Annotated in this window: 41 protein-coding genes (1 of these 41 running past the window's edge); 28 read left to right on the plus strand and 13 right to left on the minus strand. The window is 45.0% G+C overall.

The genetic code is table 11. The features are described 5' to 3' along the window. A protein-coding gene (locus KOD92_RS05905) for a tetratricopeptide repeat protein (RefSeq protein ID WP_229254545.1) crosses the window boundary here: on the minus strand, positions 1–450 show its 5' end (the start). Its footprint begins 1,782 nt before the window's first position; 450 of the gene's 2,232 nt are visible here — the first part of the coding sequence; it begins with the start codon at positions 448–450; its stop codon lies off the left edge, out of view. 341 nt (positions 451–791) lie between these two features. On the opposite strand from KOD92_RS05905, the gene KOD92_RS05910 reads away from it, so the two are divergent. From KOD92_RS05910 to KOD92_RS05920, 3 genes are all read left to right on the plus strand, one after another. Further along, complete coding sequence (locus KOD92_RS05910; protein ID WP_215232556.1) at positions 792–2,531, plus strand: alpha-amylase family protein; 1,740 nt, start codon at positions 792–794, stop codon at positions 2,529–2,531. Between the two features lie 132 nt (positions 2,532–2,663). Next, entirely contained in the window at positions 2,664–3,482 is an 819-nt protein-coding gene (locus tag KOD92_RS05915) for an N-acetylmuramoyl-L-alanine amidase-like domain-containing protein (RefSeq protein ID WP_215232557.1), read from the plus strand. A 7-nt stretch (positions 3,483–3,489) separates the two neighbouring features. Then, entirely contained in the window at positions 3,490–4,557 is a 1,068-nt protein-coding gene (locus KOD92_RS05920) for a mechanosensitive ion channel family protein (RefSeq protein ID WP_215232558.1), read from the plus strand. A gap of 224 nt (positions 4,558–4,781) precedes the next feature. Here the strand turns inward: KOD92_RS05920 and KOD92_RS05925 are convergent, their stop codons facing one another. The 3 genes from KOD92_RS05925 to KOD92_RS05935 all read right to left on the minus strand — a co-directional run bounded on the left by KOD92_RS05925 (position 4,782) and on the right by KOD92_RS05935 (position 7,597). Next, the gene (locus tag KOD92_RS05925) at positions 4,782–6,152 is read right to left on the minus strand and encodes a HAMP domain-containing sensor histidine kinase (protein WP_215232559.1); all 1,371 of its coding nucleotides are present in this window, start codon (positions 6,150–6,152) and stop codon (positions 4,782–4,784) included. Then, positions 6,149–6,826, minus strand: a complete 678-nt coding sequence (locus KOD92_RS05930) for a response regulator (RefSeq protein ID WP_215232560.1) — start codon at positions 6,824–6,826, stop codon at positions 6,149–6,151. The genes KOD92_RS05925 and KOD92_RS05930 overlap by 4 nt, the downstream gene beginning before the upstream one ends. Before the next feature lie 210 nt (positions 6,827–7,036). Then, positions 7,037–7,597, minus strand: a complete 561-nt coding sequence (locus KOD92_RS05935; RefSeq protein WP_215232561.1) for a DinB family protein — start codon at positions 7,595–7,597, stop codon at positions 7,037–7,039. Between the two features lie 288 nt (positions 7,598–7,885). Here KOD92_RS05935 and KOD92_RS05940 point away from each other — a divergent pair, with 288 nt between their 5' ends. From KOD92_RS05940 to KOD92_RS05950, 3 genes are read left to right on the plus strand one after another with little or no spacing between them, the layout of a single operon-like run. Continuing rightward, entirely contained in the window at positions 7,886–8,494 is a 609-nt protein-coding gene (locus KOD92_RS05940) for a DUF4136 domain-containing protein (RefSeq protein ID WP_215232562.1), read from the plus strand. Between the two features lie 2 nt (positions 8,495–8,496). Then, on the plus strand, positions 8,497–9,162 hold the full coding sequence (locus tag KOD92_RS05945; RefSeq protein ID WP_215232563.1) for a hypothetical protein: 666 nt from the start codon (positions 8,497–8,499) through the stop codon (positions 9,160–9,162). Between the two features lie 30 nt (positions 9,163–9,192). Next, positions 9,193–11,337 carry a hypothetical protein gene (locus tag KOD92_RS05950; protein ID WP_229254546.1) on the plus strand — a complete coding sequence of 715 codons (2,145 nt, stop codon included), beginning with the start codon at positions 9,193–9,195 and terminating at the stop codon, positions 11,335–11,337. Between the two features lie 6 nt (positions 11,338–11,343). On the opposite strand, the gene pheA is transcribed toward KOD92_RS05950, so the two are convergent. Together pheA and KOD92_RS05960 are read right to left on the minus strand one after the other, a co-directional pair. Then, on the minus strand, positions 11,344–12,417 hold the full coding sequence (pheA, locus tag KOD92_RS05955; RefSeq protein ID WP_215232565.1) for a prephenate dehydratase: 1,074 nt from the start codon (positions 12,415–12,417) through the stop codon (positions 11,344–11,346). 35 nt (positions 12,418–12,452) lie between these two features. Continuing rightward, entirely contained in the window at positions 12,453–14,324 is a 1,872-nt protein-coding gene (locus KOD92_RS05960; RefSeq protein WP_215232566.1) for a DNA topoisomerase IV subunit B, read from the minus strand. Between the two features lie 267 nt (positions 14,325–14,591). Between KOD92_RS05960 and KOD92_RS05965 the strand changes: the two genes are divergently transcribed. From KOD92_RS05965 to nagA, 18 genes are read left to right on the plus strand one after another with little or no spacing between them, the layout of a single operon-like run. Continuing rightward, positions 14,592–17,129, plus strand: coding sequence for an SLBB domain-containing protein (locus tag KOD92_RS05965; protein WP_215232567.1), 2,538 nt, complete (start codon positions 14,592–14,594; stop codon positions 17,127–17,129). Continuing rightward, positions 17,129–18,226 (plus strand): hypothetical protein, encoded by a 1,098-nt coding sequence (locus tag KOD92_RS05970; protein WP_215232568.1) that lies wholly within the window; start codon positions 17,129–17,131, stop codon positions 18,224–18,226. Before KOD92_RS05965 ends, KOD92_RS05970 begins: the two co-directional genes overlap by 1 nt. Before the next feature lie 4 nt (positions 18,227–18,230). Continuing rightward, the gene (locus tag KOD92_RS05975) at positions 18,231–19,064 is read left to right on the plus strand and encodes an ABC transporter permease (protein ID WP_215232569.1); all 834 of its coding nucleotides are present in this window, start codon (positions 18,231–18,233) and stop codon (positions 19,062–19,064) included. Between the two features lie 16 nt (positions 19,065–19,080). Continuing rightward, positions 19,081–20,337, plus strand: a complete 1,257-nt coding sequence (locus KOD92_RS05980) for an ABC transporter ATP-binding protein (protein ID WP_215232570.1) — start codon at positions 19,081–19,083, stop codon at positions 20,335–20,337. Further along, the gene (locus KOD92_RS05985; RefSeq protein ID WP_215232571.1) at positions 20,330–21,412 is read left to right on the plus strand and encodes a DegT/DnrJ/EryC1/StrS family aminotransferase; all 1,083 of its coding nucleotides are present in this window, start codon (positions 20,330–20,332) and stop codon (positions 21,410–21,412) included. The genes KOD92_RS05980 and KOD92_RS05985 overlap by 8 nt, the downstream gene beginning before the upstream one ends. Before the next feature lie 4 nt (positions 21,413–21,416). Beyond that, positions 21,417–23,465, plus strand: a complete 2,049-nt coding sequence (locus KOD92_RS05990) for an ArnT family glycosyltransferase (RefSeq protein WP_215232572.1) — start codon at positions 21,417–21,419, stop codon at positions 23,463–23,465. A 6-nt stretch (positions 23,466–23,471) separates the two neighbouring features. Then, positions 23,472–24,170 carry a WbqC family protein gene (locus KOD92_RS05995; protein WP_215232573.1) on the plus strand — a complete coding sequence of 233 codons (699 nt, stop codon included), beginning with the start codon at positions 23,472–23,474 and terminating at the stop codon, positions 24,168–24,170. A gap of 1 nt (position 24,171) precedes the next feature. Next, the gene (locus KOD92_RS06000) at positions 24,172–24,831 is read left to right on the plus strand and encodes an acetyltransferase (RefSeq protein WP_215232574.1); all 660 of its coding nucleotides are present in this window, start codon (positions 24,172–24,174) and stop codon (positions 24,829–24,831) included. Between the two features lie 58 nt (positions 24,832–24,889). Then, positions 24,890–26,113, plus strand: coding sequence for a glycosyltransferase family 4 protein (locus tag KOD92_RS06005; protein ID WP_215232575.1), 1,224 nt, complete (start codon positions 24,890–24,892; stop codon positions 26,111–26,113). After that, positions 26,110–27,093 carry a glycosyltransferase gene (locus tag KOD92_RS06010; RefSeq protein ID WP_215232576.1) on the plus strand — a complete coding sequence of 328 codons (984 nt, stop codon included), beginning with the start codon at positions 26,110–26,112 and terminating at the stop codon, positions 27,091–27,093. The genes KOD92_RS06005 and KOD92_RS06010 overlap by 4 nt, the downstream gene beginning before the upstream one ends. Next, the gene (locus KOD92_RS06015) at positions 27,093–27,851 is read left to right on the plus strand and encodes a DUF5672 family protein (protein ID WP_215232577.1); all 759 of its coding nucleotides are present in this window, start codon (positions 27,093–27,095) and stop codon (positions 27,849–27,851) included. The genes KOD92_RS06010 and KOD92_RS06015 overlap by 1 nt, the downstream gene beginning before the upstream one ends. Positions 27,852–27,857: 6 nt before the next feature. After that, positions 27,858–28,811 (plus strand): hypothetical protein, encoded by a 954-nt coding sequence (locus KOD92_RS06020; protein ID WP_215232578.1) that lies wholly within the window; start codon positions 27,858–27,860, stop codon positions 28,809–28,811. A gap of 12 nt (positions 28,812–28,823) precedes the next feature. Then, the gene (locus tag KOD92_RS06025) at positions 28,824–29,711 is read left to right on the plus strand and encodes a glycosyltransferase family 2 protein (RefSeq protein WP_215232579.1); all 888 of its coding nucleotides are present in this window, start codon (positions 28,824–28,826) and stop codon (positions 29,709–29,711) included. Continuing rightward, the gene (locus KOD92_RS06030; RefSeq protein WP_215232580.1) at positions 29,708–31,039 is read left to right on the plus strand and encodes a hypothetical protein; all 1,332 of its coding nucleotides are present in this window, start codon (positions 29,708–29,710) and stop codon (positions 31,037–31,039) included. The genes KOD92_RS06025 and KOD92_RS06030 overlap by 4 nt, the downstream gene beginning before the upstream one ends. A 60-nt stretch (positions 31,040–31,099) precedes the next feature. Continuing rightward, the gene (locus KOD92_RS06035; RefSeq protein WP_215232581.1) at positions 31,100–32,149 is read left to right on the plus strand and encodes an acyltransferase family protein; all 1,050 of its coding nucleotides are present in this window, start codon (positions 31,100–31,102) and stop codon (positions 32,147–32,149) included. A gap of 47 nt (positions 32,150–32,196) precedes the next feature. Beyond that, positions 32,197–32,493, plus strand: coding sequence for a thioredoxin (trxA, locus tag KOD92_RS06040; protein ID WP_215232582.1), 297 nt, complete (start codon positions 32,197–32,199; stop codon positions 32,491–32,493). A 28-nt stretch (positions 32,494–32,521) separates the two neighbouring features. Further along, a complete protein-coding gene (locus tag KOD92_RS06045) occupies positions 32,522–33,067 on the plus strand; it encodes a pentapeptide repeat-containing protein (protein WP_229254547.1) in 546 nt (181 codons plus the stop codon). A gap of 58 nt (positions 33,068–33,125) precedes the next feature. Beyond that, positions 33,126–34,235 carry an N-acetylglucosamine-6-phosphate deacetylase gene (gene nagA, locus KOD92_RS06050; RefSeq protein WP_215232583.1) on the plus strand — a complete coding sequence of 370 codons (1,110 nt, stop codon included), beginning with the start codon at positions 33,126–33,128 and terminating at the stop codon, positions 34,233–34,235. Positions 34,236–34,238: 3 nt separating this feature from the next. On the opposite strand, the gene KOD92_RS06055 is transcribed toward nagA, so the two are convergent. Further along, positions 34,239–36,437, minus strand: coding sequence for a B12-binding domain-containing radical SAM protein (locus tag KOD92_RS06055; protein WP_215232584.1), 2,199 nt, complete (start codon positions 36,435–36,437; stop codon positions 34,239–34,241). A 110-nt stretch (positions 36,438–36,547) separates the two neighbouring features. On the opposite strand from KOD92_RS06055, the gene KOD92_RS06060 reads away from it, so the two are divergent. Then, positions 36,548–37,060 carry a hypothetical protein gene (locus KOD92_RS06060; RefSeq protein WP_215232585.1) on the plus strand — a complete coding sequence of 171 codons (513 nt, stop codon included), beginning with the start codon at positions 36,548–36,550 and terminating at the stop codon, positions 37,058–37,060. 340 nt (positions 37,061–37,400) lie between these two features. Beyond that, positions 37,401–38,777, plus strand: a complete 1,377-nt coding sequence (locus KOD92_RS06065; RefSeq protein ID WP_215232586.1) for a purple acid phosphatase family protein — start codon at positions 37,401–37,403, stop codon at positions 38,775–38,777. 19 nt (positions 38,778–38,796) lie between these two features. Here KOD92_RS06065 and KOD92_RS06070 read toward each other — a convergent pair whose 3' ends face one another. Both KOD92_RS06070 and KOD92_RS06075 read right to left on the minus strand, forming a co-directional pair. Beyond that, positions 38,797–39,564 carry a ThuA domain-containing protein gene (locus KOD92_RS06070; protein ID WP_215232587.1) on the minus strand — a complete coding sequence of 256 codons (768 nt, stop codon included), beginning with the start codon at positions 39,562–39,564 and terminating at the stop codon, positions 38,797–38,799. Between the two features lie 27 nt (positions 39,565–39,591). Then, complete coding sequence (locus KOD92_RS06075; protein ID WP_215232668.1) at positions 39,592–41,463, minus strand: CocE/NonD family hydrolase; 1,872 nt, start codon at positions 41,461–41,463, stop codon at positions 39,592–39,594. 228 nt (positions 41,464–41,691) lie between these two features. On the opposite strand from KOD92_RS06075, the gene KOD92_RS06080 reads away from it, so the two are divergent. Next, positions 41,692–42,819, plus strand: a complete 1,128-nt coding sequence (locus KOD92_RS06080; RefSeq protein ID WP_229254548.1) for an MBL fold metallo-hydrolase — start codon at positions 41,692–41,694, stop codon at positions 42,817–42,819. A 15-nt stretch (positions 42,820–42,834) separates the two neighbouring features. Here the strand turns inward: KOD92_RS06080 and KOD92_RS06085 are convergent, their stop codons facing one another. Genes KOD92_RS06085 through KOD92_RS06095 form a run of 3 tightly spaced genes read right to left on the minus strand, consistent with a single transcriptional unit; the run spans position 42,835 to position 43,845 of the window. Further along, positions 42,835–43,242 carry a helix-turn-helix domain-containing protein gene (locus KOD92_RS06085; protein WP_215232588.1) on the minus strand — a complete coding sequence of 136 codons (408 nt, stop codon included), beginning with the start codon at positions 43,240–43,242 and terminating at the stop codon, positions 42,835–42,837. Between the two features lie 8 nt (positions 43,243–43,250). Continuing rightward, positions 43,251–43,436 carry a type II toxin-antitoxin system HicA family toxin gene (locus tag KOD92_RS27670; RefSeq protein ID WP_215232589.1) on the minus strand — a complete coding sequence of 62 codons (186 nt, stop codon included), beginning with the start codon at positions 43,434–43,436 and terminating at the stop codon, positions 43,251–43,253. Between the two features lie 58 nt (positions 43,437–43,494). After that, positions 43,495–43,845, minus strand: a complete 351-nt coding sequence (locus KOD92_RS06095; protein ID WP_215232590.1) for a helix-turn-helix domain-containing protein — start codon at positions 43,843–43,845, stop codon at positions 43,495–43,497. 98 nt (positions 43,846–43,943) lie between these two features. Here KOD92_RS06095 and KOD92_RS06100 point away from each other — a divergent pair, with 98 nt between their 5' ends. After that, positions 43,944–44,210 (plus strand): hypothetical protein, encoded by a 267-nt coding sequence (locus tag KOD92_RS06100; RefSeq protein ID WP_229254550.1) that lies wholly within the window; start codon positions 43,944–43,946, stop codon positions 44,208–44,210. A 76-nt stretch (positions 44,211–44,286) separates the two neighbouring features. Here the strand turns inward: KOD92_RS06100 and KOD92_RS27675 are convergent, their stop codons facing one another. Next, the gene (locus KOD92_RS27675) at positions 44,287–44,373 is read right to left on the minus strand and encodes an IS3 family transposase (RefSeq protein ID WP_406566161.1); all 87 of its coding nucleotides are present in this window, start codon (positions 44,371–44,373) and stop codon (positions 44,287–44,289) included. Between the last annotated feature and the right edge of the window lie 6 nt (positions 44,374–44,379).

Here is a 44,379-nt window from a genome sequence, read left to right on the forward strand (position 1 = left end):
GTATTTTTTCTGTTTACCAAAAGAAACGACCGTATTCAGGTTTGCATGTGTGCCGCCGGGCGCCTGGCTGAAATCGTTTCGTGCTGCGTCGTATTTTCCGGAAAGCAATGCAAAAAGCCCTCTGTTGTAGCGTAGTTGCGGCTCCTGCTCGTTCAGGTCGAGCGCTTCCATGATGTGCAGTGCCTTCTGATAGTTCCCCAGCAGCGCGAGTATCACCGCCTCGTTGTTCATCCGCTGAACCGAATCGGAGGGTTGAAATGCTTGTTTGTGATAGAGAGAGTAGGCAGCCTGCAATTCGCGGATACCGCGCTGATAAGACTTTTCCCTTATTAATGCGGGATTGTTTTCTTCAAAAGAGCGGTTAAAAACCGGCAGTAAATCTTTGACCAGTCTCTGACATTCGCCAAAGTCCTGCGCAGCAACTTCACCGGAACCTAATACGGTCAGCATCAGCCATATACTTGATAAAACAAGTAAGTAGATTCTCTGTACCATAGTCAAATAAAATGGCTCAAAAAGTCGTAACCTACGAGTAATGTCCCAGATTTACAATTATTACTTTAACCAGATGCTAAATCCCCGGTATTATATTATTTTTTCAAGAAATAGTAAAATCACTAAAAAAGTAGAAAGCATTTGTATCACGTAGCAATTTTGATCAGCTGCACACGCTATTTCTGGTTTGGATCAAAAAGGCAGGATGAAAGGAGGGCGTAGTTTTCAAAATGAATATCTTGCAGACAAAGAAAAGCCGCGATCCATTCCCCAATAAATATCAAAGTCAACAGACTATGTCCCCAGTTAATCAGAATAAGTTTGTCATTTATCAGATTTTCACGCGCCTTTTCGGCAATCAAAATACAACCAACAAATGCTACGGTACAATCGAGGAAAATGGCTCCGGCAAGTTCAATGATATTACGGATACAGCTCTGAAAGCGCTGACCGATTTTGGTATCACGCACGTCTGGTACACAGGCGTTCTGGAACACGCCACGCTCACGGACTATTCGCAGTTTGGCATCCGGAACGATCATCCGCTCATCGTGAAAGGGATAGCGGGCTCGCCTTATGCGGTGAAAGATTATTACGATGTGGATCCGGATCTGGCAGTAGACGTAACCAAACGAATGCAGGAATTCGAGTCGCTTATTGCACGCACGCATTCGCACCAGCTGAAAGCAATCATTGATTTTATCCCTAATCACGTCGCTCGCCAATATCATTCGGATGCCCGCGCCGCCGGAGTAAAGGATTTCGGTGAAGAGGATGATAATACGGTCAGTTTCAGTCCGTCCAACAACTTTTACTACATTCCCAATCACGATTTTATAGTGCCGGAAGGTCACACGCCACCGGTACCGCTGGCAACACCTTACCACGAAAGACCTGCGAAAGCGACCGGAAATGATGTTTTCGCAGCCCAGCCAAGCCAATATGACTGGTACGAGACCATCAAGCTCAACTACGGTGTGGATTATCAGAACGGCGGCGCGACCCATTTCTCTCCTATTCCTTCCACGTGGCTCAAAATGTATGATATTTTGAAATACTGGACTGAAAAAGGAGTGGACGGATTCCGGTGCGACATGGCGGAAATGGTACCGGTAGAGTTTTGGGCGTGGGTAATTCCTGAGATCAAAAAGTTAAAGCCGGAGATCATTTTCATCGCCGAGATCTATAACCCGGAGCAATATCACAATTACATTCACGTAGGAAAATTCGACTATCTGTACGATAAAGTCGGACTTTACAACTCGCTGCGGCGACTGATCGAGGGGCATGGAACAGCGGAGGATATTACCAGACTGTGGCAGCAGGAGTCGGGGGATATCAGTGAAAATATGCTTCGGTTTTTAGAAAATCATGACGAGCAGCGGATTGCGTCACGCTATTTTGCAGGTAATCCCTGGCTGGCAATTCCTGCGATGACACTCAGCGCTACGCTCCATACTGGCCCGATGATGGTGTATTTCGGTCAGGAACTGGGAGTTAATCCGCTGGTTGCCGAAGGATTTCAGGGCGAAGACGGGCGTACGACCATTTTCGATTACTGGGGCGTAACGGAGTTTCAGCAATGGGTAAATGGCGGCCAGTTCAATACTGACCTTTTAACCAGCGAGCAACGTAAGCTCCGGGAGTTTTATGAAAGCCTGAATCACTTCGTGCTGACAAATGAGGCCGTTTTTGCAGGCGAATTTTATGACCTGCAATATGTAAACGTAGATGGGCAAAGTTACAATTACGACAAAAAGATCATTTACAGTTATCTCCGTCACACGCCGGATCAAAAGCTGCTTTTTATCTGCAATTTCAATCGGGAAAGGGCTGTTGAGACCAACGTTCGCATTCCGGAGGATGCGTGGAGTAATGTGTTGCAACTGGATAGCACCATTCAATATAAGCTTACTCCAATTTTCCCTGCATTTGCGGCAAAATTGCATCAGCAGGCTGCGAATATCACTTCCAGCGGGATTCACGTCGAGCTTCCCCCGGCATCCGTCATCGTGTATGAAATAGTGAAAAAATAGCTCCTGTATAAGCAGGTAAGGCCTTTTCATTGCTATTTTTACGTAATTGCGAAGTTTATAATTAAAATATTTAACCCTGCCAATAGCTCGGAGCGCCGGCCCGCAGTTAAATATCCGCTAAAAAAATTGAGTATGTTGAGAATTGCAGTTTTATACATTCTGGTCTCTTTTTCAGGTGCTGTCCATGCGCAAACGAACCTGCAAAAGGTATTTGCGCAAAAAATGGATCTGCCGGAAAGCCGGGATATCGGCACCCAGGTACTCCGGATGAGTGAATCGTTTCTGGGTACGCCCTACGTGGCGGGCACGCTCGAAGGCAATCCGACTGAAAAACTTGTTTGCAAGTTTGACGGGCTGGATTGTACTACACTTGTTGAAAGTGTGATCGCGCTAACCGTTGCAAAAAGCGAGAATGCAACCTTTGACGCATATAAAAATGAGCTGACCAAATTGCGTTACCGCGATGGGATCATTGACGGATATCCTTCCCGGCTGCATTATATTTTGGACTGGCTATATGAAAACGAGAAACGCGGCAGACTGGAAGATATCACGGAAAAAGTAGGCGGGGTACCGTTTACAAAAAAGATCAACTTCATGACCAACCACGCCAATCTGTATGCCGCATTGGCTGAGAGTGAGGTTTGGGAGAAGGTTAAAGAACAAGAGAGCGAGATCAATACAAGAAAGCACAGCTATATTCCGAAAGCTGGCATTCAAAAGGCGGAACCGATGCTACATGATGGTGATATTGTTGCATTCACCTCTTCTGTTGAGGGGCTGGACGTGAACCACATGGGTATTATAAGTAAAATTGGCAGCAGGGCCTATCTGATCCACGCTTCATTAAATGGAAAAAAAGTGATCATGACCAGTGTTCCCCTGGCTGAATATGTGGCGTCTGTCCCGAAACATACGGGAATGATCGTCGCGCGACTCAACGATATCTGACGAATGAATGAATTTCATAGAAGCGTTTTTCTACAAAAATGAACCCTGGCTGATTGTCCTGATATCGGGCGTAGTTGGGTTTATAATCAGTGCATTACTTATCAATATCATAAAAATTGCCGCCTTAAAAAGGCAGTGGAACGCCGTGAAAGCGATACGGGAGAATCTCACGAGCGTACTCTATTTTTTCGTCCCGATGGTTTTTGTCACCGCCTCTACCCGGGCCTACTCCGCCATATATCCAGAATACGGCTGGCTTTTCGCGATCAGCAAGGTTTCCCTCATCGCCGCTACCACGTGGCTGATGGTACGGGTGGTGATCATTGTTGAGAAGATTTTAGTCGACCAGCTTGATTTTAATAGCCCTGATAATAACCAGGCGCGGCGGATGTTCACGAAGATCAAATTCGTGAAGCGGATGGTTATTATTTTGATTGTGATTGTAGGCGTTTCCGTATTGCTGCTGAGTTTTGAAGGAGTACGCCAGTATGGTGTGGGTCTACTTACCTCGGCGGGGATTTTCAGTGTAATTATCGGTTTTGCAGCCCAAAAGTCTCTTGCTAACCTGATGGCGGGGATTCAGATCGCATTTACTCAACCTATTAAAATAGACGATGTTGTGATCGTCGAAGGCGAGTGGGGCCGGATTGAGGAGATCAATCTGACTTATGTGGTGGTTAATATCTGGGATTTGAGACGCATTGTACTTCCGATCACCTATTTTATTGAAACACCATTTCAAAACTGGACAAGAAATGACAGTGCGCTGATCGGTACTGCGTTTTTTCAACTGAATTACCACGCACCTGTTCCGAAATTGCGTGAAAAGCTGAAAGAGATATTGGATAACACGCCGCTGTGGAATGGAAAGTCGTGGGCACTTCAGATTACGGATACACAGGGACAACTAATGGTAGTTCGGGCGATCATGTCGGCCCGTAATTCGAGCGAAACTTTTGATCTCAGGTGCCTGGTGCGTGAGAAAATGATCGAGTTCATCGCAAAAGAATATCCCGAGGCGCTGCCTTCCACGCGTATCGAAGATTCGCAAAGCCAGGTTCGCATTCCTGAATAGCATGAAAAAACTGGCCTCCGGAATGTCCCGAGGCCAGTTTTGCTTTACTACTCACCTAACTCAATTTAACCTGGTATCGCTTCCTCCGGGTAATTCGGAATCAATAGCTGTTAAACTTCGTGCATACCGATCACCTCGGTTACGGATCTATATTGTCCGGGTGATCAGGTTACAAAAAACAGTCAGGCGGGTTAAAGTCGCATTAATGCTGAATTAAAAGCCAGTTAAAAAGGCGGAAACCGGACGATAAATGTAGTACCAGAGCCTAATACCGACTCGACATCGATCGTCGCTCCCTGCATATTGATAATGCGTTTGGTCAATGCCAGCCCGATACCGTAACCCGCCTTTGTGATCGTGGCGCCGCTCCGGTAAAAAGTATCGAAAATATAAGGTAGCTCGGCGGGCGCAATGCCAATTCCGTTGTCTTTAAAGTTAATCCTGATCTGATCTTCGCTGGTTTCCAGCGAAACGTTAACCGTCTTATCATCAGAATACTTACAGGCATTATCCATCAGATTAACGAATGCTGTTCTCAGCAGACTTTCGTCGCCGATCCGCATCAGCTGCCCCTCATCGTCAGGAATTTTTTCGTAGGTAACATTCACGTGGTATCCCGGATTTTTTTGTTCGGTAGATGTTTTCGCCTGCCAGAGCACTTCATCTATCCTGATTTTTCTGAATGATACCTTGAATGTATTTTCGTCGGTCCGGGCGAGTTCGAGCAGTCTGTTCACCAACCCGTTCATTTCTTTCGCTTCTGCCCAAATACCCTGCAATGCGTCCTGGTATTCGTTCACCGAGCGTTCTTTCATAAGCCCCAGTTCCGCTTCGCTCATGATCAGTGCCAGGGGTGTACGCAGTTCGTGAGAGGCGTGGGAAACGAAATTCTTCTGCGCGACGAATGCGATTTCCAGCCGCGCGAGCATTTGATTGAAGGTTTCCGCCAGCAATGCGAGCTCGTCTTTCTCCCGCCCTACCTTTACTTTTTCGTGTAAATTCCCCGCCGAAATATTATTGACCTGATCGATAATATCAGCAACCGGTTTGATCGCGTCATTAGAAAACTGCCAGCCTGCCACGGCGACCAGCACCAGCGACAGAAGCCAGCCGATGACCAGAATTTCACGCAGCCGGTGCAGCTGGCTCATTCCCAGGTTATCATTGGCTATAATTACAACGATCCACGGCTTCCGGTGATCCTGCAAAATGTGCCTGGTGACGATCACTTCCTTGTCCTGGTATTTGCTGCGGATCTCCCTCCCACCCCGCGCGTCGGCCAGCGATGATTTTGAAATGGTCAGATAGTCGGCGCCGCTCATGTAGATAATCGAGTCAGCTCCGTCGTAAATCGTGATTTCCTCGTTTAGCAGGATGGTTTTGTTCTCTTTTTCGATCTTTTCAATATCCGCCTTGCTGATCCCGTTGCTCGCCTCTACCAGCTGTGCAATAGTCTGCGCGCGCTCGTTCAGAAATGAATAGAACCGCTTTTCCCTGTATTGATCGTAAAAAAAATAGATCGACAGGCAAAAAAGTGCCATGATGGAGCCGACCAGCATGGTGAACATGAGCGTCAGACGGGCCTTGATATTCATTCTTCCTTGAATATGTAACCCATTCCCACTACCGTATGTATCAGCTTGTTAGGGTAGTCCTTATCTACTTTTTTTCTCAAAAAGTTAATGTAAACATCTATCACGTTGGTACCTGTATCAAAACGAATATCCCACACCTGCTCGGCAATATCCACCCGGGATACTACCCTGCCGCGGTTCCGCATGAGGTATTCAAGCAATGCAAATTCTTTGGCTGTGAGGTCAATGCGGTTTCCGGAGCGGCGCGCCACTTTTTCGTCCAGGTTCAGTTCCAGATCGGCGAGCGTAAGTACCTGGCTCGATTGCTCCCGCGTGGTATTTCTGTGGGATAATACCTTCACACGGGCGATCAGCTCGCGGAATTCGAAAGGTTTTACAAGATAATCGTCTCCACCGGCTTCAAAACCGTCAAGCTTGTCGTCGATCGTTCCCAGGGCGGTGAGAAATAGGATCGGTGTTGACAAACCGTCATTTCTGAGTTGCCGCGCCAGATCGTAACCGTTCAGCAGCGGCAGGTTTACATCGAGAATGATCACATCGAACCGGTAATTGGCCGCCATTTTTTTCCCGACTTGTCCGTCATACGCCAGCTCGACTTCCCAGGATTGTTCTTCGAGCCCGCGTTTGAGGAAACCGGCCAGTTTGGGTTCGTCTTCAACGACAAGGATTTTCATAATGGATGATCAGTATTTAGATTCCAAATGTTGCACAGATTTCTACTTAAAAAAAGGCTGACCGAAATATCGGACAGCCTTTATGTCTATATCCACACCACTAGAACATTGACGAGCTATGTTTCGCAACGCTCTATTATTATGCAAAATAGAAAAATTTAGCAATAAACAATAGGTCGCAATGCAACTATACGAAATTTTATATAAGTATTAATAGTATTCTGACCCCTGATCGAAGTCCGATCGGTCGTCAAATGCGCCATAATTATCGTCTTCGTCCAGGCGCATTCCCTTCACTGCTTTTTTGATCAGCCCGATCTGCCCTGCGTGGTACACATCGTGCTGAATCACACCGTGGATCATGGTATAATAGGAATAGTCGCGACCCGGCACAAACTCTTCCAGGAAGCTGTCACTTTCAATCTTTTCCAGTTCAGAGACCAGTTCTTCCTGAGACAAACTGAGCTCCATTTGAATAGCTTCCCACTCAAATTCGTCCACTATCGGGAATTTCTTCCAGTCTTTATCCTGTGTTTTAATATCAAATTCCGCGTCACCCTGGATCTTTCTCACTGCGAATATCCGCCAGGTGGTCATGTGGTACACGATCTCCGCGATCGAGTGTGTATTGGTGCTGAGCCGCAGCTCTGCCATTTTCGGCGTCACGTCACGCAGTGCCTCTACTACCGACGGTCCATACCAGGCTTCTTCACTTTCATACGTGTCGTTCAGAACATCTATGATCCTTAAAATCTCTTCTTTTGTTTCCATATTTATGATAATTGCAAGGTGCTGCTAGTCTTTTTCAAACCAAAGATGATGATTATTGCCTTCTCCTTATTTACAGGTATCCATTTTTATAGAATACAAATTTGATGTGCCTTTCAGTTGCATCGCCGTCAATATAAGGTACGGATTGTTACAACCAATTCTCACAAAACGAGGTCTGCAATAGTGTACAAACCATTTTTACTAAAAAATTGAGCCGCTAAAACTGCATTTGTAAAATGTTCAATTTCAAATTTCGTTTAATTAATAACTTTAAATGTAAGACCCAAAATGTTTAAAAAAGCTTCAATATTCCTTCTTATAGCCGGACTGGGAATGGCTTCCTGCTCCAAAGATCCGATCAATGACCTGTCTACGGAAGAATCACTGGTATACATCACCAATCACGACAAGGCCGCTAATTTCAAACAATACAAAACTTTCAGCATTGTCGACTCCGTAGTTGTAGTTGAAAACAATCAGTCAGGCACCGCGCTGACCGATATTGACAAAGATGTACTTACGCGCATCATTACCAAAATGCAAGCCTTGGGTTACACATATGTGAGCCCGAAAGCCAAACCTGACGTGGGTATTAATGTGACCTGGATCACAAATACCTATCTGAATGTGGTTTCGCAGCCACTTAACTCCTATTACGGCGGTTACTGGGGAGGCGGCTTCGGTTATGGTTACCCAAATTATTACAGCTACTACGAAACTGCCGAGAGTTACTGGCTGATCACGCTGCTTGATTTCAAAAACCCAAACACCGTTGACAAAACGTTTAACGTAATCTGGGATGCGCAGGTAAGAGGAGCCGGTATCGGCAACAGACAGTATGTAGATACGATGATCGACTCGGTTTTTGGCCAGTCAGAATATTTAAAAATTAATTGAAAATGAAAAAAATAATCATTGCAGCCCTTTTTCTAGCAGGCTTTTTTCCGGCTTACGCACAACAGCAGGAAGCGCCCAAGCTTTACACTCTACCGTCGCCTTTTGAGCGATATACCCACTACCTGGCTACTGCGCGCGTGGTGGGAGCAGTGCCACTGGGCTCTTTCGCAGATTCTTATATTGACAAATCTTCGTTCCGGAATGCGTCCATTTCGATTGAATGGGTTTTGAGAAACTCACCTTTTTCAATAGGCGGGGAAATCGGCTCGACCTATTTCCAGAAACGCATTCCGCGCACGCTCTATCAAAATGGTGAAGGGACGATCTCGGCGGTTCAAACGCGCACTTTGTCCCAATATCCGGTGGAGCTGTTTGGTAATTACCATTTTCTTCCAAAAACGTCCCTAATCCAGCCTTACGTGCAGGTGAGCGGCGGGATCAGTATTCTAGATAATGTGCTTTATTATGGAACACTGTCTTCCCAGCACCAAAAAATCGCCCCGAAATATGGGATAGGGTTGGGTTCCAAGTTCCTTTTCAAGAAAGATGGTGCTGTTGGCGTAGATGTTCGCGTCAAATATGATGGTACTGCATACAAACATGACTATATTGAAAAAGGAGTATCATCGGTTAACGGGTCGATAGGTCTGTTCTATCGCTGGTGGTAACCAACTATTGTGGTACGTAAAAACAAAATTTTGTCAAAATCAACGCTTATCTGGGCCAGTGGAATTCTGATATTTCTGGCGGGTTCCGGGCTATGGGCCTGGAACCGCTTCGGTCCTTCTCAGAACCGCCATTATCCCGAGGCTACGAAAGGATTTCCAGTTGCCACTACTATTGATTCCGCTTCCAATGCCTGCGATCTGACGGTCAGGCGGTATCGGCAGATCGGCTCTGAAATGCAGTTCGAGCTGGCCGCCAATGTGGGTGGATTAGCGCCTTATAATATCGAAATCACGCAGTCGGGCAATACGCAGAAACTGACTGATATCCCTCACCGTTACGGAACGTGGCTTACCATTCCGAAAACTGAGTTGAATGCAGGTGAAGCTACAATCAAGGTGATAAGCCTCGGGCAGCCCGGCTGCGAAACGACAGCTTCCTTCAGTTTCGATGGAAAGATCAAAAATGAGATCCCCGACAATTCGCAGTGGATCAGGCACGGGAGTAAAGATGTTTTTCTGGATGTAAGGCCGGTTTCGAAAGATGGAAAACTGTACCTGAAAGATTTTGCCAATTACAACGACGGCCGCACGAAAGTGGTGATGATCGATGGTATCGCGGTAAATGGACTGGAAAATGGCATCGAAGTGCGACCGGGTTACCTGTATTCCGTAACCGCCCGCTGGATCGACGCACCTTACAATGACTGGTGGAATGAACTGAAAAATCGCTCAGTTCGTCAGCAGAATATCTGGATATCGGGTAAAGTCTCTGAAAAAGGAGAGTCCAGATTAACGCGCATTCAAATCCCTGATTGGTTTGCGCCTCCACGCGGATTGAATGTAACTTTTGACACAAAATTCCCTGAATTCGAGCCTATTAAAGATAAGATCGTCGCGCAATACCGGCTCAACGATGAAGTACCTTCGATCAATTATTACAAGCGCGGGATCGGCTATCTTTTTAATACTGAAAAAGAATATCCTTCCAATAAGCTGCATTACACGGCTACGCCCAATTATTTCAATGATAAGGACGAAAAATGGTTCGCTACATTGAGCAAGCAGGAAGTGGAAGCATTGGCCGGCGTACCCGGCTTCGGCGTTTATGCGCTTGACTTTGAATTCTGGAACCAGAAGTATCCGGCTGAGGTGAAACAAAGGCTCCTTTGGTTCACTGACTATATTCGTAAAAACCACCCGGAAATGCGTTTGATGGATTACTGGGGCGGAGGCGCTTACACGAACCCACATATTAACACGGTAGGCGGCGCCAATCCGAAAGATTTTATCAAAGATTACCAGCAGCCGAAATCCAATAACCCGAATTTTGATATGCTGCCAAATGGCGAAAGCTTGCAGAATGCATTCAATGCGACGCCGATCGATGTGTACCCAAAGCCGAATTTTGCAATGGATGCGCAGGGTAATTCACCCAACAATTTTGTATTACTATCTGCCGTTCACTCCCTGAGAATCAATCAGTTGATCCCCTACCAAAAGGATAATAAGTTTATATTCTACGGCTGGAACAGGTATATGCCGCTTTATAAAGATCCTATTAATCCATGGAACTACCAGCTCACAGATCCCAAAGGCGAGCTGATCATGAACCAGCTGGAAATGATGCCGGCCAGTCAGGCGCTGAGCTTTTCATTGTTTTCACTGATACTTTTCGACGGTTATTATTTGTGGCAGGATGGGCCTCCTTCGGGCAGCGACCCTAATGCTTACAAGTTGGTAAAAGGCGGCTGGGGCTGGGGTTATGAATGGTATCCCGCCGATGGAAAAACGCCCGAAGGTGAAGTTGGGAGGAATGCAAAAGGTAAAGGCGCGCCGTGGTACTGGGATTTCCCGACCGAATATTACGCGCTCGGAAACTGGATGGCGAAGCAGGTTGAAGACGTGATCGTGGGTGGTACCGTGAAAGATCTGCCTTTTGAATTAAACGGAAATTGGGTTACCCCTAAAAAAGAACAGGCGCTCCTGGCTATTGACCAGAAGCAGCCTTTCGTTACTTCGATTGTAAAAGGGAAAAATATCGTGGTACTCGCAGTGGACAGTTTCCAGGCGCCTACCGCAGTGAGAACTACCAAAGTGCGTTTGCCGGACGGGACTGAAACTTCCGTTGAATTGTACGGTAACTGGCCCTCACTTTACCGCGGCACTTTGAAATAGCTGCTGCTAGGAAACCTTAATGTAGCTCCCAAGCCACTTCAAATGCGTACCATATTTATGCATGATCTCCTGCACCGGAGGATCCTGCATGTGACCCAGAAATTCTACCAAAAACCAGGTTCGGAAAGCTGCTTCGCCTCTCAGCGGGCGGCTTTCTATCTTGGTCAGGTTGATCCCGCGGTCGTTAAAATCCTTTAAAAATTCGTACAAAACGCCCGGACGATTGGTATTCGGCAGGTTTGCGATAATGGTAGTTTTGTCGTCGTCGCTTTTGATATTCGTAAAGTCTTTGGCTAATATCAGGAAACGTGTCCGGTTTTGGTCACTGTCTTCGATATTGTCAAATAGAATAGGTACTCCGAAAAGGCGGGCGGAAATGGATGAGCAGATCGCAGCTGCGTCCGGCTCGTCGGCTGCCAGCTTGGCTGCTTTCGAGGTCGATTCCACCGGGATCAGCTCCACATTCATTCCATCGAGATATTCGTGAATAAACTTCCCGCATTGCCGGAATGCAATATCTTTTGAATATATCTTCTTAATATCTTTCAGACTATCGGACTGGGAAGCGAAAGTGAAATGCACCTGCAACAATACCTCAGCTACGATCGAAAGGTTTTTCTCCCGCAGATAATCCACGGTTTCAATCACGATACCTTCCTGATTGTTTTCAATAGGTACCACACCAAATTTGCTTCGGCCAGTCTCTACACTTTCAAAAACAGAGTGAATAGTCGGCAAAACCATGTATTCGCTCATTCCTCCAAACCTGCCCTCGGCCGCTTGGTGCGTAAAACTTCCCTCCGGCCCGAGGTAAGCGACTCTTTCGGGCAGTTCGAGATTGCGTGATACAGCGAAGATCTCAAAGAAAATCGCATCGATCGCCTGTCGGGTCAACAGCCCGTTGTTCCTTTTTTCAAGTCTGTCCAGTATCTGCTTTTCTCTTTCCGGACGATAAATAATGGATTGCGACGAACGTTTCAGCTCGCCTACCTGCCGAACCAGCTCCATTCGCTCATTCAAAATAGTCAGCAGCTGATCATCGAGTGTATCTATTCTTTCCCTTAAATTCTGTAATTCCACAGAGTAACTTTTTGTAAAATGATATAATGCTACTATTAGCTGGCGAGTGCAAGCTCTTCGATATTCTTCTCAACTTTCAAATTATCAATGATAAAACGCTGTCTTTCAGGGGTATTCTTACCCATAAAATAACTAAGCAACTTTTGGATCGAAGTTTCCTTTTGAAGGATTACAGGCTCTATGCGCATATCTTCACCAATGAACCGGCCGAATTCTTCGGGAGATATTTCCCCTAATCCTTTAAAACGCGTGATCTCAGGTTTGGTGCCGAGTTTTGCGATCGCGTGCTGTTTCTCTTCATCGCTGTAACAGTAAATTGTTTCTTTTTTATTACGCACCCTGAAAAGCGGCGTTTCCAAAACAAATAAATGCCCGTTACGAACCAGATCAGGAAAGAATTGCAGGAAAAATGTCATTAACAACAACCTGATGTGCATGCCGTCCACATCCGCGTCGGTAGCGATAATTATCCGGTTGAAACGAAGGTTTTCCACACCATTCTCAATATCAAGCGCGTGTTGCAGTAAATTGAACTCTTCGTTTTCGTAAACGATCTTTTTGGTCAGCCCAAAGCAGTTCAGCGGCTTTCCCCTCAAACTGAATACAGCCTGCGTCTGAATATTACGTGATTTTGTGATCGAGCCACTCGCCGAATCTCCTTCTGTTATAAATAAGGTAGTATCGTGGCGCAAATCGTTTTTAATGTCGGTTAAATGCAGCCTGCAATCCCTGAGCTTTTTGTTGTGCAAATTTGCTTTCTTGGCGCGGTCATTTGCCAGCTTTTTAATACCTGCCAATTCCTTCCGCTCCCGCTCCGATTGTTCAATTCTCTTTTTCAATGCATCCCTGGATTCAGGATGTTTGTGCAGATAATTGTCCAGTTGTTCTTTTACAAAATCGTTGACGAAGGTGCGGACCGTGGTACTGTTCGGGTCAGGCGTGATCGTACTGGATCCTAGTTTTGTTTTGGTTTGAGATTCAAAAACAGGTTCCTGCACACGGATTGCGACCGCGGCACTGATCGACGAGCGAATATCTTCCGGCGCATAATCTTTGCCAAAATGCTCTCTCACCGCCCTCACCACCGCTTCCCGGAAAGCCACGAGGTGCGTGCCGCCCTGCGTGGTATACTGACCGTTTACAAAAGAATAATACTCTTCCCCATATTGGTTACCGTGCGTCATCGCAAACTCGATATCCTCTCCTTTCAAGTGTATAATTGGATAGCGAATCGATTCTGCATCTGTCTTACTTTTTAGCAGGTCGAGCAGGCCGTTTTGGGAAATGTATTTTTCTCCATTGAAATTAACCGTCAACCCTGCATTCAGATAGCAGTAGTTCCAGATCATACTATCCAGGTACTGCGGAATGTATTTGAAGTTCTTAAAAATGCTCGAATCCGGCTCGAATAAGATATGTGTGCCGTTTCGCTGGTTGGAAGGCTGCTCTTTTGATTCACGAAGCAATGCTCCCTGCTCAAACTCAGCGACTTTCGACTTCCCGTCGCGGAATGATTGTACCTTGAAATATTGGGAAAGCGCATTTACCGCCTTGGTACCTACCCCATTCAAACCGACCGATTTTTGAAACGCGCCGGAATCATATTTTCCGCCTGTATTGATCTTTGAAACACAATCCACCACTTTTCCCAGCGGAATACCTCTTCCATAGTCCCGCACTTCCACCCGATGCTCCGAAATTTTAATCTCGACGGTCTTTCCATTACCCATCATATGTTCATCGATGGAGTTATCGACGATTTCCTTGACCAACACGTAAATACCATCATCAATAGACGAGCCGTCCCCCAATTTTCCAATATACATCCCCGGCCTCAATCGTATGTGCTCCTTCCAATCCAGCGATCTGATACTATCCTCGTTGTATTGAACGTTTGTACTTTCCATTTTTATAATTATTCTTTTAGTCGTATTTCTGAATTTGAATATTGTATTTTAATAATTTCAGTTTTTTGTCGTTAGGCTGTTATACCTTTGCGCGGATATCAAGAGCCCGATTACTAGAATTTGTTTAAAAATAGGAAAAATCTAATTTACTTTGCTATTACATACACATCCAAATACGACGCTGCCCGGATCCCACAATCAAAAATAGTAGCCCAACAGATAGGTTTCATGGATTTTCAGCATTTCAATAGTACAATAATTCTTCTTATGAACAGATTCAGATTTACTAAAAGTTATAATTCCTTATTTCTTTATTTTCTGACTTTTCTCATTTCTCTACCAGCAATATCTCAGGTAACTCCCTCAGCACCTACTATTCAGGCTCCTTCCGGGCAGGCCCCGCAGGGAAACACGCAGCAAACCGGGCCGAGAAGCACCACTACCGGGAATCCGCAGGGAAATGCACAGGGAAATCCAAATGCACCTCAATCAGGGAACCAGCAAAACGGTCAACAGCCTGGTAATCAACAGGGAAACCAGCAGGGAAATGACAGCCAGTCCAATGATAAAAGCAAAAACGCTGCGAATCAGAATGGACAAAACGGCGATCAGAATACCGATCAAAGTAAGGTAAATACATCCACTTCTACCTCGCTGACACCGGAGCAGCAGGAAAAAGAAGCATTCCGCCAGAAGATATACGGGTACTCTATTTTCGCCAACAAGAATCTGGACCCAATCCCTGATTTACAGGTCGCTACACCTACAAACTACGTAGTTGGGCCTGGTGATGAGCTGAACATTTACATTTATAACTACGCAGAAAGTACTTATGAAGGCGTGGTGAACAAGGACGGGAATATCCTAATTCCTAGGGTTGGCCCGGTGCAGGTTGCAGGGCGCACGATCGAGGAAATCAGGAAGATTTTGATCGATAAATTTGCCAAGTTCGTTCCTGGGCTACTCGGCAGCGGAGGCACCACGGCCCGCACCAAATTGATGGTAACCCTTGGGAATATCCGCTCAGTGAAGGTATTTGTGACCGGGGAAGTAATTAATCCCGGAACTTATGAGGTATCGTCGCTTTCATCTGCATTCAATGCGCTTTACCAGGCCGGCGGGCCGAATGAAATTGGATCTTTCCGTGATGTACGTGTAGTGCGGGCTGGAAAAGTAGTGTCGCATATGGATATCTACGATTACCTTGTTAACGGTAAGATCGAGGGAGATATTCGTGTTCAGGACAATGACAATATTGTAGTTGGCTACTATCTGAAACGCGCGGAGATAACTGGTATGGTTAAACGTCCGGGTATTTACGAATTAAAAACTGAGGAAAAGCTGGGTGATGTTATTAAATACTCCGGTGGATTCCAGGATAAAGCGTATCGCGAAAGACTCAAAATCCAAAGGATTACTTCAAAAGAAAGAAAGTTGCTTGACGTTTCGGAAAGCGAGTATGAGAATTTCGAAATCGCGACAGGTGACTCTATCAATGTAGGTACCGTTTTGGATCGCTACGAAAATATTGTGACGATTGAAGGAGCAGTAATGCGTCCGGGTGATTTTTCGCTAGACAGCAGCCCTACCCTTAAAAAACTGATTGAAAATGCGCAGGGACTAAGAGAAGACGCTTTTGCAGGCCGGATCAATGTATTGAGAACAAGAGACGATCTGACTCTGCAGAGTATCCCGATGAATTACGTGGATCTGATCAACAATGTAGTTCCGGACCTTATTCTTACCAGATTGGATCAGGTGATTGTTCCGTCTAAATTCGATATGGCTGAATCGGCTTATGTGAGTGTAGAAGGCGAGGTCAATAATACAAAGATCGGTATCAACGAAGGCAAGTTTCCATACACTTCCGAAATGACGCTGGAAGATGCATTGGTTCAGGCTGGCGGCCTCCGCGAGTCGGCTTATACTTCTGAGGTAGAAGTAGTAAGGCGCAAGCGAAACGGTGTTGCGGGTACCGCTAATGCACAAATCTCCGAAGTTTTCAAATTCGACCTGAACAGGGACTTATCACTTGGCGCCAAAGCGACTAATTTCCGCCTGCTTCCTTTTGACCAGATCATTGTCAGAAAATCCCCGAATTACGTAGAACAGCAAACTGTATTTGTCGAAGGTGAAGTACTTGTAACCGGCCCTTACACGATCATTAATAAAAACGACAAGATCAGCGACATTATCAAAAGATCAGGCGGTTTAACGGAGCTTGCATATCCTGAGGGAGCAACCTTACTTCGCCGCACGATCGTGAGAGACCTGGAAGAGCCTACTGACTTTGAACAAGCGGAGATTACTGAAAATAGTATCAAAAAAGGTACAATTCTCGGTGACGTTCCAAATGTGAAGGAAGAGAAAATTGGTATTGTTTTGAAAAATATCCTGAAAAACCCAGGATCATTTGAAGACCTGATCGTGCAGGAAGGAGATATTATCCGTATCCCAAAACGTCTGGAAACAGTTCAGGTAGCAGGATCGGTATTGTATCCTACTACGGTTAAGTATGGCAAGGGAATGTCGTTTACGGACTATATCTCTCAGTCGGGCGGGTTTACTGTACAGTCTCTCCGTAAAAGCTCTTATATTAAATATCCTAACGGAAATATAGACAGGACGAGAAGATTTCTTTTCTTTAACGTTTATCCGAAAGTTGAGCCGGGATCGGAGATTTTTGTACCTGTAAGAGCTGCTCCCGGGTTGAACACGCAACAGGCTATCTCGACAGCTACCGGCTTGCTGAGTTCGGTTATGGGATTAATAGTAACAGTATTGGCCTTTCGCTCAATAAGATAATGTCTCAAACACTCACACCTGCGCGACCGCAAGAAATTCCCGATGACGAACTATCTCCGAAGGAGGTAGTTGAAAAAGTTATCGTTGTTAAAGATGCCATTATCCGGAACTGGAAAATGATCCTGCTCCTGCCGATCATCGGTTTTGGAATTGGATATGCATTGGATACTTATGTAAAAAAGGCGAACAAGTACGAAGCAAACGTGGTTTTCAACCTTGGAGGCGGAAGCAGCCAAGGCGCGGGATTCGGCGAAATGGCCGGGTTGCTCGGTCTGGGATCTGCTCCGGACGCAAACATTTTCACGGGTGAAAACTTCTTCTACTTCGTAAAATCACGTCCCGTTTTGGAACGGAACCTGATGAAGGAGGTAGAGATCAATGGAAAAAAAGAGATTTTCGCTAACTTCTTCATCGATTCCAGCGGCATCAAAACGTCGGAGTGGGAAGAGCGGCCAGATTTGCAGAACTTCCATTTTGCGTCCAACGATCTGAAAAAGCTTGACAGAACTTCCAGGATCATCCTGAATGAGATAGTAAAAAAAGCTGGCGACGCTACGGAAATTGCTTCACTGGATCGTAAATCTTCATTTATTTCGATATCAACTCTCATGGAAAATGAGGCACTGGCGGGTATGTGGGTAACTACACTCCTGAAAACGGTCGAAGAAATGTATACTGAGAACCAGACGCAGAAAACCAGAAAGACACTTCGTTTGCTGCAACATCGTGCCGATTCACTAGCTAGCGTACTCGGTATTGCAGAGCATAAGTTGGCAAGACAAATGGATTACAGCTCGCAGATCATGCTGCCGGAAGCAAAAGTATCTACCAACAGTATGGAGCGTAAATCAACATTCTTGCAGCAGCTTTACTATGAAGCGATGGCGAATGCAGAGAAAATGCAGATGTCGTTGGTACGTGAAGCCCCGCTTTTCACAGAAATTGAAGGCATTAAAGTACCTCTTGATATGAAACAGGAGGACAAGAGAAATGCGAAGATCGGCGCACTTGCAGGATTAATGATCGCATTGATATTTACATATTTTAGAACAGTATTCAGTACTCCTGCTACCACAGTCAGGGTAGAACGAGCGTAAAAAAATGGCGGCGCAACACACGACTACAATTAAGGCAGGCGGTTCTGAAAAGGACTATTGGAAAGATCTCTGGCTGCACAGACAATTACTTTGGATTCTATCCAAAAGGGATATCTCGGTTCGTTACAAACAAACGTTACTGGGTGTCGCCTGGAGTGTGCTCCGGCCGTTTATGACGATGACTGTTATGGTTTTCGTATTCAGATATGTGGCTAAAATAGACAGCGATCCTGGCGTCCCCTACCCTTTGATGGTTTTGAGCGGACTTACGATCTGGAGTTTCTTTTCCAATACCTTCCAGCAGATCAGCAATAGTATCCTGCTCAATTCGAATCTAGTTTCAAAGGTTTATTTCCCCCGGTTGCTGATGCCGCTCAGCTCCATTGCTGTCGGTTTTGTCGATTTTTTGATCGCACTTGGCATTTTTATCGTACTTACTCCATTCTTTGATTACACGATAAGCTGGCAGATCATATACGTTCCTTTCTTTGTTTTACTTACATTTATTACATCGATGGGTTTCGGATTGTTCTTTGCAGTGCTGAACGTTCGCTTCCGGGATATTGGACAGCTAATCCCGTTTTTAATACAGGTTGGGATGTACATACTGCCGGTTGCATACCCAAGCTCACTTGTAAAGGATACCTGGTTTGAGAAGTATTATAATTTAAATCCCCTTGTGGGCATTATCGGCGGGTTTCGCTGGTGTCTGCTCGGTGAGAAATCGTATTTTAATCCACAAAGTTTGTACTCGACGGTGATCATTTCCTTTTCGATTCTCATATTATCTTTGATTTATTTTCGGAGAAAAGAGAACACGTTTGTTGATCACATTTGAAAAATTACGCTAAGGCATGCCTGTAATTGTAGCTGAAAATATCAGTAAGAAATATATCATCGACCACCAGCGCAAAAGTGGGTCCTCGGGCCTGCGTGATGTTGTTTCGGAGACGGTCGACAAAATATTTAAGAAAAAAGCGAAAGATGATTTCTCTGAAAAAGAAGAATTCTGGGCGCTAAAAGACATTAATTTCAGCATCGACCAAGGCGACCGTATCGGTATTGTTGGTCACAATGGAGCCGGGAAATCTACTTTGCTCAAAATTCTCAGCCGCATTACTGAACCAAGTACAGGCCAGATCAAGATCGAAGGCCGTATTGCAAGCTTGCTCGAAGTTGGAACAGGTTTCCACCCGGAGCTGACCGGAAGAGAGAATATCTTTCTGAATGGCGCTATCCTGGGAATGGCAAAAAGTGAGATCCGCGAATCTTTTGACGCGATCGTTGATTTCGCCGGCGTTGAGAAATTCCTCGATACGCCGGTCAAGAGGTATTCTTCGGGTATGTACGTGAGGTTGGGTTTTGCCATCGCAGCTCACCTTAATCCTGAGATCCTGATTGTTGACGAAGTTCTGGCAGTTGGAGATACTGAATTTCAAAAAAAGTGTCTCGGTAAAATGCGGGACGTTTCGGAAAGCGGTCGTACGCTGATATTCGTTAGTCACAACCTTACAGCTATCCAGGCGCTTTGCAACAAATCATTCTACTTTGAAAAAGGTCGCATGATTGATCAGGGCGAAACGTCTCACATCATTACCAACTACCTTAGTAAGGTATCGCACAAGAGTCTCGACAAGCATTGGGACAATATCGAAAGTGCGCCCGGAAATGATCAGGTACGTGTGAAACGCTTCAAATTGTTCCCTGAATATCAGGACGATCTGAACCATATTGACGTGCGGACACCTATTAATTTCCAGTTTGAATTCTGGAATCTGGTAGAGGGCGCAAACCTGAACCTGAGTATGCATTTATACACTTTTACCGGTGAATGTATATTTAATGTGGGCACACAATCCGAAAGCTTCCCGAAAGGGCTGGTGACCGGGACCTGCGAACTGCCGGGAAATTTCCTGAACGACGGCTCGTATGTAGTTTCCATGATGATTGTAAAAGATACAAGTACAGTACTTTACAACATGGAAGAAGCCCTGGTATTTGATATTGAGGACTACCGTGAAAATGTTACCTGGTATGGCAAATGGCCCGGATATATTCGCCCTCAACTTAATTTTTCCATTCGCCAAACTGAACACGTAGTGAATGATTAACGTCACTAAAACCTTTTTGCCAGACAAAGAGGAATATATCAAGTACGTCCACGAAATATGGGACCGCGGATACATTACCAACAACGGGCCTGTATTACAGCAGCTTGAACAGGAACTGAAAGACTATCTCAACGTAGATCACCTGTATTTTTGTGGAAACGGGACGATCGTTCTTCAAATTGCGATCAAAGCGCTTGAATTAAAGGGAGAAATTATCACAACCCCCTTTTCTTACTGCGCCACTTCCAATGCAATCCTTTGGGAAAACTGCACGCCGGTCTTCGTAGACATTGATGCTCAGACATTTAATATAGATCCGACCCTCATCGAGGCGTCGATCACGCCGGCAACTTCTGCTATCCTGGCTACCCACGTTTACGGGAATCCATGTGACATTGAAGCGATCGAAGTTGTTGCCGAAAAGCACAATCTTAAAGTCATTTACGACGCTGCGCACGCATTTGGCGTGACTTACAAAGGCAAGTCGCTGCTTTCTTACGGTGATATCAGTACTTGCAGCTTTCACGCAACGAAAGTTTTTCACACGATTGAAGGCGGAGCACTGATCTCGAATCACCCTGAACTGGACAAAAAGCTGCACTTGCTGCGCGCGTTCGGTCACCAGGGCGACGACCTTTATTTGTACGCAGGTATCAATGGTAAAAATTCAGAATTTCACGCCGCCATGGGCCTGGTGAATTTGCCGCAGGTACCAAATATTATTCAGGCGAGAAAAGAAGTTTTTGAAGCCTACGACAGTTTGCTGAACTGGGATGTTCTTTCCAAACCGTTGATCAGCAGTGACATTGAATACAATTACGCCTATTATCCGGTCGTATTTCCTTCGGAGGAAATGATGTTCCGTGTAATGGATGCTTTACGGGAGCAGGAAATTATTCCGCGCCGCTACTTTTTTCCTTCTTTGAATACCCTTTCTTTTATGCCGCGACAATTTGCTTGTCCGGTTTCTGAGGATATCGCATTAAGAGTGTTAAGTTTGCCTTTATACGTCGGCCTGCCCTACTCAGACATCGAGCGCATATCCGGCATTATTAACGGTCATTTATCACCATAACCGCATGGTACTCTTTTATTGGCTTGCCTTTTTCCTCTTTTTATACGGTATAGGATTTGTTGCAAAAAAGGTTGCTCAACCCTCTCTCACTGAGTGGCTTATTACCTGTTTTATTCTTTTTGCAGGAAGCGTTATTCCCAGTGGTTTTATCCTTTCCGCACTCGATCTCACCGCCAATGTATACGCGTGGATATTCGGGAATTTCTTCATTCTGCTCCTGCATTTTTTGCTTTGGTCTTATCTGGGTAATGCATCCCCGGGCTACTCTGTCAGGGCGATTATATCAAACAGGTTCGCTGTTTTCAAATCCTGGTCGCGGGAGCTTTCGCCCTATTTAAAGGCGATTTTCCTGATCATGTTTTCAACATTCGCTTTTATCGCGATCACAAACCTGATCCTGGTACTTTTTACTGCTCCAAATGAATGGGATAGTATGACCGGGCACCTCAACCGGGCCGTTCGCTATATCCAGCACGGAACGATGGCGCATTTCGGAGGGACGAACTGGAATATGGATACCTATCCAAAAAGCCTGACTGCGATCCAGATTTACAGCTATTTGATCAGCGGGAATTTTGAAAATGCATTCAAGCTTATCCATCATACTTCCTACTACACTTCTCTGGTTGCAGTATTCGGGATATCGCAGCGCATTGGCAGAAATTTATCGGCCAGCTTCTTTTGCGCGCTTGCTTACAGTCTTTTCCTGGACTTTTTAATGCAGGCCATTTCCACGGAAACGGACATTGTGATGACAGCTTACCTGAGTTGTCTGCTCTATTTCCTGTTCACCTACTATTCCACCCGGGCCAACAAATACCTCTACATCTCCGGAATGGTATTCGGGATCGTATTCGGACACAAAGTAACTTTTGCGCTGCTATTGCCGTCCGTTTTTGTAATCATGCTTTACACCGTTTTCCTAGCTCCTGATCTCAAAACGTTCTTTGGCAGATTTGTAAAGCTTGCCATGTCCATTTTCGTGGCGATGCTCATTTATACTTTTCCAACTGGTTATATCAAGAATATCATGGTTTTCGGTCACCCGATCGGCCCGCCTACTTCTTTGAAACACCAGTCTGTTGAAAGAGCGGGGTCGGTATCAAACCTGTTAGAGCAGGGAAGCCGGAATATGGTGAGGTATGCTTACGATTTTTTTAATCTTGACGGTATACGCAATGCGCAGTGGGGTTATAATCTGAATACAACTATCAGAAAACCGATCGTGGCCCTCGAAGATAAGCTGCGCATGCGCCTGGACGAAGAGACTGATTTCTCGATCCTGCCATTCTCCATGCAGCGTCGGTTCCAGAATTACAATGCGAATCCTTACTGGGGCGTATTCGGTTTTGCGCTGACACTCCCGCTGGTTTTACTGGTTTTAGTGCGCGTATTTCGATCGCGGGTGCATTGGTTTTTGGCATTAGCGTTCTGTCTTCATTTCGCTACGCTCTCCTATTCAGCCCCTTACGATCCTTTTAAGGGAAGATATTTTATTGAAACCGGATTATTCGGAGTACTTTTTCTGCTGCTGCTATTTTCACATCACCGCCTTTCAATTACAAAACCCCGGCGCAGTGTCTGGAAAGGTTATGTATTGGTTGTGGTCGTTCTGGCTTGTATTTCGGCGGTAATGTCGGTGTATCTGAATGTACGCTGCCTTCCTTTGCCGGCTTACGGACACGAATCTGCACTAAAAACGGAGCGCATTGAATTTCAGACCATCGCCCGCCCGGATATTACCAAAGCATATAAAACATTCGATTCAATTGTGCCGGCGAATGCTACGGTAGCATTGGCGACGATCAATGATGATTTTGAATATCCACTTTATGGAGAAGACCTATCACGTAAACTCATCACTATCAACCCGTTCGAAAAGGGCCTAAAACCTATTCCCAAAGAAGCTGACTACCTTTTTTACGCAAGAAGTGTCGTGAACGATACCAGCAAGATCAGGGCTTTGCCCACTGATATCCGCCTCGGATCCGACACAACGATGACCGATCTGGATGTAAAAGGAGAGGATTATTATCTTCGGAAACTCAAATAGCTTCAAATGACAATTGCTATCATGCAGCCCTATATATTTCCTTATATAGGATATTTTCAGCTTATCAATGCCGTCGATAAATTCATTATTTACGACGATGTGAATTTCATCAACAAAGGCTGGATCAACAGAAATAACATTCTGGTGTCCGGCAAAGCGCACCTTTTTACCATTCCTTTAAAAGACGCTAGCCAGAATAAGCTGATCAATGAGGTAGGTTTGCTCACCAGCGAACCCTGGCAAAAAAAGTTTCTGAAAACTGTTCAGCAGTCTTACCAGAAAGCGCCCCATTATCAAAAGGTTTTTGTTCTGATAGAAGAAATCGTAAATTTAGAAGTCAGTACTATTTACGAACTGACCCTGCATGCGCTGATTAAAACCTGCGCATTTATGGAAATAGAGACTGAAATAGTCGCTTCCTCAACGATTTATCAAAATACAAACCTGAAAGGACAAGACAGGATTCTGGACATTTGTAAACAGGAGAATGCCACGCATTACATCAACCCGATCGGTGGAATGGAGTTGTACGACAAAGGCAAATTTGAGAGGGAAGGGATAAAGCTTGACTTCATTAAAAGTCTTCCGTACCCATATACTCAATTTAAAAATGCTTTCGTACCTTGGTTATCGGTAATTGATATCCTGATGTTCAATAATCCAGAAGAGATCCGGGAACAACTGAAAGCTTACGAATTAATTTAGAATGGCCAAGATTATCATATTTGGAGTACTCGACACGGCAGAACTTGCACACTACTATTTAACTCATGACTCTGAACATGAGATAGTTGCGTTCACAATCAATCGCCTGTATATAGATCAGGAATCTTTCAAAGGATTGCCTGTTGTTGCATTTGAAGATGTGGAAACGCTCTTCCCTCCCGCAGAATATTCATTTTTCGCCCCGATGACTGGCCGCAATATGAACAGGAACAGGGAGGCTATTTACAACGAAGCCAAAGCAAAAGGATATCAGTTTATTTCCTACATCAGTTCCAAAGCGACTATTTTCGACAAAAGTGTGATCGGCGACAATTGCTTCATATTGGAAGACAATACGATCCAGCCTTTTACGACAGTCGGTAATAACGTGGTAATGTGGAGTGGAAATCACATCGGTCACCACGGCCAAATCAAAGACCACGTATTTTTTACGTCACACGTAGTTCTTTCGGGACATTGTGTGGTTGAATCCTATTCGTTTTTCGGCGTAAACAGCACAATCCGTGATTACACTACGATCGCGCAGGGCACGCTGGTTGGAATGGCTTCCGCGATCACGAAGGAAACGGAAGAATGGGGGATATATGTCGGAAATCCGGCTAAAAAAGTCCCTGGCAAACTAAGCCACGAAGCATACTGATATAGTGATTCTGTGCTGACCATGTGAGGTCCGTAGTTTGAGATAGCGATAATTGTTAATGGAGCAAAAGAAAATATTATTCGTCAGTCACGACGCGAACCGGGCGGGAAGCCAGCTGCTGTTGTTACAGCTGCTGAGGCTTTTGAAAGAACGGGGCGTCCCGATGCATCTTTTGCTTTGCAGTGGAGGAGAGCTGGAAAAAGAATTTGAAGAAGTCGTGACCGTAACGAAGCTCTACCAGAATTACAAAGTCGCTCCCACGCCTTTTACCGGAAAGCTGCTCAAAAAGGTATATCTCTATAAATTTTACGAAGAGCGCACGGTTCAGCGAGGTACCGATCGCGTTGTTAGTGAACTCGAAATGCAGAATATCGGCCTTGTTTTTATTAATTCAATTGCCAATGCGGGCGTCTATCACGATTTCCTAAAATTCCTGCACAGAATACCGCTCGTATTGTTTGTACACGAACTGGCAATGTCAGTTAAAATGTACTCGCATGAAAAGCACCTGGCTTTCATGCTTCGAAAGGCCGACCATCTGATCGCGGTATCACATGCAGTCGCCAACTATTATGTCAGAAAATATGATTTCCCTTCTTCCCGCGTAAGCACATTTACGCTGATTGACCACGAACATATTGATGAGAAATTAAGGACAGTTCAACACGATTTACTCGAAAGAACGCACAAAGTCCCGGCCGACGCGATTGTGATCGGTGGCTGCGGAAATGCCGAGTGGCGCAAAGGAAATGATATATTTAACTGGATTGCAAAAAGAGTAATTCACAAAACTCAACCGCTGCCCGTCTATTTTGTGTGGGTCGGCGCAGGTCCGCAGCATGAGATTTACGAGCTCATAGAGAGCGATATCCGCCTGATGGGTTTAAGTGAAAAAATTATTCTGATCCCCCCTACTCCGCACGCGCTCGACTATATCAACCGTTTTGATGTACTTCTACTCAGCTCCCGGGAAGATCCGTACCCGCTTGTAGTACTCGAAGCTGCACTTTTGGAAATTCCGGTCGTGTGTTTTGAAGACGCTGGCGGCGCGCCGGAGCTGATTGAAAGTGACGCTGGTTTTGTAGTGCCTTTCATGGACATTTCTGCTGCTTCCGACGCTGTTATCCAATTAATTCTTGACCCTACATTAAGGGATACAATGGGGCAAAATGGCAGGAAAAAGGTATTACAAAGGCATAATACCGAGAAAAGCATCGGCAGTATCGAGGCTATCATCCAAAAGTACCTACCTTTACAGGTTTCGGAACAGCATAATCAATGACCATTGCCTTTACCATTTGCTCAATCAACTACTTAGCCCAGGCGCGAACGTTAGGAGATTCCCTCAAAGCCACGAATCCGGATGTAAAATTCTTCATCGGGCTCGTCGACACATTGGAGGGAATTGCATTTGAAAGTTCGTACAAACCTGATTTTCCGATGATTGAGATCGATAAGATCGAGATAAGGGATTTCCAGGAAATGGCTGAGCGATACAATATCACCGAGCTCAACACTGCGGTAAAGCCTTTCTATTTCACCTACTTTTTCAAACACTATCCTGAGGCGACAGAAGTTATTTACTTCGACCCGGATATTATCGTTTTTCAGCCTCTCACTGAACTGGTAAACTCGCTGCAAAAATACAATGCAGTAGTTACGCCCCACATTATCACGCCTATTGAAGACCAGCTGACTCCCAATGAACTGCACCATTTGAATACTGGTGTGTACAACCTCGGCTTTGTGGCGTTCAGTCGGAGTGAACAGATCACGCAGTTTATCGCTTGGTGGGAAGAGAAATTAAGATACGAATGCCTGATAGATCTCTGTAACGGGCTTTTTGTAGATCAGAACTGGATGAATTTCTTGCCTGTTTTTGTACAAAATACATTAATAGAAAGGAACCCCGGATACAATGCAGCTTACTGGAACCTGCACGAACGGACATTCAATAACATTGATAATCAATTCATTATTAATGGTCAGTTTCCGCTGATCTTTTTCCATTATAGTGGCTACGATCCTGCAAAACCCGATATATTGTCCAAGTACCAGGACCGTTTCGAATTAGCCGACCGCACCGACCTTACCGAGTTGTTTGCAATTTACCGGAATAGCCTCTTATCAAAGGGAAACGCATATTATAGAAAATTCCCTTGTGCATATATCAAGCCGGCGCCGGTTCGCCGTTACCAGCGGGTGCGTAAATTTCTTAAAAAACCCATCCATTATGTGATTGGTCAGCTCGAAACATTCTGATGAAAGAGCTTGTATCCGTACTCATCCCGATCCTGAATCCCGACATTAATCCGACGGAAGAAAGACTTTTACACCATTGTCTCGAAACATTACATAAGTATCCGCTCATTTTCATCACTTTCGAAGGCGCCGACCTTTCCATTGTGAAAGAGCACAACGAGGACATTGACGTTATTTATTTTCCGAAAAAATACTTCCAGTCCCGCGACCACCTCGCTTCCTTGTTTTTAATGGAGGATTTTTACGACCGGTTCAACTGGTGTGAATTCCTGCTGATCCACGAATTGAATAGTTGGGTTGTACGTGATGAGCTCTATTACTGGTGCAAGCAAGGGTATGATTACTTAAAAGCACCCCCCTATTTTGCCAGCCTGGAAAGTGCGCCTGATACCATCATAAAAAGGCTTTCAGGACTAACTACTGAGGAAAAAATACTGTTCGGAAAGGGTTATACGGATAATGGACTTTACCTTTGTCGTATTGAGAGAATGACCAAAACGTTGCAAAACAAGCGAAAAGAGGCTTATCAATACAGGCATGAAACGCATTTGCAGCACGCTGACTCGGTTTTCTGGGATCTGGAAGCTAATCGTTTCTGGCCGCAACTCAGGAAGCCGACGAATATCGTTCGTAATCATTTTGCCAAAAACGTTCAGCAAATCGGTAATAGCGATGCTCTACCTTTTGCGCTGACGGGCATTTCCAGATCCAATATCAAGGAATTGTCTTATTTTAAAACAATGCCGGAAGCCGATTGATCTTAAATGAATATTATATATACAGTCTGTAACAGGACAAATCTGGCTCACGCACTTAATTTGGCAGATTCGGTATCAAAACACGAACCGAATGCTGTTTTTTACCTTTGCTGGGTCGACGCGGCGCCGCTGAAAGAACTGCCTGCAAATATTCAGGTTATTGACATTTCAAGAATAGGTATTCCAGCCTGGGAAAACTGGGTGCGCGGCTATTTTGATTTCGAAATATTGGCAGCTGCCCGCCCGTTTGTAGCGAAATGGTTATTAAATCAGCACCCCGAATGCACTCTGCTCACATTCTTTGCACCCACAGTTCAGCTATACCAGTCGATCAATGCCATTTTAGAGAATGACATTGACTTTTATCTTACTCCCAACATTCTCAAACCACTTGCTAAGTCAGACGTTCTCGACGATAAAAGGATTTTGAATGTAGGAATGTTTCATTCGGGAAGCTGGACTTTGAGAAATACCGAAGCGACCCGCAAAACGCTGGATTGGTGGAGCAGCCGGACACTCGACAGAGCCGCATTTGACCTTTGTAACGGAATGAATATGGACCAGCTTTGGATGAACTACATTCCGGTCTGGATTCCGAAAACAAGAATAATCCCGCACGCAGGCTGGCATTTTGGTCTGCAAGCAATTTTGAATAAAAAACTTTCAGGAGATAAAGAGCAATATACGGTCGACGGAAATCCGCTTATTTCTGCTGATTTCGCAGGATTGACGTATTTCGATGCGGTTTGGTCCAATCATGAAGCCCTGGCCGGACAAAACGATACATTTCAAAGTTTGCTGAAACAATACACGCAAAACCTTCAAAACTACCGGAAATATCTGCCCGAATCACATCTTCCCGTTTACGGAAAAGTGCCCGACATTCGCAGATACCGCGTTTTAAGGAATAATATCGCCAAAAAACTTACGGCTGTTACCGAATATATTGATCAGTTCTAAAAACAGGATGCAATGCATTTCCTAGAAAAAAACACACATGAGCTGCGCAAATTTGTGTCCGGTTTACAACTGGATGTCAATGCAGCGGCAAGTAATGCGAAGAACCTGCCAAAGCTGACCATTATCACGCCTTCCTACAATCAGGCGCCGTTTCTCGAACGCACGATTCTGAGCGTTCTCAACCAGAACTATCCGAATTTGGAATACCTGATCGTCGACGGCGGCTCGACTGACGATAGTGTTGAAGTCATTAAAAAGTACGAAAAATACATTACCTGGTGGGTTTCTGAAAAAGACAAAGGCCAGGTAGACGCTATTAATAAGGCGCTTAGAAGAGCAACCGGCGACTATATCAGCTTCCAGAATTCCGACGATGTATATTTTCCAGGCACTTTCCAGCGTTTTGGAGAGGCAGCCGCGCAGTACAAGACCGATATTCTCTACGGGGACTTGTACATGATCTCAACCGACGACGAAGTGACCGAGCTCCTGAAAACAACCTCTTTCGATTTCGATTGCCAGATTTTGGAAGGAATGCAGATTCACAATCAGTCACTATTTTTCAAACGCGAGCTGGTTGAAAAGTACGGTCTTTTCGACGAAAGCTACCGTTTTGCATTCGATTATGAATTTGTAAGTCGGTATACCGCTCAAAATGGAACAACTACCAAGAAGATCGACGGACTTGGCGGTGCATTGCGGGTACACGCAGACGCTAAATCTTCGACCATCGCGCACGTAGGAAGCGAGGAGCATAAGCGGGTGCAGGAATTGTACATTTCTACGAACAGTTCGGCGCTAGTCAACAAAATCAAGTATCTTTGGTGCCGAACCAGGAAAATCGTTTATTTCATTTCCAGGTTTGATTTCAAATACATTAGTTACAGATTTTCTAGATGAATTGGAGCTTACTTAATGTAGCTAATAATTTTACTTATCTCAGATATTCGCTGGGCATCGCTATGATGTTCAACGGGTTTCCGCTGATATTTTTTATTAGGGATACATTGGGTGTGGGACCTGCGAGCAGCATTTTTACTGCTATATTCTTTTCATTCGCATTGATATTAATGGTGCCGATGCACCTCTTCAAGCGACTCTACAAGCCTAATATCATTCTGCTGAACCTGGGTCTGGCGTTTTTGTTAATGGCGCTTTACTACTTTATGTTTTTTAATAATGTAGGAAAATCAGTCGCCGACGTCGGAAACTTCGCATTTACATTCGGCTTCATTGTGCTCTTAATGCACGTTCCGAATGATGTGAAGGACACACTGGTAATGATCATTTTTCTCCTCTCGTTTTTTACCAATATCACCCTCGTTTACTCGCTGATCACCGATCCAAACTGGACGCCGGGGATGCGCGCAGCGGTAAATTTCGCAAATGAAGGTGCGCAGCCAGGTGGTAATCCGCACATTACAGCCCGGAATGGGATCGTATGTATGCTCACCGCATTGATGATGCTGGGCAATACAAAGAACCTTCTAACCCGGATCTTTCTGTTTTTCTCGGTGCTTTTCGGACTTGGTGTGGTGGTTATGTCGCTTGCCAAATCCAGCTATCTCGGCTTGGGTCTCGCCGCTTTCGCTTATTTTATTTTTCGGTTCAAATTTTCAAATATCACGTCTGCGATCGGGAATGCATTCAAACTTCGGAACTTCATTTTCATTGCGATTATTCTGGTTGGAATTAATTACTTCCTGGCGCGCTACGGCGATATTCTGAATTTACTGCTGGGTTACTGGGATATTTTCCAGGACCGGATCATGAACGTGATCTTTACCTCAACAGGAGTCCGCCTTTCCGAGGAAGCCGATGTGGATTATTCCGCTATGGGCCGGGTGAGCGGGTTCGGAGAATTTATGGAAACGATCTTTTCGTGGGAGGTATTTCTAGGCCGCGGCTACAAAGCCGACTACCTTGACGTCCCGATACTGGAAGCCTGGGTGGATCAGGGAATTTTCGGATTTCTGTTCTTTGCGGCCTTCAATTTCTTCCTCTTTCTCTTCGCAATCCGCGAAATCCGGAGGTATACCAACCCGCTTAGCACATTTCTCGCATTTTTCTTTTTGTCGATGATGGTACTGCTCGTTACCGGCGGAAGACCCTACGACATTGCATTCTGGTTCCCTTACGCGGTCATGATCCGTTTCCTCGGAATCCGCTACCTTGACAGTTACCAGAAAAAGAAAGCGGCCACGCGGCTTACCACAGTCACCACCTAATTCATTTCCATTTTCCGATCGCTTGCTTTACATGCACCCGGGCAAGTCAAAATCATTCTCATGAAAGGCAGAGTTGAACAATTGGACGGACTTAGGGGCATATTTTCGGTACTGGTCATCGCTCATCATCACAACGCTTTCAAAGACCATTATCTCTACAATAACTTCTTTGTAATCAATGCGAGCCTTTTCGTTGACTTTTTCTTCGTGCTCAGTGGCTTTGTAATAGCCCTGAATTACGTCAACCGCATTCACACGACAGGCGATTTTTTCCAGTTTCTCAAAAAACGTTTCATCCGGCTTTATCCGCTACTGTTTTACACAGAAGTGATTTTCGTAATCGCAAACCTGGTGGGTGACCAGAGCTCGATGAAAAACGTCGGCAGCCTCGGGCTCTCCTACTACTTTTATACGGCCTTCGACGCACTCACTTTCATGGGTTCCACGCCCGTTTTTGGCTCTTGGATCAGCAATAACTACCCTTCCTGGTCTATTTCCGCAGAAATGATTTCTTATCTCGTTTTCGGTTTGGTAATCCTTTGTCTGCCGAGATTCAAGTACTTCGCTTTTACATTAATCACTATCGTTTCGGCCGTTTTTATCTATTCAAGAGGCGAATATCTGCTGGCTTACGATTATGGTTTCGTCAGAGGTTTGCTCTGCTTTTGCCTCGGCATATTCACTCACTTTATATTAAGTAAAAGAACTTTTCATCTTTCCGCATTCGAAATCCCTTTCCTGATCGTGCTCCTGACCGCCATGTATCTCGTCCATTACTGGGACCTGAACCTGTGGAAATTAGTCTTCCCTCCGCTTTTTTCGATCGGGATCATCATATTCGCAAGCTCAACCGGGTTCGTCAGCCAGATGCTTTCCAGCAAGCCCTTTCAATATCTTGGTAAAATCTCCTATTCTATCTACCTCAACCATGCATTGGTTCTGATATTAGTAAATGTCCTGCTTTTCAGGTTTCTGAAATCGCAGCCTACGGACCTGATGATCGCTATTTCACTCACTTCGTCGATTTTGCTCACGATTATCTATTCCCATTTCACCTATGAATACGTAGAAATGAAGTTTGGGAAATTTTTAAAGGAAAAATTGAGTTAGTCATTCAGGATACATTCACTTTATCTTGAACTTAAAAACTCAAAATCATGGCAACTTTCGCAGAACTGATCAATGGAAATAAACCTGTTCTGGTCGATTTTTCGGCTGAATGGTGCGGGCCCTGTAAAATGATGAAACCGATTCTGGATCAGGTAAAAGCTGATTTGGGAGATTCTACTACGATTATTAAAGTCGATGTGGATAAGAATAAGTCTGCCGCCAATGCATATAAGATCCAGGGTGTACCGACATTGATCGTTTTCAAAAACGGCAAACCAATGTGGCGCCAATCGGGTGTGGTGCAGGCTGATCAACTAAAATCCGTCATCAAGAAATACCTCTGATCTTTATCTCTCAATATATCTAAACCTTTTGGAATCAATCAATAACGTCGATTTTACGGAGCAAACACCCGTGGAATCTGCTTACGAGCAGGTTACATTCAATAACTGCACATTTTCCGATTTGTCGGGTATCGACTTCATTGATTGTGTTTTTAAAAGCTGTAACCTGAGCAATGCAGTAGTAAAAAATTGCAAGATGTCGGACATCATATTCAGCAATTGTAAGTTGACCGGCGTCAATTTTTCGGAAGCCAAAGACTTTGCATTTGCGGTTAAGTTTGAAGAATGCATTCTCGACTATGCCATTTTTGAAAGAAAAAAACTGAACAAATCGTTTTTCACAAAGTCCAAAATTCACGGCGCTGATTTTACGCAGGCTGATCTATCCAAAAGCAAAATACACGATTGCGACTTCTGGGATGCGGTTTTTGTTAATACCAATCTGGCCGGTCTGGACTTTACAACCAGTAAAAACTTCACGATCGATCCTACTTCTAATAACATTCGCAAAGCCAAGTTCCTCTCCTCCGATCTGGCCGGGCTATTGACAAAATTTGATATTATTATTAAATAGCGTTTTGAAGCGCTGCTCATTTTTTGTTTCTTGATATCGTCATTTTTCTAAACCGGTTATGTCTTTCCAATTGTTTGCCCGCAGCGTATTTACAGGATCCGAAGTACTTGAAAATCAGTCCATCAAAATCCTGGACGGACAAATTGCGGGAATGGAATATGCAGAAGCCGGTCCGCACGAAATCCGCGTGGACAATCTTGCACCCGGTTTTTTTGACAGCCACATCAACGGAGGCGAAAAATACTATTTCACGGAACGTGCTGATGAAGAGACGGTTGAAGATATTTACACTGCGAGTCTGAAAACAGGTTCGGCTTATGTGCTGCCAACACTTATTACTTCTCCGCACGAAAATATCCTGAAAGGTATTGAAGCGACCAGAAGTTTTATGGAGAAAAATCCCGGTTCAGGCGTGCTGGGAATGCATTTGGAAGGTCCGTATCTGAACCCGGTCAAACGCGGGGCACATTTGGCAGGATTTGTGAGAAAACCATTAAATCGTGAATTGAAGGAAATTATCCAGCTTGGAAAAGGCGTAATTCGCCTGATCACGATTGCTCCGGAAATGTTCACGGAAGAACAGATCCAGATGCTGCTCGACTCGGATATCACAGTTTCCGCCGGGCATTCCAATGCAACTTATGAAGAGGCTACAAAAGCATTTTCGCAGGGTATTAACCTGGTAACTCACCTTTACAATGCAATGTCAGCTTTCGGCCACCGCGCTCCCGGACTTGTAGGGGCCACTTTTGACACAGATTCGGTGTACGCACCGCTGATTATCGACGGCGTGCATTGTGATTTTGGCGCGGCAAGTGTTGCTTACAAGATCAAAAAAGACAAACTCTTCCTGATTTCCGACGCGCTGTTTCTGGGTGAGAAAGTGACAGAATTCAAATGGGGCGAATTCGACGCTTACCTGAAAGACGGCCGATACACCAATTCCGACGGTAACCTCGCGGGAGCAACTATTTCCCTTCCTGATGCAGTTCGGAATGCAGTTGAGATTGTGGGAATACCTTTGCAGGAAGCGATTGAAATGGCGACGATCCGTCCCGCGAAAGCTTTAAATCTTGCGAATAAAATTGGGCGAGTTGATATTGGCTACCCTGCGGTATTCACCACTTTTGACGACGATCTCAAAACCTTTAAAGTATTAAAATATTGACAGTTAGAGTATTAACAGTCCGCCCGCCCGCAGATCCTTCCAGGTTTTTGTTTGGGCAAATATCTCCAAACTTCCCAGTCCTGCGAGCTCGAATTCTTGCATCAACTTATCAAAAGACAAAGGTTCTGGATTAGATACTAATAGCTTTGGAAATATAGCAACCAACCACTCCCCAATCGCCACATCCGCTTCAATAGCCCACTCTTTTTTCTTGTTAAAGAATACAAGCTCCGCAACTTCAACGATACTTTTCCCTCTTTTTTCTTCAAAAACAGCCATTTCTGGGAGGCTACCCAGCCAAACTGCAATTGCATTGGGCCGGCTTATCGAATCAGGCAATCCACTGATGCTTTTTTCAATATAATTGGGCGGAATAGAGGTCACCGGCACTTTGAAATCGAACCAGCGCGAGTGTGGGAAATCCAGACAAACGCCGTGCATGTAGTTGAATAGGGATTTACGCAAACCTTCCGAAAAACGCTCGTGCTCAGCGCCCAGCGGATCATCATGTTCAAGGTCATTGTTGGCGAAACGACCGGTATCTGGCCCCAGCCGCATTACGTCAAATTCTTCCGGATGCAATCCCACCGGACTATGCGCGGTCATCGCAAACCGGTGCCAAAAGCCCGATTGCACAATTCCAGCCTGAAAAAGTTGCCTTACCATTTCCAGCGAATCGATCGTTTCCTGGGCGGTTTGCGTTGGAAATCCGTACATCAGATATGCGTGCACCATAATGCCCGCCTGTGTGAATGCATCGGCTACACGCGCCACCTGTGCCACTGTCACGCCTTTTTTCATCTTTTCCAGCAACCGGTCAGAAGCTACTTCAAGTCCGCCGGAAATAGCAATGCATCCCGAAGCTTTTAGCAGCAAGCAGAGGTCGTGCGTGAAATTCTTTTCAAAACGGATATTGGTCCACCACACTACCGTAAGTTTCCGACGGATAATTTCCAATGCCAAATCACGAAGTAATGCGGGCGGCGCAGCTTCGTCCACAAAATGAAAACCGTTTTGGTTGGTCTGCGCGATGATTTCTTCAATGCGATCGCAAAGCAAACCGGCGGTCATCGGCTCGTAGCGACGGATGTAATCGAGTGAAATGTCGCAAAAAGTACATTTGCCCCAATAGCAGCCGTGTGCAAGGGTCAGCTTGTTCCAGCGGCCGTCACTCCAAAGCCGGTGCATAGGGTTAACGATCTCAATCACAGACAGATAATCATTGAGCGGAAGGTCGCTGTAATCGGGCGTACCCGTATCTCTTTGCGCAATATCCCGCTCACGCGCACCAGTATGGTAGATTACCTCGCCGTTTACCCGCGAATACACACGCTTCATTTGGCCCGCTTCCCGGTTACCGTCGAGGTGATCGAGCAAAGACAATAATGGGGCCTCGCCGTCGTCGAGACAGATAAAATCGATATAATTAAAAACCCTCGGCTCTTTCAGCGAACGCAATTCAGTATTTGGAAAACCACCTCCCATGACTACTTTGATAGCGGGATAATGCTTTTTCAGATACTGTCCGCACTTAAATCCACCGTATAAATTTCCTGGAAAAGGCACTGAAATGCAGACGATATTGGGTTGATATTGCTGTAATTTTCGCTCGAAAACTTCCTTTAAAGTCTGCGACAAAAGCGTATCCGGCATTTCCAGCGCCTGCTCCATTTCGTCGAAACTGGTAGCCGACCTGCCCAAACGCTCGGCGTAGCGACTAAAACCAAAATGCGGATCGATCGCCTCCTGGATCAGGTCGCCGAGATCTTCAAGATAAAGCGTCGCCAAATGCCGCGCCTTATCATGAATTCCCATAGTACCGAAAGCCCAGTCCATATCTTCCAGCTGCTGAAAACGGCTGGCTTCCGGCAGGTAACTGCGGTCGCAAATGCTGTGCGCGAGTGTTGGATTTTTATTTTTGAGAAACCGGATCACCGGGTCGATTGTGCTGATATATTCGTCGCGGAGGGAATAAATGCGAAAACTATTTTCAGTCAACTCTGCATCGGAATCTTCAAGCTGCGAGAAAAGTTTGGTCAGACCTTTGGCAGAAAACAATTCGAGAATCAAATCAATGCCCAGATCAGCCTGATACGATTCCCGCCCCAGCGTATTCAAAAACCCCTTTAAATAAGCCGTAGCCGGATAAGGTGTATTGAGCTGCGTAAATGGCGGGGTGATAAATAGTGTTTTCTGTTGCACAAATGCTGGGTTGGATACTATGCAAAAATACAGGGATTAACAGCTAAAAAATAGCCCGTTTCTGTAAACTGCCGTATCAATCTGAAGAAACACACTATGACACAGACCTGATGGCGACGCACCAGTTAACCATTTTAATCGATAAGCTCACAAATTCTATCGAGCACGCCGCCTCCGGCAAAAGTTACGCAACCGAAGTACAACCTTTTTCAATTTCAGATTATAAGCTGTTAGGCAAATCGTTATGGCTGTTTGACTGGAAGAGTGAACTACTTTCTCAAGAAAGAAGCATCTACAAATTGATTGTCTTAAACGATGAAAAGAGTATTCACGGACTTATCAGCATTCAGGACAAAGGTGATCACGTATATGTACATTTGCTAGAGAGCAGCAAAGCTAATCGTGGAAAAAAGAAAGCCTATCTTGGCATTCCTGGTAACCTAATGGCCTATGCTTGTAAATTATCATTTGAAAAGGGTTATGATGGCTATGTTTCTTTTGAGAGTAAATCGAAATTAGTAGCACATTACCGAAAGGTTCTCTCTGCTAATGTATTGTTTGGTAACGTTATGATAATAGATACCCAAGCTGCAAAAATCTTGGTAGATCGTTACTTCTCGTAGATTCTTTGTATATTGTTATATGGTAAATGAATCAAAAAACATCGATCTGTTTACATCTGGAAGACAATTGTCAGATGAGGATTTCAAGCGCGTCAGTCATTGGATACGCCAGAAAAAAATAAATGCTGGCAGAAAATTGGCATCAGAAGTAAGCAAAGGTTCCTTGCAGAAATAGTTATTCAAATTCAAGTACCGAAAGCTGAACCGGCCAAATCCCCATCTAACAAGTGTGGTTGCGGTATTATTTGTCTGTAAAATCTGGGGTATGAATAGTCCAGTAGTCGTGTAAACAGGTATAATTGTAACGAAACCGATAGTCGTTATACCTTACCAATTCTCAATGTATCACAGATCTGCACTATTATTGCTGCTACTAATCAGCACATCAGCGACTTTTGCCCAAAACAAAACATACCTTCCCACAGCATTCCCCGACCGCGTTATTTTGGGTTTTAAGGGGAATCCTGCGACTTCGCAGGCTGTTAACTGGCGGACTGATACTACGATTAAAGAAGCGGTTGCGGCTATTCATGAAGCCGATCCGTCGCCGGATTTTACTAACAAGGCAAAAATTGTCAAAGCCAATACCCAGAAAGCTGTTTTTGACGAACATACGGCGCTATATCACGAAGTTGATTTTACTGAGCTGAAACCTGCCACGCAATATGTTTACCGGGTTGGGGATGGGAAAAATTGGAGCGAGTGGTTTCACTTTACGACCGCTTCTGACCAGCAGGCGCCGCTTTCGTTTTTATATTTCGGAGATGCCCAAAATGATGTGAGAAGCTTATGGTCGCGGGCAATTCGAGGGGCCTATTCAACATTGCCGAAAGCGAATTTCATGATCCACGCGGGCGACCTTATCAACAGGTCCAACAACGATTATGAATGGGGCGAATGGTTTGAGGCGGGCGGCTGGATCAATGGAATGGTGCCAAATCTGGCTGTACCTGGTAACCACGAATATTACCGTGACGGCCTGAAAGAGAAGGTCTCGAAGCACTGGCGCCCGCAATTTGCATTGCCCGAAAACGGCCCGGAAGGTTTGCAGGAGACAACCTATTATGTTGATTATCAAGGCACACGATTTATTTTCCTGAATTCAGAAGAAGCTACAATTGGGAAAAAGCAACTCAACGAACAGGCTGAGTGGTTTGAAAATACGGTTAAAGGAAATACGAACCGCTGGACCGTAGTGGTACATCACCACCCGATTTATTCTACTAAAAAGGGGCGTGATAACGATGAGTGGCGGGAGAAAATGGAGCCGCTTTATAAAAAATACAAGGTCGATATCGTGTTGCAGGGCCACGATCACACTTACGGGCGGGGCATTAATATGCCGGTGGGACAAAGTCGGAAGAAGCCCGACGGGCCTATTTATGTCGTTTCAGTAAGCGGCCCTAAAATGTATGATATTGGTTTACAGGATTGGATGGATAGAGCGGCTTCCAATACGCAGCTTTACCAGGTAATTCATATTGAAAAAGATAAGCTTTCATTTAAAGCTTTCACTGTCAACGGAGATTTATACGACGCTTTTGACCTAAAAAAAGATCAGAAAGGCACCAATACGCTTGTAGAACTTTCGAATACCCTCCAAATGCAGGAGCGCCTGAACTTACCTGAACGTTATGAAAAAAGCTTCAAGGAGGCCGATCTGAAAGAATATAACCAGCGTTACCAGGATTACAAAAAGCGGAAGGGGATTAAGTAGCAGCACTTTTTCGAGCCAATTATTGCCCCGCGGCCCAGAAAATAGCATTCTGAAAAAGTGTTTTGTATGCTTCACTTTCAAACAGAACGGGCGAGTGTCCCATGAAAATGTAAACATTCCGCGCCTTCATTTTCGGATTCGACCATATTACCGGGTGATCGCCCATTTTGATCTTTGAATCGGGCGAATAGGAAGATTCGTCCACGCTCGCGAGCACTTCCACATTCGGGCGCGGACTTTTATCGTAGGTATACCATTCCTCTTTTTCAACCAAAAACGAAGCAGGAACTCCTTGCATGACCGGATGTTTTGGCTGCTCAATTTTCACCGTCGCAGCCGCGAAATCGGCAATGTAATTCTTGTAGCGAATACCGCCCATAAAATCTGAGAACCAGGGCCAGATCTTATATCCATCAAATTCTCCCAGCAATGTGGCGTGATGAAAGCCAATCCAGCCGCCTTTCCCTTCATTAATATAGTTTTCGAACGCAGCTATCGCCGCTGGATTCCAACCGTACGGGACATAATCCAGCTGTATAATAAGCTGATATTGATCTAGATAAGCTGCGTTGATTGGATTGGTGTTATCAATATAGTCTATGGTAAAGTTGCTTTTTAGCGCCAGCGAATCGAGCCAGATTTTTGCCCTTTTGGAATAAGCAATATGGTGCCCGCCCGGTTCGGCCATTGCGAGTATCTTAAATTTCGGACTTTGCCCAAAACACGTAGAGCCGCTCGATAGCAGCAAAATCAGACAAAACGAAATCAGCCAGCTCCATTTTTTCATTATTTCCTGCATTTAAAATTTTAGAATCTACCGCATTACCGGCAGCATAATGTGGCTGCTATTCGTTGCATCGTGGTGAATTGCGATTCTCGACTTTTGAAAATCAGCTTCATTCGCCTCAAAAATGTTGATGAATTTCTGTGGATTGCGATCTACCAGCGGAAACCAGCTGCTCTGGATCTGCACCATTACGCGGTGGCCTTTCTTAAATGTATGCGCTACTTCGTTGAGCTTCACTGTTACTTTTTCAACCTTATCTTTGGCGAAAGGCTCAGGTTTCGAAAAGCTATTTCTGAATTTTCCTCTCAAAACTTCCGCCCGCACCATTTGCTGATAACCGCCCATTTGTACCGGCCGCTCGCCTTCTTTGGCCGCAGGAATAGTTGAATTTATTGGCCAAACGTCGATCACTTTTACAATAAAATCTGCATCCGAACCAGTCATCGAAACCATCAGATTTGCTACAATTTCACCGGTTAGAGTAAGATCTTCCGTCAAAGAATCGGTTTGAAAACTCAGCACATCCGGTCGGCGGGACGCAAAACGCTGATCTTCGGCCATGTATTCATTGTTCCTGCGACCGCTGATCACATTGGTATATGGGACAGGTTTCGCCGGATCGCTCTCATATTCCGTGGCACTCTTGGCCGCAGCTGGTTTTGAAGCAGATAATTTCCCTTTTGTATCCAGATAATAGGCAGTTGCCTGGCTGTTTTTCGGAGGCCAAACGTCATAGTTTTTCCACTTATTAGTACCGGTTTCAAAAACGGTAACCTCCGCCTGATCAAAACTGCCTTTTCCTTTCAGATAAAAATTGAAAAATTTAGTCTCGATCTCCTCCTGAAAATACTTGTTCACGTCGCCGCCAAACTGGTATTGCGCAAATCCTTTCCATTCCGGCGCCGCCCAGCCACCGTGCGTCCACGGGCCCATAACCAGCCTGTTATTATTGCCGGGAGACTGTTTTTCGATCGCCGCGTAGGTTTTCAATGCACCATACAGATCCTCCGCATCAAACCACCCTCCAACTACCAAAACGGCCGGTTTTATGTTTTTCAAATGATTTTTAATATTCCTGGATTGCCAGAATTCGTCGTAAACCGGGTGTGCAGTAGTTTGTCTCCAGATACTATTCGGGTCCGCAAAGTAAGGCGCGGCATTTGATTTTTTAAGTGGGCCAAAATCGAGAAAATACTGGTAAGCGTCGCTGTAACTGGCCTGGAAATGACTTTGGTAACTTTGTCCGTCGGCACTTTTCGGCCCATCGAAACCACTGTAAAAACCGAAGTTATCCATCAGGAAAAACGCACCGTTATGGTAGCAATCGTCTCCGATGAATTCGTCTGACATCGGAGCCTGCGGCGAAACTGCCACGAGGGCCGGATGTGCGTCGGGCAATGCAGCCGACGAATAATAGCCCGGAAACGAAATACCCGACTGGCCGACCTTCCCATTATTTTTTGTGTGCTTCAAAAGCCACTCGATCGTATCATAAGTATCGCTCGACTCGTCTACATCCTTTTTGCTCTTCTTATTTGGGATAGCCGGCGTCATTTCCCGGAATGTACCTTCGCTTTTATACCTCCCCCGCGCATCCTGATAAACGAAAATGTACTTTTCACGCATCAGGTTTGCATTGGGTCCCAGGCTCCGCCTGTAATTGTTGGTACCGTACGGTCTGATCGAGTAGGGTGTGCGCTGCATTAAAATCGGGTAGGTCTGCGACGAGTCGATCGGCGTATATATGGCCGTGAAAAGCTTCACGCCGTCGCGCATTGTAATATATTGCTCTGTCTTTTTATAATTGCTGCGCACAAAGCCTGTGTCCTGCACAGCAACATTTTGGGCGAAAGACATGACTGAAATCAGCAGACAGGAGCAGAACACAAATATTTTCATCATTGATCAAATCTAGAATAGCGTTTCTGATCAAAAATAAGGAAGAAATAAATTGTATCCGACTTGTATTAGAATGCAAATTTGGAAGCGGTGATTTTAATTGCAATAGTTCATCTGGATTGTAATCTCGTAATTGGCCTGGATTTGCCACTTGTCACCAATCAGTTAGCGCAGGTAGCTTTTTGTCTATTTTGCGGTACAAAATCAGAGTTCTGGTTTTCCAAACAAATGAAACGACTTAAAAAAATATTCATGATATTTCTGGTAATACTGGCCTTATTGGTCGGTGGGGTTTTAGTATTTATGCAGCAACCCCAATTTGGAAGAAAGCCCACCGGCACGCGACTGGAAAGGATCAAACAATCGCCAAATTATCGCGATGGTGAATTTCAAAATCAAAGCAATACCCCGGCGCTGACCGAAGGTTCGAGCTATTTGAAAGTACTCACAAAGTTTTTCTTTGGAAAAAGCAAATTCAATATCCCGGGCGCGCTTATTCCGTCGCAAAAGACTGATTTGCTCAAACTGGATCCAAAGGAGAATGTGCTGGTTTGGTTTGGCCACTCATCGTATTTTATGCAGATCGACGGCAAGACATTCCTGGTAGATCCGGTACTAAGCGGAAGCGCCTCGCCGATCAGCTTCACGACTCCAAGCTTCAAAGGCAGCGACGTTTATACAGTTGCGGACTTTCCAGCGATAGATTACCTGCTCATTTCGCACGACCATTACGATCACCTCGATTACAAAACGATCTTAGAATTAAAGCCAAAAGTAAAGCAGGTGATCACTGGACTGGGAACTGGTGAGCATTTTGAATACTGGGGCTACGAGCCGTCAAAAGTGATTGAAAAAGACTGGGACGAAACGGTAGACTTAGGCGCTGGGTTTCAAATACATATTACGCCCGGCCGTCACTTCTCGGGCAGGGAATTTGCAAGAAATAAAGCACTTTGGGTTTCGATGGTTTTGCAAACGCCGAATAAAAAGATATTCATCGGCGGCGATTCGGGTTATGATCAGCATTTCAAAAAGATTGGCGAGCAATTCGGTGAATTTGATCTGGTACTGCTGGAATGCGGCCAGTATAATGAAGCCTGGAAATACATTCACATGATGCCGGAAGAAATAGTAACCGCCGCAAAAGAGCTGCACGCCAAGAAATTAATGCCAGTCCACTGGGCCAAATTCTCCCTCGCCCTCCACGACTGGAACGAACCGATCCAAAGAGCTTCCCTTGAAGCTAAAAAGCAGAATATGCCACTCGTAACCCCGCTGATCGGCCAGAAAGTCGATTTGGATGGCGAGCAGGTTTGGGAAGAATGGTGGAAGGAAAAGGCTTTGCAGCCTGAGTAAGGAAGCCTTGGAAATTTATGCAAGAACAACTTCCCTCAGCTTCTCGCCAAGCTCGTGAATAGCGTCTTCTATTTTCTTTGCCTGTGCGGCCGATGGATACTTTGTTCCGGCCACATAGTGCCTTACAAGTGACGGATTTATACCAGCACGCTTTGCTATTGCTCCAACCTTCACATCATCGAAGATCTCGAAAAAGGCGCTCAGATCATACACATATTCAAACTCAATATCTTCAATACTAATTGACTGCCACTGATCATGAGCAGTTCCGTCTTCAGTAATAAAATCTTCCAGCAGCTCTTTCAGGTTACCAGTAACTTCCTCCTGCGTTTTTCCAGAGGTAACAGGTAGATAGTTGGGGATGTTTTCGATACGCCCCCAAAGCTCGCCGTCACCCTTCTCTATGATTATTGATAGTTTCATAATAGTAATTATTTTAGGCCCGACATTTTCAGGATCTTATTAAGTGTCCCGACGGGTATATCTTTACTCCCGTGAAAAGCAACCGGAATCGTCGCAAGAATTTCCGGATGTTTGAAAATCCTATGACTTCCTTTGCATCTGACTTCCTGCCAACCGTTTTCCTCCAGCAATCTAATTAGCTGCTTAGCATTCATAAAATATAGTGTGTGAGTAAAAAACAAAGGTCGCAAAATCGCGACCTTTTCCAAATTTTTATTTCTTCTCAGCTACAATCTGCTCCAACTCCCTAATCCTATCCTCCTGCCTCAACGCTTTGCGCTGCAACTCGATAAATTCGTCTTTGCTTATGGTGATGTGATTGGACATTTCTTTTGTTGTCGAAAAGATAGGCTCTGAGCCTCCTTCACCAAATAGCAGCCAAAAAGGATCGACATTAAAGATTCGAATGATTTCTCCAATAGCGTCTGCATTCAGACTTGCAGTGCCTTTTTCAAATCTATGGTACGTGGCTTGTGCCATACCTATTCTTTTAGCGAATTGGGTCTCACTTAGTTGAAGAAGAGTCCTAAGTTTCACGACTCTATTAAAATCAAATAATCCCATCAAAAAGAATAATTATTATTCACTTTAAATATTATTAATTCAAAATGAATTATATTTGCTAATCAAAACCTGTATAACGCAAATTACACATTATGCACATGGAAACAAGTTCAGTTCAGCGCGCGGGCGGATCGATTAAGCAACGGTTACTTTTAAGGTTTGCAGCCGCCAAAAAAATCGTAGGTTATAACTGGCGCGACAAGCTAGCAAAGCACGATCCGTTTTTCAATACCCGCGACGGTGAGGCATATATGAGGTCTGTCGGGCAGGCACATTCCGATCCAAAACGCGGGCACGTAGATCGCATTGAAGCGGTAACCCTGGCTTTGGAAAAAATTGCAGGAATTGATGGAGCTGAGATTTAAATTGCTTTTACAATCATTCAAACAAAAAAGAGCCGCCCATTGTGGACTGAACCCCAAAAGTTGGACGGTTTAAAATTTAGCGATTAGTGTGATGAGCCCGGTATTGTGCCGGGCTCATTCCATTTAAGTTCAGCCTGATCCTTTCATTGTTGTAGTATTCAATATATTC

The sequence above is a fragment of the Dyadobacter linearis genome (assembly GCF_907165045.1).
Classification (GTDB): Bacteria; Bacteroidota; Bacteroidia; order Cytophagales; family Spirosomataceae; genus Dyadobacter; species Dyadobacter linearis.

Excerpts from the sequence above, each read along its gene's own strand:
- KOD92_RS06025 (WP_215232579.1), top strand. The coding sequence starts at position 28,824 with ATGCATTTCCTAGAAAAAAACACACATGAGCTGCGCAAATTTGTGTCC.
- KOD92_RS05920 (WP_215232558.1), top strand. The coding sequence starts at position 3,490 with ATGAATTTCATAGAAGCGTTTTTCTACAAAAATGAACCCTGGCTGATT.
- KOD92_RS06080 (WP_229254548.1), top strand. The coding sequence starts at position 41,692 with ATGAAACGACTTAAAAAAATATTCATGATATTTCTGGTAATACTGGCC.
- KOD92_RS05925 (WP_215232559.1), bottom strand. The coding sequence starts at position 6,152 with ATGAATATCAAGGCCCGTCTGACGCTCATGTTCACCATGCTGGTCGGC.
- KOD92_RS06005 (WP_215232575.1), top strand. The coding sequence starts at position 24,890 with ATGGAGCAAAAGAAAATATTATTCGTCAGTCACGACGCGAACCGGGCG.
- KOD92_RS06035 (WP_215232581.1), top strand. The coding sequence starts at position 31,100 with ATGAAAGGCAGAGTTGAACAATTGGACGGACTTAGGGGCATATTTTCG.
- KOD92_RS06085 (WP_215232588.1), bottom strand. The coding sequence starts at position 43,242 with ATGAAACTATCAATAATCATAGAGAAGGGTGACGGCGAGCTTTGGGGG.
- trxA (WP_215232582.1), top strand. The coding sequence starts at position 32,197 with ATGGCAACTTTCGCAGAACTGATCAATGGAAATAAACCTGTTCTGGTC.
- KOD92_RS05940 (WP_215232562.1), top strand. The coding sequence starts at position 7,886 with ATGTTTAAAAAAGCTTCAATATTCCTTCTTATAGCCGGACTGGGAATG.
- KOD92_RS05975 (WP_215232569.1), top strand. The coding sequence starts at position 18,231 with ATGGCGGCGCAACACACGACTACAATTAAGGCAGGCGGTTCTGAAAAG.
- KOD92_RS05945 (WP_215232563.1), top strand. The coding sequence starts at position 8,497 with ATGAAAAAAATAATCATTGCAGCCCTTTTTCTAGCAGGCTTTTTTCCG.
- KOD92_RS06095 (WP_215232590.1), bottom strand. The coding sequence starts at position 43,845 with ATGGGATTATTTGATTTTAATAGAGTCGTGAAACTTAGGACTCTTCTT.
- KOD92_RS05985 (WP_215232571.1), top strand. The coding sequence starts at position 20,330 with ATGATTAACGTCACTAAAACCTTTTTGCCAGACAAAGAGGAATATATC.
- KOD92_RS05960 (WP_215232566.1), bottom strand. The coding sequence starts at position 14,324 with ATGGAAAGTACAAACGTTCAATACAACGAGGATAGTATCAGATCGCTG.
- KOD92_RS05980 (WP_215232570.1), top strand. The coding sequence starts at position 19,081 with ATGCCTGTAATTGTAGCTGAAAATATCAGTAAGAAATATATCATCGAC.
- KOD92_RS06075 (WP_215232668.1), bottom strand. The coding sequence starts at position 41,463 with ATGAAAATATTTGTGTTCTGCTCCTGTCTGCTGATTTCAGTCATGTCT.
- KOD92_RS05910 (WP_215232556.1), top strand. The coding sequence starts at position 792 with ATGTCCCCAGTTAATCAGAATAAGTTTGTCATTTATCAGATTTTCACG.
- KOD92_RS05965 (WP_215232567.1), top strand. The coding sequence starts at position 14,592 with ATGAACAGATTCAGATTTACTAAAAGTTATAATTCCTTATTTCTTTAT.
- KOD92_RS05935 (WP_215232561.1), bottom strand. The coding sequence starts at position 7,597 with ATGGAAACAAAAGAAGAGATTTTAAGGATCATAGATGTTCTGAACGAC.
- KOD92_RS06070 (WP_215232587.1), bottom strand. The coding sequence starts at position 39,564 with ATGAAAAAATGGAGCTGGCTGATTTCGTTTTGTCTGATTTTGCTGCTA.
- KOD92_RS05970 (WP_215232568.1), top strand. The coding sequence starts at position 17,129 with ATGTCTCAAACACTCACACCTGCGCGACCGCAAGAAATTCCCGATGAC.
- KOD92_RS06030 (WP_215232580.1), top strand. The coding sequence starts at position 29,708 with ATGAATTGGAGCTTACTTAATGTAGCTAATAATTTTACTTATCTCAGA.
- KOD92_RS05915 (WP_215232557.1), top strand. The coding sequence starts at position 2,664 with ATGTTGAGAATTGCAGTTTTATACATTCTGGTCTCTTTTTCAGGTGCT.
- KOD92_RS06020 (WP_215232578.1), top strand. The coding sequence starts at position 27,858 with ATGAATATTATATATACAGTCTGTAACAGGACAAATCTGGCTCACGCA.
- KOD92_RS06100 (WP_229254550.1), top strand. The coding sequence starts at position 43,944 with ATGGAAACAAGTTCAGTTCAGCGCGCGGGCGGATCGATTAAGCAACGG.
- nagA (WP_215232583.1), top strand. The coding sequence starts at position 33,126 with ATGTCTTTCCAATTGTTTGCCCGCAGCGTATTTACAGGATCCGAAGTA.
- KOD92_RS06065 (WP_215232586.1), top strand. The coding sequence starts at position 37,401 with ATGTATCACAGATCTGCACTATTATTGCTGCTACTAATCAGCACATCA.
- KOD92_RS05995 (WP_215232573.1), top strand. The coding sequence starts at position 23,472 with ATGACAATTGCTATCATGCAGCCCTATATATTTCCTTATATAGGATAT.
- KOD92_RS06010 (WP_215232576.1), top strand. The coding sequence starts at position 26,110 with ATGACCATTGCCTTTACCATTTGCTCAATCAACTACTTAGCCCAGGCG.
- KOD92_RS27670 (WP_215232589.1), bottom strand. The coding sequence starts at position 43,436 with ATGAATGCTAAGCAGCTAATTAGATTGCTGGAGGAAAACGGTTGGCAG.
- KOD92_RS06015 (WP_215232577.1), top strand. The coding sequence starts at position 27,093 with ATGAAAGAGCTTGTATCCGTACTCATCCCGATCCTGAATCCCGACATT.
- KOD92_RS06000 (WP_215232574.1), top strand. The coding sequence starts at position 24,172 with ATGGCCAAGATTATCATATTTGGAGTACTCGACACGGCAGAACTTGCA.
- KOD92_RS05990 (WP_215232572.1), top strand. The coding sequence starts at position 21,417 with ATGGTACTCTTTTATTGGCTTGCCTTTTTCCTCTTTTTATACGGTATA.
- KOD92_RS06060 (WP_215232585.1), top strand. The coding sequence starts at position 36,548 with ATGGCGACGCACCAGTTAACCATTTTAATCGATAAGCTCACAAATTCT.
- KOD92_RS05930 (WP_215232560.1), bottom strand. The coding sequence starts at position 6,826 with ATGAAAATCCTTGTCGTTGAAGACGAACCCAAACTGGCCGGTTTCCTC.